This window comes from Flavobacterium geliluteum (genome assembly GCF_017948595.1).
GTDB classification, from domain to species: Bacteria; Bacteroidota; Bacteroidia; order Flavobacteriales; family Flavobacteriaceae; genus Flavobacterium; species Flavobacterium flavipigmentatum.
On sequence record NZ_JAGFBV010000012.1, the window covers coordinates 57672 to 115342 of the forward strand.

General features: G+C 34.8%; 56 protein-coding genes (1 of these 56 only partly in view). 28 read left to right on the forward strand and 28 right to left on the reverse strand.

All coding sequences use genetic code 11. The features are described from left to right. Window positions 1-516 carry the final stretch of a methylmalonyl Co-A mutase-associated GTPase MeaB gene (gene meaB, locus J3495_RS09110; RefSeq protein WP_394369566.1) on the forward strand. The gene continues 600 nt to the left of window position 1, outside the view, so only the last 516 of its 1116 coding nucleotides appear in the window; the start codon falls outside the window, past its left edge; its stop codon occupies window positions 514-516. Between the two features lie 63 nt (window positions 517-579). Here the strand turns inward: meaB and J3495_RS09115 are convergent, their stop codons facing one another. The 3 genes from J3495_RS09115 to J3495_RS09125 all read right to left on the reverse strand — a co-directional run bounded on the left by J3495_RS09115 (window position 580) and on the right by J3495_RS09125 (window position 4191). Further along, a complete protein-coding gene (locus tag J3495_RS09115; protein ID WP_236025426.1) occupies window positions 580-2166 on the reverse strand; it encodes an LTA synthase family protein in 1587 nt (528 codons plus the stop codon). Window positions 2167-2549: 383 nt separating this feature from the next. Further along, window positions 2550-2777, reverse strand: a complete 228-nt coding sequence (locus J3495_RS09120; protein ID WP_210666242.1) for a hypothetical protein — start codon at window positions 2775-2777, stop codon at window positions 2550-2552. A gap of 28 nt (window positions 2778-2805) precedes the next feature. Beyond that, complete coding sequence (locus J3495_RS09125; RefSeq protein ID WP_210666243.1) at window positions 2806-4191, reverse strand: MATE family efflux transporter; 1386 nt, start codon at window positions 4189-4191, stop codon at window positions 2806-2808. A 191-nt stretch (window positions 4192-4382) separates the two neighbouring features. Between J3495_RS09125 and J3495_RS09130 the strand changes: the two genes are divergently transcribed. Further along, a complete protein-coding gene (locus J3495_RS09130) occupies window positions 4383-4898 on the forward strand; it encodes a hypothetical protein (RefSeq protein ID WP_210666244.1) in 516 nt (171 codons plus the stop codon). Window positions 4899-5003: 105 nt separating this feature from the next. Here the strand turns inward: J3495_RS09130 and J3495_RS09135 are convergent, their stop codons facing one another. The 3 genes from J3495_RS09135 to J3495_RS09145 all read right to left on the reverse strand — a co-directional run bounded on the left by J3495_RS09135 (window position 5004) and on the right by J3495_RS09145 (window position 9406). Next, window positions 5004-6785, reverse strand: coding sequence for a cytochrome-c peroxidase (locus J3495_RS09135; RefSeq protein WP_210666245.1), 1782 nt, complete (start codon window positions 6783-6785; stop codon window positions 5004-5006). 95 nt (window positions 6786-6880) lie between these two features. Next, entirely contained in the window at window positions 6881-8332 is a 1452-nt protein-coding gene (locus J3495_RS09140; protein ID WP_210666246.1) for a PhoX family protein, read from the reverse strand. A 192-nt stretch (window positions 8333-8524) separates the two neighbouring features. Continuing rightward, entirely contained in the window at window positions 8525-9406 is an 882-nt protein-coding gene (locus tag J3495_RS09145; RefSeq protein WP_210666247.1) for a PPK2 family polyphosphate kinase, read from the reverse strand. Window positions 9407-9638: 232 nt separating this feature from the next. Between J3495_RS09145 and J3495_RS09150 the strand changes: the two genes are divergently transcribed. The 8 genes from J3495_RS09150 (at window position 9639) to J3495_RS09185 (ending at window position 17093) form a co-directional block, all read left to right on the forward strand. Further along, complete coding sequence (locus J3495_RS09150) at window positions 9639-10142, forward strand: hypothetical protein (RefSeq protein ID WP_210666248.1); 504 nt, start codon at window positions 9639-9641, stop codon at window positions 10140-10142. A gap of 10 nt (window positions 10143-10152) precedes the next feature. Continuing rightward, window positions 10153-10989 (forward strand): DUF6929 family protein, encoded by an 837-nt coding sequence (locus tag J3495_RS09155; RefSeq protein WP_210666249.1) that lies wholly within the window; start codon window positions 10153-10155, stop codon window positions 10987-10989. A 447-nt stretch (window positions 10990-11436) separates the two neighbouring features. Then, complete coding sequence (locus J3495_RS09160) at window positions 11437-11937, forward strand: RNA polymerase sigma factor (RefSeq protein ID WP_210666250.1); 501 nt, start codon at window positions 11437-11439, stop codon at window positions 11935-11937. A gap of 2 nt (window positions 11938-11939) precedes the next feature. After that, window positions 11940-12881, forward strand: coding sequence for a hypothetical protein (locus J3495_RS09165; RefSeq protein ID WP_210666251.1), 942 nt, complete (start codon window positions 11940-11942; stop codon window positions 12879-12881). Between the two features lie 36 nt (window positions 12882-12917). Further along, entirely contained in the window at window positions 12918-15053 is a 2136-nt protein-coding gene (locus J3495_RS09170; protein ID WP_210666252.1) for a vWA domain-containing protein, read from the forward strand. A gap of 62 nt (window positions 15054-15115) precedes the next feature. Then, a complete protein-coding gene (locus tag J3495_RS09175) occupies window positions 15116-15703 on the forward strand; it encodes an LURP-one-related/scramblase family protein (protein ID WP_210666253.1) in 588 nt (195 codons plus the stop codon). A gap of 111 nt (window positions 15704-15814) precedes the next feature. Continuing rightward, complete coding sequence (locus J3495_RS09180) at window positions 15815-16531, forward strand: 3-ketoacyl-ACP reductase (RefSeq protein WP_210666254.1); 717 nt, start codon at window positions 15815-15817, stop codon at window positions 16529-16531. Window positions 16532-16583: 52 nt separating this feature from the next. Continuing rightward, window positions 16584-17093 (forward strand): hypothetical protein, encoded by a 510-nt coding sequence (locus tag J3495_RS09185; protein WP_210666255.1) that lies wholly within the window; start codon window positions 16584-16586, stop codon window positions 17091-17093. Window positions 17094-17139: 46 nt separating this feature from the next. On the opposite strand, the gene mtaB is transcribed toward J3495_RS09185, so the two are convergent. Next, complete coding sequence (mtaB, locus tag J3495_RS09190; RefSeq protein WP_210666256.1) at window positions 17140-18474, reverse strand: tRNA (N(6)-L-threonylcarbamoyladenosine(37)-C(2))-methylthiotransferase MtaB; 1335 nt, start codon at window positions 18472-18474, stop codon at window positions 17140-17142. Window positions 18475-19004: 530 nt separating this feature from the next. Here mtaB and J3495_RS09195 point away from each other — a divergent pair. Next, window positions 19005-19523 (forward strand): hypothetical protein, encoded by a 519-nt coding sequence (locus J3495_RS09195; protein WP_210666257.1) that lies wholly within the window; start codon window positions 19005-19007, stop codon window positions 19521-19523. 166 nt (window positions 19524-19689) lie between these two features. Here J3495_RS09195 and J3495_RS09200 read toward each other — a convergent pair whose 3' ends face one another. From J3495_RS09200 to hisS, 11 genes are all read right to left on the reverse strand, one after another. After that, complete coding sequence (locus tag J3495_RS09200; protein WP_210666258.1) at window positions 19690-20220, reverse strand: GNAT family N-acetyltransferase; 531 nt, start codon at window positions 20218-20220, stop codon at window positions 19690-19692. Between the two features lie 10 nt (window positions 20221-20230). Then, window positions 20231-21034 (reverse strand): Cof-type HAD-IIB family hydrolase, encoded by an 804-nt coding sequence (locus J3495_RS09205; protein ID WP_210666259.1) that lies wholly within the window; start codon window positions 21032-21034, stop codon window positions 20231-20233. Between the two features lie 56 nt (window positions 21035-21090). Further along, window positions 21091-21309, reverse strand: a complete 219-nt coding sequence (locus J3495_RS09210; RefSeq protein ID WP_210666260.1) for a putative signal transducing protein — start codon at window positions 21307-21309, stop codon at window positions 21091-21093. A 25-nt stretch (window positions 21310-21334) separates the two neighbouring features. Continuing rightward, window positions 21335-22123, reverse strand: coding sequence for an alpha/beta hydrolase (locus J3495_RS09215; protein WP_236025427.1), 789 nt, complete (start codon window positions 22121-22123; stop codon window positions 21335-21337). A gap of 51 nt (window positions 22124-22174) precedes the next feature. Beyond that, window positions 22175-22834, reverse strand: a complete 660-nt coding sequence (locus tag J3495_RS09220; protein ID WP_210666262.1) for a DEAD/DEAH box helicase — start codon at window positions 22832-22834, stop codon at window positions 22175-22177. 141 nt (window positions 22835-22975) lie between these two features. Beyond that, a complete protein-coding gene (locus tag J3495_RS09225) occupies window positions 22976-24139 on the reverse strand; it encodes a sigma-54-dependent transcriptional regulator (RefSeq protein ID WP_210666263.1) in 1164 nt (387 codons plus the stop codon). Window positions 24140-24239: 100 nt separating this feature from the next. Next, a complete protein-coding gene (locus J3495_RS09230; RefSeq protein WP_210666264.1) occupies window positions 24240-25553 on the reverse strand; it encodes an ABC transporter permease in 1314 nt (437 codons plus the stop codon). Window positions 25554-25631: 78 nt separating this feature from the next. After that, window positions 25632-26561 (reverse strand): ABC transporter ATP-binding protein, encoded by a 930-nt coding sequence (locus J3495_RS09235; protein WP_210666265.1) that lies wholly within the window; start codon window positions 26559-26561, stop codon window positions 25632-25634. A gap of 161 nt (window positions 26562-26722) precedes the next feature. Continuing rightward, window positions 26723-27829 (reverse strand): molecular chaperone DnaJ, encoded by a 1107-nt coding sequence (dnaJ, locus tag J3495_RS09240; RefSeq protein WP_210666266.1) that lies wholly within the window; start codon window positions 27827-27829, stop codon window positions 26723-26725. A 91-nt stretch (window positions 27830-27920) separates the two neighbouring features. After that, window positions 27921-28499, reverse strand: coding sequence for a nucleotide exchange factor GrpE (locus tag J3495_RS09245; RefSeq protein WP_210666267.1), 579 nt, complete (start codon window positions 28497-28499; stop codon window positions 27921-27923). Between the two features lie 287 nt (window positions 28500-28786). Then, the gene (hisS, locus tag J3495_RS09250) at window positions 28787-30160 is read right to left on the reverse strand and encodes a histidine--tRNA ligase (RefSeq protein ID WP_210666268.1); all 1374 of its coding nucleotides are present in this window, start codon (window positions 30158-30160) and stop codon (window positions 28787-28789) included. Window positions 30161-30372: 212 nt separating this feature from the next. On the opposite strand from hisS, the gene J3495_RS09255 reads away from it, so the two are divergent. Beyond that, window positions 30373-31617: an ABC transporter permease gene (locus tag J3495_RS09255; protein WP_210666269.1), complete on the forward strand. Its 1245-nt coding sequence runs from the start codon at window positions 30373-30375 to the stop codon at window positions 31615-31617. 147 nt (window positions 31618-31764) lie between these two features. On the opposite strand, the gene prmC is transcribed toward J3495_RS09255, so the two are convergent. Both prmC and J3495_RS09265 read right to left on the reverse strand, forming a co-directional pair. Then, on the reverse strand, window positions 31765-32631 hold the full coding sequence (gene prmC / locus J3495_RS09260; protein ID WP_210666270.1) for a peptide chain release factor N(5)-glutamine methyltransferase: 867 nt from the start codon (window positions 32629-32631) through the stop codon (window positions 31765-31767). Between the two features lie 85 nt (window positions 32632-32716). Beyond that, window positions 32717-33202: a GNAT family N-acetyltransferase gene (locus J3495_RS09265; protein WP_210666271.1), complete on the reverse strand. Its 486-nt coding sequence runs from the start codon at window positions 33200-33202 to the stop codon at window positions 32717-32719. A 96-nt stretch (window positions 33203-33298) separates the two neighbouring features. On the opposite strand from J3495_RS09265, the gene ribD reads away from it, so the two are divergent. The 3 genes from ribD to J3495_RS09280 are packed head-to-tail and all read left to right on the forward strand — an operon-like array spanning window position 33299 to window position 35587. Further along, window positions 33299-34348: a bifunctional diaminohydroxyphosphoribosylaminopyrimidine deaminase/5-amino-6-(5-phosphoribosylamino)uracil reductase RibD gene (gene ribD / locus J3495_RS09270; protein WP_210666272.1), complete on the forward strand. Its 1050-nt coding sequence runs from the start codon at window positions 33299-33301 to the stop codon at window positions 34346-34348. Further along, complete coding sequence (locus J3495_RS09275) at window positions 34341-34943, forward strand: HAD family hydrolase (RefSeq protein WP_210666273.1); 603 nt, start codon at window positions 34341-34343, stop codon at window positions 34941-34943. Before ribD ends, J3495_RS09275 begins: the two co-directional genes overlap by 8 nt. 11 nt (window positions 34944-34954) lie before the next feature. Beyond that, window positions 34955-35587: an IMPACT family protein gene (locus J3495_RS09280; protein WP_210666274.1), complete on the forward strand. Its 633-nt coding sequence runs from the start codon at window positions 34955-34957 to the stop codon at window positions 35585-35587. Between the two features lie 31 nt (window positions 35588-35618). On the opposite strand, the gene J3495_RS09285 is transcribed toward J3495_RS09280, so the two are convergent. After that, window positions 35619-36023, reverse strand: coding sequence for an acyl-CoA thioesterase (locus J3495_RS09285; RefSeq protein WP_210666275.1), 405 nt, complete (start codon window positions 36021-36023; stop codon window positions 35619-35621). Between the two features lie 186 nt (window positions 36024-36209). Here J3495_RS09285 and dnaA point away from each other — a divergent pair, with 186 nt between their 5' ends. The 10 genes from dnaA to scpA all read left to right on the forward strand — a co-directional run bounded on the left by dnaA (window position 36210) and on the right by scpA (window position 46478). Next, entirely contained in the window at window positions 36210-37637 is a 1428-nt protein-coding gene (gene dnaA, locus J3495_RS09290; RefSeq protein WP_210666276.1) for a chromosomal replication initiator protein DnaA, read from the forward strand. A gap of 9 nt (window positions 37638-37646) precedes the next feature. Next, complete coding sequence (locus J3495_RS09295) at window positions 37647-38114, forward strand: low molecular weight protein-tyrosine-phosphatase (protein WP_210666277.1); 468 nt, start codon at window positions 37647-37649, stop codon at window positions 38112-38114. 84 nt (window positions 38115-38198) lie between these two features. Beyond that, a complete protein-coding gene (locus J3495_RS09300) occupies window positions 38199-38912 on the forward strand; it encodes an SAM-dependent methyltransferase (RefSeq protein ID WP_210666278.1) in 714 nt (237 codons plus the stop codon). 22 nt (window positions 38913-38934) lie between these two features. Continuing rightward, window positions 38935-39342 carry an energy transducer TonB gene (locus J3495_RS09305; protein WP_210666279.1) on the forward strand — a complete coding sequence of 136 codons (408 nt, stop codon included), beginning with the start codon at window positions 38935-38937 and terminating at the stop codon, window positions 39340-39342. A gap of 46 nt (window positions 39343-39388) precedes the next feature. Then, window positions 39389-40516 (forward strand): methionine aminotransferase, encoded by a 1128-nt coding sequence (locus J3495_RS09310; RefSeq protein WP_210666280.1) that lies wholly within the window; start codon window positions 39389-39391, stop codon window positions 40514-40516. Window positions 40517-40589: 73 nt separating this feature from the next. Then, entirely contained in the window at window positions 40590-41471 is an 882-nt protein-coding gene (locus J3495_RS09315; protein ID WP_210666281.1) for an SDR family oxidoreductase, read from the forward strand. A 308-nt stretch (window positions 41472-41779) separates the two neighbouring features. After that, window positions 41780-42388, forward strand: a complete 609-nt coding sequence (gene udk, locus J3495_RS09320; protein ID WP_210666282.1) for a uridine kinase — start codon at window positions 41780-41782, stop codon at window positions 42386-42388. Window positions 42389-42601: 213 nt separating this feature from the next. Further along, entirely contained in the window at window positions 42602-42928 is a 327-nt protein-coding gene (locus J3495_RS09325; RefSeq protein ID WP_210666283.1) for an FtsB family cell division protein, read from the forward strand. A gap of 17 nt (window positions 42929-42945) precedes the next feature. Beyond that, a complete protein-coding gene (locus J3495_RS09330; RefSeq protein WP_210666284.1) occupies window positions 42946-44310 on the forward strand; it encodes a methylmalonyl-CoA mutase subunit beta in 1365 nt (454 codons plus the stop codon). A gap of 32 nt (window positions 44311-44342) precedes the next feature. After that, window positions 44343-46478 carry a methylmalonyl-CoA mutase gene (gene scpA, locus J3495_RS09335; RefSeq protein WP_210666285.1) on the forward strand — a complete coding sequence of 712 codons (2136 nt, stop codon included), beginning with the start codon at window positions 44343-44345 and terminating at the stop codon, window positions 46476-46478. Between the two features lie 61 nt (window positions 46479-46539). On the opposite strand, the gene J3495_RS09340 is transcribed toward scpA, so the two are convergent. From J3495_RS09340 to dapF, 5 genes are all read right to left on the reverse strand, one after another. Next, window positions 46540-47178 carry a peptidoglycan-binding protein LysM gene (locus tag J3495_RS09340; RefSeq protein WP_210666286.1) on the reverse strand — a complete coding sequence of 213 codons (639 nt, stop codon included), beginning with the start codon at window positions 47176-47178 and terminating at the stop codon, window positions 46540-46542. 97 nt (window positions 47179-47275) lie between these two features. Then, window positions 47276-48187, reverse strand: coding sequence for a DUF2279 domain-containing protein (locus tag J3495_RS09345; protein WP_210666287.1), 912 nt, complete (start codon window positions 48185-48187; stop codon window positions 47276-47278). Window positions 48188-48189: 2 nt separating this feature from the next. Then, window positions 48190-49230, reverse strand: a complete 1041-nt coding sequence (mltG, locus tag J3495_RS09350; RefSeq protein WP_210666288.1) for an endolytic transglycosylase MltG — start codon at window positions 49228-49230, stop codon at window positions 48190-48192. Between the two features lie 10 nt (window positions 49231-49240). Then, the gene (locus J3495_RS09355) at window positions 49241-49774 is read right to left on the reverse strand and encodes a GNAT family N-acetyltransferase (RefSeq protein ID WP_210666289.1); all 534 of its coding nucleotides are present in this window, start codon (window positions 49772-49774) and stop codon (window positions 49241-49243) included. A 55-nt stretch (window positions 49775-49829) separates the two neighbouring features. Beyond that, window positions 49830-50612, reverse strand: a complete 783-nt coding sequence (dapF, locus tag J3495_RS09360) for a diaminopimelate epimerase (RefSeq protein WP_210666290.1) — start codon at window positions 50610-50612, stop codon at window positions 49830-49832. A 141-nt stretch (window positions 50613-50753) separates the two neighbouring features. Here dapF and J3495_RS09365 point away from each other — a divergent pair, with 141 nt between their 5' ends. Further along, window positions 50754-52151, forward strand: a complete 1398-nt coding sequence (locus J3495_RS09365; RefSeq protein ID WP_210666291.1) for a trypsin-like peptidase domain-containing protein — start codon at window positions 50754-50756, stop codon at window positions 52149-52151. Window positions 52152-52343: 192 nt separating this feature from the next. Continuing rightward, entirely contained in the window at window positions 52344-53792 is a 1449-nt protein-coding gene (locus J3495_RS09370) for a glyceraldehyde-3-phosphate dehydrogenase (RefSeq protein ID WP_210666292.1), read from the forward strand. A 73-nt stretch (window positions 53793-53865) separates the two neighbouring features. Here J3495_RS09370 and J3495_RS09375 read toward each other — a convergent pair whose 3' ends face one another. Then, the gene (locus J3495_RS09375; protein ID WP_210666293.1) at window positions 53866-54324 is read right to left on the reverse strand and encodes an Lrp/AsnC family transcriptional regulator; all 459 of its coding nucleotides are present in this window, start codon (window positions 54322-54324) and stop codon (window positions 53866-53868) included. A gap of 189 nt (window positions 54325-54513) precedes the next feature. Here J3495_RS09375 and ald point away from each other — a divergent pair, with 189 nt between their 5' ends. Beyond that, window positions 54514-55632 (forward strand): alanine dehydrogenase, encoded by a 1119-nt coding sequence (gene ald, locus J3495_RS09380; protein ID WP_210666294.1) that lies wholly within the window; start codon window positions 54514-54516, stop codon window positions 55630-55632. Between the two features lie 131 nt (window positions 55633-55763). Here ald and pafA read toward each other — a convergent pair whose 3' ends face one another. Beyond that, window positions 55764-57380: an alkaline phosphatase PafA gene (pafA, locus tag J3495_RS09385; protein WP_210666295.1), complete on the reverse strand. Its 1617-nt coding sequence runs from the start codon at window positions 57378-57380 to the stop codon at window positions 55764-55766. Window positions 57381-57671: the final 291 nt, after the last annotated feature.

The following is a 57671-nucleotide window of genomic DNA, read 5'->3' on the forward strand; positions in this document are numbered from 1 at the left end:
GAAACTACTGTTCACAGTATGGTCGATTTTTTTCTATTGTTGAAAATTTCTGGCGCAGGCGACGAATTACAGGGCATTAAACGTGGCATTATGGAGATGGCAGACGCCATTGTAATCAACAAAGCCGATGGTGACAATGTAAAAAAAGCGAATTTGGCAAAAGTAGAATTTAATAGAGCTTTGCATTTATTTCCGATAAAAAAATCAGCATGGCAGCCAAAAGTAACCACTTGCAGCGCCGTTACCAAAGACGGAATTCCAGAAGTTTGGAATACTATTTCGAGTTATTTTGAACAAACAAAAGAAAGTGGTTATTTCTTTGAGAACCGCAAAGATCAGAATCATTTTTGGATGATGGAAACGATCAACGAGCAATTAAAATCTAAATTTTATAGTCAGCCCAACATACTTTCAGAATTAGAAAAAAACAAAAAAGCAGTGCAAAACGATGAAATTTCACCTTTTGCAGCTGCTCAAAATTTATTGGAATTGTATTTTAAGCAAGATTATAAGTGACAAAGGTTCAAAGAAATAGAGGGAAAAAACTTTGTTGCTTTGAACCTTTGCGATATTAAAAACCTACTTTTTTCTCAACTTATACTTATTCTCCTTGTATAAATTCCCAGCCGTAATCACATGTGCCAAAGCATCTTTTGCCAGCTCTTCGTTTAATTTTACTGGAATCAAAGTTGTATCGTTTTTGATTTCAAACTGCAATGGTTTTAGATTAGGTTGCATGATTACAACCTGATTTTCAACTCTAAAAGCATTGATATCATTAAACTGCATGATCGATCTTCCCTGTGTTTTAGAATCTAATTTATTTAAATTTCTGCCTACCATTGGTGTTTCAAAAGGAATACCTAAATAACTTAACAAAGTGGGCGGAATATCTATCTGACTCGCCAATTTGCTGTAAGTTGTACCTTTTGGAACATTAGGGCCAATTATAAAAGCCGGAATATGAAACTTATTTATTGGAACTAAATTTTTTCCGTATGTTCTGGTATTATGATCTGCGATTACGATAAAAATAGTGTTCTTAAAATAGACCTCTTTTTTAGCCATTTCGAAGAATTTTCCAATAGAAAAATCAGCGTATTTCATCGCATTATTTACCGTTGCCGCTTTTTTATCAAATGGTGTGATTCTTCCTGCCGGATATTCAAAAGGCTCATGATTAGAAGTTGAAAACATCAAAGAAAAGAAAGGTTTATTCCCTTTTGCTTTGAAATAATCATTTGCTTTTGTTACTAAATCTTCATCAGAATAGCCCCAAGTTCCTTTAAAAGCATATTTTTTTCCATCAGATTCAAAATCTTCTTGGTCAATTATATTTTCAAAACCATTCCCGTTAAAGAAAGAGGCCATATTATCAAAGTTAGCCATTCCGCCATAAATAAAACTAGTATCATAGCCTTTTTGTTTTAGAGCTTCCGCTAAAGTAAAAAAGCCTTGTTGTGAATTTCCTAATTTTACCACACTCTCTGATGGAGATGGCAAAAATCCTGTCACGACTGCTTCGATTCCTCTCACGCTTCGGGTACCGGTGCAATACAAATTGGTAAACAATAAGCCTTCTTTAGATAATTTATCAAATTCGGGGGTCAAGGGCTTGCCTCCTAAAATACCAATATACTCTGCGCCCAAACTTTCCTGCAAAAAAATTACCAAATTATACGGTTTTTTCAGAATAGAATCCGGTTGCTGTACATGAAGAAACGGAATAGTTGCATCTGTAAAATCATTGGGGCCGGCAATCATATATTTTTTCACACGCGCTATGGCCTCAGCTTCATCCATTTTTCCGTACATTTTGGTGTTTCCTTCATTTTTTATTGAGTAAGCCGCAAAAGCAACCGTATAAAAAGAGTTTAAACCTAATGTATTGGTGAGCTGATCTGTAGAAAACACAGCATTACTTGCATTTATTGGTCGTTTTGAAGTAAGACTAGAACGTGCTCCAAAAAACAATAAAAAAGCAACTAATGGAAAAATCATTAACTTGAATTTGTATTCAGTAGCCGAAGTGTAAAAGAATTTCTTTCCTTTTTTGAAAGCAAAATACAAGAGAACTCCCAAAATTAAAAACGTCACAATTATAGAGGTCAGGTAACTTTTCAAAAGCATTCCGATTACTTCTTTTGGATAAATTAAATAATCCAAAAATATTTTATTGGGACGTGTGTCATATTGTTTGACAAAATCGGGTGATGCGAGTTCAACGAACAAAATCAGAAACAAAAATAAAAAACTATAAATCACCAAAAAATTATTGGTAAACCTCATCCATTTATTAGGTAAAAAAGTAATTAAAACCGCTGGTAGAAATGATAAGTAACAAAGTAAAATCAAATCCATTCGGAGACCGATCGGAAAAATATACCAAAAATGAGGCGTTTCTACTACCCTATCTTTAAAAATAAAAAAAAGAAACAGGCGACTTAAAGTTGTAATTAGCAAACCGATTGCTATGAAATTAAAAATGGGTTTTAAAAAACTTATTTTTTTCATTAAAATGATTTAATTGTGAGTAATTTTTAATTTGATTACTCTTCGTAACGTTTAATTTCTCTATCGTAAAACTCATTCGCTTTTACGATCAAACCTTCCATTTCTGCATTCAGCTCCGCCTCATCAAGATCTTCGGCTTCTTCCATAAATTCGACTTCATCGTCTTTTAGATTAATTACAAACCTAGGATAATCAAGGTGAATGATGAAAATATCATCTGGAAAATCAGTATTATCTCCGAGTAAAAATTTAGGTAATTCCATTTTTATTTATTTATTTTTTGCTTCAAATTTAAGTATTTGAAACTGAATTAGTGATTAATTTTTTGGTTAAGTAATGAAAGCGAATATACAAAAACAGGGCAGCTGAAGTAAGACCTGCTAAAAGACCAATCCATACTCCTTCTGCTTTCCAGGGAGTGTATTCTGCAAGATAATAGGAGATAGGAAAACCAATTACCCAATATGCTACAAAGGTAATGTACATGGGGATTTTCACATCCTGCAATCCGCGTAAAGCACCTAAAACGACTACTTGTATCCCATCAGAAATTTGAAAAACAGCTGCAATCAAAAGCAATTTTGATGCGATAGCGATTACTTCTGTATTGTCTGAAAGCTGAAACGTATTTTCCATATTCAGAAAAAGATACGGCAAAACGGTATGAAAAGCAATAAACAAAATGGCAAAGATTACTTCTATAAAAATAGCCAGTAAAAAGATAGAACGCGCCACCACAACCAGTGTTTTATAATCCATAAGACCTCTTTGATTGCTCACACGAATCATCGAAACAACGCTCAACCCCATAGCAACCATAAAAGTCATCGAGGACACGCTTAGCGCAATTTGGTTGGCGGCCTGACTCGTTTTACCAATGTTTCCGCAAAGCCAAATTGAGGCTGTAAAAAGCACGACTTCAAAAAGCATTTGCATGGCAGAAGGCAAGCCCAGATTTACTATTTTTTTTATGGCTTCTTTTTTGATTTCTTCAAAACTAAAACCTTCAAAATATTTTTTTAATTGTTCTCTGCGCGACAAAATAATGTGCATAAAAAGCACCATCATAATTCTCGAAATTACCGTTCCCAGTGCAGCACCCACAATGCCCATCTTAGGAAAAATCCAAACACCGTAAATCAGCATATAATTAATAAAAACATGAATAATATTGGCCATGATAATCGCATACATCGAATACTTTGTCATCGAGAGTCCGTCTGCAAATTGTTTGTAACCCTGATACATAATAAGAGGCACGAGTGAAAAAGCAACCCAGGCCAAATAAGGTTTTGCCAGAACAATGACATCTGCGGGTTGATGCAGCAGTTCCATCAACGGCATGGCCAAAACGATCAATCCGAAAAGCATAACTCCTAAAATAGTACACAAAAATAATCCGTGGTGAAAGGCAGAACGTATTTTAGATTCGTTTTTCTCAGCATCTGCTTCGGCTACAATGGGTGTAATTGCCGTAGAAAATCCGATCCCTAAAGACAAGGCGACGAAAATCATACTATTTCCCAGCGAAACAGCCGCTAGTTCGGTACTTCCCAACTTTCCTACCATTACATTATCTACAATCCCTATTAAGGTATGTCCAACCATTCCGAGAATTATAGGATATGCCAATCTTAAATTATAACCAAACTCCTTTGTATACTGAGCTAAATTCACTTTTATCTACTTTTTTTGTCGGCAAAGATACTTAGAAGGTTTTAATTCTTTTAAATTATTCAAATTATAAGCAAATATTAAGAAGAGTAGCATGCGAGCCACTATTATATAACAATTTCAGAAAATTGTATAACAAACTCCAAATGCCTTGGGAGTACTTTTACACTATAATATTTAAAAATTACACGCACATGAAAAAATTAAAAAACATTAGAATTTTATTCTTCGCCGCTTTTACATTAGGATTTATAACTATAGCTTCTGCCCAGGACACTGGAGAATCTGTTAACTACGATCAGAAATTTAAATTAGGATTTGGATTAAATGGAGGATTACCAACCGATAACGCCTACGATTGGGCATTGGGTGGTGATGTGAGATTGCAATACGATTTGACTAAAAGAGCTTCTGTAACCTTAACAACTGGTTTTACCAATTTGTTTATGGGAGACAATGTAGCTGATTTAGGTTTTATTCCGGCGAAAGCAGGTTTCAAAGCTTTTGTATGGGAAGATCAATTTTATGTTTTAGGAGAAGTTGGAGCTGGTTTTGCAGTTACTAACGGATACAACGACACGACCTTTTTATGGGCGCCAGGTATTGGGTATGCTAACAAACATTTTGACATCAGTCTTAGATACGAAGATTATCACAAATTTGAAACAAATCAGGTAGCATTGCGTCTGGCGTATGGTTTTGAATTATAAAATATAGGTTATTTTATTGGTTTTTGGTTTTTGGTAAAAACCCGGCAGTTCTGGAATCTGCCGGGTTTTTTTATATTCAAAAAAAATTGAAGCTAAACACTATTTCTATTTTTTACTTTGTAAATATCTGTTATCCGTCAAAGTTTTCATGAAGGCAATCAATTGCATTTTTTCTTTATCTGATAAGTTTAATTTTTCCTCCGGTAATGTTTGATTCTCCAATTCCAATCCTAAACCTAATCCTCCTCCCTCATTATAAAAATCGATCACTTCTTCTAAGGTTTTATAAACTCCATTGTGCATATAAGGAGCCGTAAGCACACTGTTTCTGATGGTGGGCGTCTTAAAAGAATACTTATGAATAGCCGCTTGGGTAACAACAAATTTGCCTAAATCGCCGTCGAGTTTTTTATTTTTATCAGGAACTCCTAAAACCTCACTCTCCGATCTGTCAAAATTGGGTGGAACAGTTCCGTTGGTAAGCGGAATAAAATGGCAAGTCGCACATTTGGCTTTACCTGCAAACAAATTGAATCCTGCTTTTTCATCTTCGGTAAATGAAATTTTATTTTGCATATAATCATCAAATTTAGAATCATAATCGCTTAACGAACGAATATAAGAAGCCAAAGCATTTTTTATCGCAAATGCATTGATATCCCCTTTTGGAAATGCTTTTTTGAACTGCTCGACATACTCTTTATTTTTTTGAAGGGCCAAAGCCGATTTTTCTAGAGATCCATGCATCTCGTTTTCGTTACTGATCACCGCGATTGCCTGATCTTCGAGATAACTTACCCGAGAATCTGCAAAAAACACACGCTGAAAGGCAATATTTGAAAGTGTAGGCGTATTGCGCTGAATCATCGATTTTCCGTCTAATGCTACCGCCCTTTCTAAGCCATCAGTAAACGCTTTATTGGCATGATGGCAAGAAGCACACGAACGTGTATTGTTACCTGATAAAATGGGGTCATTGAATAACTTTTTGCCCAAAGCAATTTTCTCTGGTGTGGTTTTATAATCCGGAAAGCCAGAAAATGCTTCCGGATCAAAAGCATCCTGATCAAATAAAGTCTGTGCCGTCACTTTTAAGCCTCTCTGCTCTTTCATCAGCGGAATTCCCAATTCAGATTGTGTTTTATAAAGACCTTTACTCAAAGGATTTAAAATTTCTTTGATAAAATACGCGCGATCAAAAGCATTAAAATTAATATTTACTTTTAAATATTTTTTGCCTTTTTGGAAGATTTGAAGCACTTGTTTTGCATTCGAAACCGAATTATTTTCCAGATAAACACGGTAATATTTTTCGATAGTTTCTAAAGAAACCTGTGCTTCCGGAATTGAATTCAGCACAACTGGCGAATCGAAGCCCGTGATTCCGAGTGTTAGGATGCGGTATACCTCCAATCGCATGGCATCAAAAACATGCGCATCTGTCAATTCATTAGAATTAGAAACTTTCTCAAGCCGAATTAAGTTAGCCGATAAAACGCCCAATTCCTGAAGCAGTTCTTTTTTTGTATTCTTATTATATTTTGGAAAAACCAATTCCTCAATAACCTGAAAACCTTCCGGCGGAACCGTCACTTTATCATTTTCCTCAAATTCGCTTATTGCGGGTCCGTTGATCGATTTTGAAACTGCGGGCGAGTAATATTCGCTAATCATTTCGACCTTTTTATAGCTTTGATGCGCCTCTAAAAACTGTCGCTGAATCTGTGCTTCCGAAGAATCAGATTGAACAGAATATTTCAGTTTGGCCACTTTTTCGATCAATAAAGTAATATCGTCTTTAAACACTTCATTTATTTCCTGATGCTTGCTTTTTTTCTCACACGCCACTAATGCCAGCAAAAAGAACAAACCGTATATTTTTTTCATGATTTAATATAATTATAAAGAGGAATATTTATAAAAACAGAAACCACTACTTCAAATTAAAGTAGTGGATGACCGTTTTGTATTCACTTAAAAATTTATCTTGCCAAACCTTTAATAACTACAATTTGACTTGCTTGTTGCTCATTAGGTCTGTTGGTACCTCCATCTGCTTTCTTATATTTTTCGCCAGTCCAAGTATGAGGCTGTACGCTCAACATAAAAGTATCCTCGATACCTACTTGTTCGGACACATCGATTAAAGCACCGTATTCCCAATCTCCAAAACTTGAGATTCCGCCTACGTTATATTTCGCTGCATCAGTTGCTGTACGACGGTGGTCTAATTCTACTACCACTTTTAGCGTTTTTGTAGCAATGTTGTATTGATAAATATAAGCATCGTGTGTTTCGTCTCCGTAACCATTGGCATCTTCCTGAACGTAAACATAATTTTTAGTTACACAAATATTATCCGGATTCTGAAATTTACCTGCAATTCCGCTACGGTTATCTCCGTCAAGAACAACTTCAAGAGTTCCTTTTAATGGGTCGGCGGCATCAAGATTTAATCTGTACACTCTTCCGTATTTAGTTCTGGAACCGTCAGCATTAGTGCCTGTAGTATTTTGTCCCGTTACATTAAAGTACAATTCGCGATCTGCTGTATTACCGCCTTTACGGTAATCCAAATCTTCCACTCTACCAAATTTAATGGCTTTTAACGTATTTACCGATGCATTAATCTGAGCACCTGTAAGTGTAGTATGATTGTCAATTTTTACAAAAGAAACAGGATATGTTTTACTCACTTCCATGTCTTTTTCTCTTTGGTTGTCGTCGTTTCTTTTTAGCATGTACAAAGAACCATTTGTCAAATCACCAACAGTATTCGATACATACATAAAAACCTGACCTCCGTAAGTTCCGGAGTCATCATCTCCAATTACCACTACCGTTTTACCTTTATAAGCAGAAGAGCGCAATGGCAAAGCATTTTCGGCACTTAAGCGACCAAATCCAGCCAATTCTTTAGATACAGACGCAGAACCAACGCTTCCGTAAGGATCCAAAGCATGAGTACGAGATTCTTCTCCAGACTCTCCAGATGTTAAATAAACAGGACCAAAACCATGTTCTGCTGGTGTAGCCATTGTAGCTCCACACAATCTCCAGGTTCCTCCATTAGAATTTAATAAATATTCTCCTTTGGTTGGTTTAAAAGTTTTGTCTAAAGTAATTCTCGAAACAGCAAAATTGTCTTCGTTGTTTACTAAAAACGTAAAAGTGCCATCTGTGTTTCTAAGTAAACCAGAACCATCAGCAGAACCACCAAAAACAAAATTAGGGCTGTCCGGAAAAACATCATCAGAGCTAAAAAGTGAATAAATTTTCAAGCTTTCAAAACCTGCCTGTGCTTTCAATAAACTTGGCGTTACAGATTGATCTTTTAATACAACAGCAGTTGTTTCTGTTTCGTCTTTAGAGTCGTTATTACATGATGTCAATAACGCACCGATCATAACTAGAGGTAAAATAATTCGTTTCATTGAGCTAAAAATTGGTTTTTATTTTTTTACAAAGTAAATCCCTACTCTTTAACTTAAAATGATTTCGATATTAATAAAAAAACAAAAATACTGTCTGAAAATCGCTGTAGGATTAAAAATATTAATATTAAATTAACACTAAAATACACTCATAAAACTTTCGTAACATTCAACAAAAAAACGAACATTATCTTAAGACTCTTTCTTTAGCTGCTCTTTATAATCCTCAAAATTCGCCTTTATTTTATCATCTAGTTCAGGTTCTTTAATATCAGTATATTTTTGCATTTCTTCCCAAATAATTTTGGCAACAATATAACGAGACATTTCTTTATCATCTGCAGGAATAATGTACCAGGGCGCATGTTCTGTCGATGTTTTATTGATCGCCTCTTCGTAATATTGCTGATATTCGTCCCAATGTCCACGTTCTTTAAGATCACCCGGCGAAAACTTCCAGTTGTGTTTTCCTTCTTCCAAACGGCGTAATAAACGTTGGCGCTGTTCCTCTTTACTCAAATGCATATAAAATTTCATCACAATTGTGCCGTTGGCTGCAATATGCTTTTCAAAATTATTAATTTGCTCGATTCTCTTTTCCCAAAACGCTGGCGTAATATCTTCAACCGAATTAATCTCCGGTAAATTTTCATTCAAAACATATTCCGGATGCACGCGTGTGACCAAAACATTCTCATAATGTGTACGATTAAAAATGGCAAACTTCCCTTTTTCTGGCAAAGCAATATAATGGCGCCACAAATAATCATGCTCCAATTCGTTAGAATTTGGCGTTTTAAAACTATGCACCACAACCCCACGCGGATTAAATTCTTTAAAAACCTCCCGAATCAGGCTGTCTTTCCCCGAAGTGTCCATTCCTTGCAGACAAATCAAAACACTGTATTTATTGTGTGCATACATCACATCCTGAAAATCGCTCAATTTTGCCTGCACTTTATCCAGTTTTTCTTCCTTTTCCTCATCATCTGCTTTCACTTTTAACAAAGTTGGAATCTTGGCTAATCTTATTTTTTGTACTACCTTAAAATCATTCGGGTCTATAGATTTCATATTTTGCTGTTTTTATACTAGTAAATATACTATTTTTACGAAGCATATTCCTGCTATTCATTGCAATACTTTTTCGATCAATTGTTTTTTCTAAGCCATAACAAGAGCTTCCGCTGGTCGCTTTGTTCTGTCAAGAAAAAATACAATTGCTTCTCCAAGTATTTTCATTGCTATCAGGGCTAGGCATTGGTTTTCAAAAGAACATTTATAGTATCTCATAGTTCAAGTTATAATGAAAAAAATATTAGTGATAATTTTTATTTTATTTTTAAATCAAACATTTTGTCAAAATGTAAATGAAGATTCTGAACAGAAAATTCAACATAAAATTTACAGTAAATGCTTTGAGAGCCTAAAACCAATTCCAGAAATAGAAAATCATATACCTTTAAAAATTATATCTTTTTGTAGTTTATCAGAATGTGTTATGGGTTTTGAATATGCAAAAGATGAAAAAACTATTTTGGAGGCAATTTCAAAAAGAGCTATTGAAATTTGTGTTATTCTTTATGATGAAGGTACCCCTATTTATCTGACTAGCGGAATGGATAGTTCATATGATGCAGATGAGAAAAACCAAAATTTAACTGATGACAATCATTTAGTATACATTAGTGTTGCGGAGTGTCTCTCTTCTAAATCATTAGAAAAAATCAAGGACATTGTCAATGAACAGACAAAAAAATTAATCAATAAAAACCAAACAAAAACATATCTGTTAAAAGAGGAATTCTAAAACAAAATTCATGGAAAAATTCACATTAGAAATAGTATTTCAAATCATCGGAATTGGTTCTGCATCAGGATTATTTTTCAACAACGATGCTCTTTACATTATTGGTGACAATAGTGGTTTTTTATACGAGTACAATATGCAAAATCAGCAATTAAACCAACATCCTTTAATTGATAATCCTACGGCAAATATTCCAAAAAACATAAAACCTGATTTTGAATCCCTCACACATCACAACGATACTTTGTATGTTTTTGGTTCTGGCTCGACTGAAAACCGCAACAAAATGATCGAATTTGATCTCAAGTCAAAAACTGTTTTACAAAAGAATAATTTGGTCGATTTATATGGTTTGATGCAAAGTTTTGGCGAAATAAAACCCGAAGATTTCAATCTCGAAGGCGCTATTTTTGATGGAGAAAATTGGTATTTATTCAATCGTGGCAACGGGCTTTCGAACAAAAACACCATTTTTACCATTCATGCCAAAAAACTGGACCAAGAATTTGCCTTGGTAGCGACCAATTATAAACTTCCCAAAATAAAAGGCATTCGCTCCAGTTTTACAGACGCCATTTTGGTCGAAGACAAAATTTATTTCCTCTCTACTACCGAAGATACCGTTTCTACGTATGATGATGGCGAAATATTAGGGAGTTTCATCGGGCGCATCGACCTTAAAACCATGAAAATAGATTTTACACAAAAGATCACCTCAACCAATAAATTTGAGGGTCTGACTTTCTACAAAAAATCAAATGATAAAATTGAGTTTTTACTTTGCGAAGATAATGATACAGAACTTTTGGAAACTAAAATTTTCAAGTTGAGTTTACCGGTTAAGTAATACGAGCATTAATCAAAAAAAACTTTCATTACTAATAATTTTACTCTTTTAACTGGCAATTATTTAGTATATGATTTTAAAGCAGAAAACGAATCTATCAGGAAAATAGAAAAGTGGTATCAAACTACAGAAAAAAAAATTAAGCACATTTTAAATCATTGCGAGGAAAGAAGCACCACACTAAAAAAAGCAAATGTGTTATACTGAATGAGATTGCTTCGTTCCTCGCAATGACACAAACAAAAAGCAAATCTTCTATACTGGATGACATTACTTTGTTCCTCGCACATGTGCAACAAAACCTTTGCAACTTAGATTCTTTGTAACTGTGAACGAATATTTTTAAAAAAAAATCAAATTCGTCCCAACCTTTTTTACTTTTTAACCCTCTATAGTATAAAGACCATCATTGTGATAAACGAAACGCTACTTTCTAACTGCAAAAAAATGAACCGAGATGCTCAGCGTCAGGTTTATGAGCACATGGCTCCCAAATTGTATCGCCTTTGTAAACGATACCTCAAGAAAGAAGAGGAAATAGAGGAAGCCTTAGCAGATGCTTTCTATACTATTTTTACCAAAATAGAACAGTTGAAGGAAACACTGGCTTTTGAGGCTTGGGCGCGAAAAATAACTATAAATCACTGTTTGGCAACGATAAAGAAAAATACAAATTTTAATATGTATCTGGATGATGTAAAAATGCTTTCGCAACCTTTTACAGATGAAATTAACACTTTAGAAGAAGAAGATTTACTCAATTTACTCAACCATATTCCGGAAGGCTGTAAAACAGTTTTTAACCTTTTTGTCGTAGAAGGTTACGGACACAAAGAAATAGCCAGCATGCTGAACATTTCTGAAGGTACTTCAAAATCACAGTTGAATGCTGCGAAAACGAAACTAAAGGAATTAGTCAATAAATTGTATTACCAAAAAGCAAAATAGTCATGGACAATCAAGATAAATTATTCGATAAATTTAAAGAGGCTTCCCACAATGCCGAATTGAAAGACTTTTCGTCAATGGAAAAGGTTTGGTCTCGTGTGGAAGAAAAACTCGACAAAAAAGAGGACAAAAAAACCATTTCTCTATGGAAAAAAATTGCCGTTGCCGCTTCACTTTTATTAGTGATTTCGTTAGGAAGTCAGTTCTTAAAATCAGACCAAAAAATCGATATTCAAAGCCCTGAAGTAGTGATCGGTAATAAATCAAAGGATGAAATTTCAAAACAGAATTTGGAGCAACCTGTTATAGAGCAAGACAAAACGATTGTTTCATCTTCGTCTTCTAATATGATTCCTAAAGCAGAGGCGTCTCAAATTTTAGACAAACAAATCAATCAAGAACCAGTAGCCATAGCGGATGTTAGTCATAATGAAGGATTCGCTCTTCCTGTAGCAGAAGAAGCTGTAGCGTATGAAAACAAAGCTAACAACGAAAGTATTCAAAAAGAAGAAAAAGCTAGTGCATCTCAATATCTTCAAGCAGAAAAAAAAGCATCTTTTGAGAGCGAAACAAGTAAAAAACAAGTTCCGATGGCCAGAAAAAGTGCGCCGCTTGTGGTTCTCAACGGAAATGCAATGTCACATAGCGATGATGCCAAAAAAGATAAAATGATGCAAGAAGAATTACCCAATTTAAGTCCTGCAAATGTAGAATCGCTCGTGATATTAGACGAACCGCTTTATATTATTGACGGTATTTATTACTCAGAAAATGATTTATTTGGCAATAATCCAACAAGTCCTTACGCTCCTTTAGACAAGCAGGAAATAAAGACTATTACAATCCTGCAAGACCTTGAAGCGACCTCTAAATATGGCGACAAAGGAAAAAAGGGAGTAGTTATAATCACTACAAAAAACGGAAAACCAGCTTTAAAAAAATAGCTAAATCCTAAACACTAATTTTAAAAAATTACTATCATGAAAAACGTAAAACTTATTTCATTAGCCCTTTCTATGCTCGTATGTTTCGTAACGATGGCGCAAGAAAAAACCATTACAGGAACGGTTTCTGATAATGCTGGTCCTATTCCCGGCGCGACTATCGGTGTGCAAAAAACAAAAAAAACAGCGACAACAAATTACGAAGGAAAGTACACTATTACCGCTCAAAAAGGAGATGTTTTGGTCTTTAGCTACATCGGATTAAAATCGCAAACACGAATCGTTGGAGACAAAAACATCATCGATATAAAACTCGAAGAAGACCAACAAACACTAAACGAAGTTGTCGTTGTGGGCTATGGAACTTCACGCTCTAAAAAGAAAATGACAACCGCCCACTCTACGCAAATGATTCAGGGAAGAACTATGGGGCTTCAAGTTTCGCATAACTATGATAAGGCAATGGCGAGTCCGAGTATTGCTATTCGAAAAGAAGAATCAATTGCGGCTAAAAACGAACCTTTGTACATCATTGACGGTGTCCCTGCAAAAGCAAACCAAATTGCCAAAATAAATCCGAATGATATTCAGGATATAAAAGTTTTGAAAGACGACAATGCCACCAATCTTTATGGCCGCAAAGGAAAAAATGGCGTTATTGTTTTGGCAACTAAAAATGAGCTGTATAAAAATCTTTCAGAGAAAGAACTTGATGCCAAATTGACACATTTAACTACTACTCAGCCTGTAGAACCCAATCAGGAAGATTATGATACTTTTATTGAAAATGCCTTTGAGAGCCCAAAAACAGCGCCACTTTCTACTTTCTCTATTGATGTTGATAATGCTTCCTATACCAATATAAGACGTTTTATTAACAACGGTCAGGCAGTTCCTAAAGATGCGGTGCGTGTCGAGGAAATGGTCAATTTCTTTAAATACAATTATCCGCAACCAAAAGATGCTCATCCGTTTTCTATCAATACAGAATTGAGCGATTCGCCGTGGAATTCTAAAAATCAAATTTTAAAAATTGGTTTGCAGGGAAAAAATATTCCTACCGATGATTTACCTGCTTCGAACTTAGTTTTCCTAATAGATGTGTCTGGTTCGATGAGCGAAATGAACAAATTACCACTATTGAAACAATCTATGAAAATATTGGTAAACGAATTGCGTAAAAAAGACAAAGTTGCCATTGTAGTCTATGCAGGAGCGGCTGGAATGGTTTTGCCTCCTACCTCTGGAGATGAGAAAAAAACTATAATTGATGCCTTAGAAAATTTAAATGCCGGAGGAAGTACTGCGGGTGGTGCGGGAATTAATTTGGCGTATAAAATTGCAGCAGAAAATTTTATTAAAGACGGAAATAACAGAGTCATTCTAGCAACTGATGGCGATTTTAATGTGGGCGATTCCTCGAATACAGACATGGAAAAACTGATAGAAGAAAAAAGAAAATCAGGCGTTTTCCTAACCTGTTTGGGATACGGAATGGGGAATTACAAAGACAGCAAAATGGAAACCTTAGCCGATAAAGGGAATGGAAATTATGCTTATATCGATAACATTCAGGAAGCCAACCGTTTTTTAGGAAAAGAATTCAAAGGTTCGATGTTTGCGATTGCAAAAGATGTAAAAATCCAGATCGAATTCAATCCAAAACAAGTTCAGGCCTATCGTTTAATTGGTTATGAAAATCGAAAATTACGTCCCGAAGATTTTAAAAACGACGCCATTGATGCGGGCGAATTAGGAAGCAACCACACCGTGACGGCTTTGTACGAAATTATTCCAACGGGAATTAACAGCAATTATGTGACCAACCAGCCGGACAATTTAAAATACACGCAAGTACAAGCCAATCCGAATAATTATACAAATGAATTGGCAACTGTAAAATTCAGATATAAAAAACCTGACGGAGATAAAAGTATCGAAATGGTACAAATAATAGAAAATAAAGCTGTGCTTTTGCAAAATGCGTCTGATGATTTAAAATTTAGTAGTGCTGTGGCTTGGTTTGGATTAAAATTGAGAGATTCAAAATTAATTACGAACAAATCTTCCGAAGATATCATCAAATTGGCAAAACAAGGATTGTCTAACGATTCTGAAGGATACAAAGCAGAATTTATTCGTCTAGTTGAAGCAACAAAAGAAGCGTATTAAGCAATATTTATTTACATTTGAGGTTTTTCACTCATACATTTTAATTTTAAAAATAAACCTTAATGCACCCAATTCTAAATCAAAATTTATTTCTTGTAAAAGAACACATCGGTATGTTTAAAGCGGCCAACAACTATGATATTTATAGCCCTGAAAGCAACGAAATTATAATGAAGTGCCGAGAAAACAATCTTGGAATTTTTACTAAAGTTTTACGTTTTACAGATTATAAAAGAATGACTCCTTTTAACATCGAAATTACAACAGCTTCAGGCGAAAAACTGATTTCGGTAAAACGTGGTGTTGCTTTTTTTCGCTCAACAGTTGAAGTTTTTGATGAGAAAGATAGATTGCTTGGTACATTCAAGCAAAAATTCTTTTCATTTGGCGGAAAATTCGAAATTTTAGATAAAAATGATCGACCTGTTTGTACGCTTCAAGGAAAATGGACAGGTTGGGATTTTAAATTTACACACGAAAATAAGGAACTGGCGCAGGTAAATAAAAAATGGGCAGGAATGGGAAGAGAGTTTTTTACAAGTGCTGATAATTATGTACTTCAAATTGAAGAAACTGTCGCTGCAGACTCTCCGCTGAGACAATTAATATTGGCTGCAGTAATGTGTATCGACATGGTTTTAAAAGAATAAAAAGCTGTTAAAGTTACATTAAGAAACATAGAAAAGCATCATTTTCGGAACCAAAAATAGTATTTTTGTGTAAAGAAAATGATGCTTTTTGCATTTTGAAAAATATAAATCATGACAGACTTAAAAAATAAAAATGCCCTAATCACAGGAGCTGGAAAAGGAATCGGAAAAGCAATTGCTCTGGCTTTGGCCAAAGAAGGTGTAAACGTAATTCTACTTGCCAGAACTCAAGCCGATGTTGACCAACTGGCTATTGAAACAACTGCTTTAGGTGTAAAATCGTTGGCGCTTTCTGCGGATGTGTCGGATATGAAAGCAGTAAACGAAGCAGTAGAAAAAGCCTTATCAGAATTTAAAACTATTGATATCCTAATCAACAATGCAGGAATTGGTTCTTTTGGAAAATTTTTAGAATTGGAACCAAATACTTGGGAGAGAATCATTCAGGTGAATCTTATGGGGACTTATTATGTCACTCGCGCTGTTATTCCTAATATGATAGCAAGACAAACTGGCGATATTATTAATATTTCATCAACGGCCGGACTCAATGGAAATGCATTAACAAGTGCTTACAGTGCCTCAAAATTTGCTGTTATGGGACTCACAGATTCTTTAATGCAAGAAATGAGAAAACACAATATTCGTGTAACAGCATTGGCTCCAAGCACCGTTGCAACTGATTTGGCAATCGATTTGAAATTAACTGATGGAAATCCAGAAAAAGTAATGCAATCGGAAGATGTGGCCGAATTAATTATCGCGCAACTGAAACTAAACCGAAGAGTTTTTATAAAAAATAGCAGTATTTGGTCGACCAATCCTTAATAAAAACGCTACTTATAAAAAATACGACAGATTAAAAAATTTAAAAAACATCATGGAACAATATTTAAGACAATTAATCTCAATCGGATTTACAGATAAGAAAGAAATTTTTACCGGATTTTTAATTGATTATTCCGATGACTGGATTTTACTAAAAAACAATCCCGTTGATTTTATAATTGATGGTTTTGTAATTTTGAGAAACAAAAATATTGACGTAATCGAAAGAGATGAAGATCTCGCTTTTACTGAAAAAATAATTCGGATGAAAGGTTTGAAAACAAATGCCGAAGACATCATCCCGATCAAAGATTTAGCTTCTATTGTACATTTTATTTCCACTAAATATGGTATTTTTCAAATTGCAAAAAAATCTGCAAAATCTGCTTATCTCGGAAAATTAATTGAATTAAATAACGAAGAACTCACAATTGATTTCTTAGACACCCGAGGTCAGTTTGGAGGTGAATTGAATTTTAATCCCGAAAAAATAAGAGTCATTGAGTTTGATACAGACTATATTAATTCTTTAAAATTGGTAGTTTCAGAAAACGAGAACTAAAATGTAGATTACATCAAAAAGCCCTTAAAAAAGGGCTTTTTGATTTTTATGCTTCTATGAGTTTAGCAGTAAATGCTACACGAACGCTTCCGTCTTCATCAATTTTCGTTAAATTAACAGGTTGCAATTGGTTGACCAATTCAGGATTCCAAGGTGCTTTTACTTTGACGTAATTCTCGGTAAAACCGTGAATATATCCTTCTTTATTTTCACTTTCAAACAAAACCGTTCTGTTAGTCCCTAACTGACTTTCGTAAAAAGCACGACGCTTTTTTACAGACAGACCGCGCAACATTTTGCTGCGTTTTGCTCTTACATTGGCAGGAACAATACCTGTCATAGCAGCAGCTTCGGTATTGTCTCTTTCAGAATAGGTAAAAACATGCAGATAAGAAATATCCATTTCATTTAAAAAATGATATGTTTCTAAAAAATGCTCGTCGGTTTCGCCAGGAAATCCAACAATAACATCAACACCAATACAGGCATGTGACATTACTTCACGAATTTTATTTACACGTTCTGTATATATTTCACGCAAGTACCTGCGCTTCATTAATTTTAAAATATCGTTGCTTCCAGATTGCAACGGAATATGAAAATGAGGTACAAAAGTGCGGCTTTTAGATACAAACTCGATTGTTTCATTTTTTAATAAATTGGGCTCTATGGAAGAAATACGCAAGCGCTCAATTCCCTCGACTTTATCCAAAGCTTGTACTAAGTCTAGAAAAGTATGCTCGTGCTTTTTATTTCCGAATTCTCCTTTTCCATAATCTCCAATATTTACACCAGTAAGCACAATTTCTTTGATTCCCTGCTGTGAAATTTCAGACGCATTCTGTAATACATTTTCGAGTGCGTCACTTCTGGAAATTCCTCTCGCAAGCGGAATTGTGCAATACGTACATTTGTAGTCGCAACCGTCCTGTACTTTCAAAAAAGCTCTTGTGCGGTCTCCGATAGAATAGCTTCCTACGTAAAAATCGGCTTCGGCTATTTCGCATGAGTGTACTTCACCCATGTCGTTTTTGCTCAAATCGTTGATATAATCGGTAATTTTAAATTTTTCTGTAGCTCCAAGAACCAAATCAACGCCATCCACAGCCGCCAATTCTTCCGGTTTTAATTGCGCGTAACAGCCAACAGCAGCAACAAAGGCTTTGTTATTAAGCTTCATTGCTTTTTTTACAACTTGCTTAAACTGTTTATCGGCATTTTCTGTGACTGAACAGGTGTTGATGACATAAATATCGGCAACTTCTTCAAAATCAACACGATCAAAACCTTCTTTATCAAAGTTTCTTGCAATGGTTGAAGTTTCTGAGAAATTCAATTTACAGCCAAGTGTGTAGAAGGCAACTTTTTTTCTGTTTTCCATAATATGTCTTAAATTAATGAAATCGTTGTCAAAAAATTTAAGACTGCAAATTTACAAACAATATTCTTTATAATAAAATCAATAATTCACTAAAAAACAAGACATTACCTTATTACATCTTTAAACACCTTCAAACAGAGCACAGCAAAAGTTTGAAAAAAATGAATTTTAATCAAACAATGATCTATTATTTCTGCTAAAAAAGAAGAAAAAAAGGAATAAAAAAACAATAAAAATCGCTAAAAATTACAAATTTATAAAATATTGAAAATTAGGACGATAGCTAATTTTGAGAAAAATCATCAAAATAATTGAAAATTTCTTGCAAACTTCTTTGTTGGCGCAGATTTTAGCATTAAATTCACACTTCCAAAACAAAAATTTACAAATCGATAAATTTGTTTTTGTACAGAAAGGTTAAAATAGGTTTTATTGAAAAATTAAAAACAGCTTTTTTTCTTTTTGTGAATGAATAAAATGGGTAAGCCGAAAACCATATATAGAGTAGGCAAATTTAAAATTTTTACTTTATGAAAGCATTTTTCCCCACGATCTGCTTAATTCTTTTGACCATTTTTACTTCAGAAGCACAAATCGCTGCTCCTCCAACAAATGAATTCCCGTCTATAAGCACGCTTACAAGCTGGGCAAGTTTTAACAATCAGACACAATTTGATATTGCAGTACGTTCAGTTGGATTTAAATTTGAAGTAAAAGAAGCGGGAGAAGAGTCTACAGCTTACACTTACATTAGAAAAGTTACTGTAAATCAAGTAAACTATACCGACAGAATCGTGTATAGAATTACGAGTAACAACTCTGCAAGTATCATTTCATTGGTTACTGCATCTACAGATTTAGTAACTTTATACACGCCTCAATTGGCAACTTTTAAAAGTAATAAATGCAAAACAGAAATGTCTAAAGACAAAAACACTACTTGTACCTGTTACGAAAGTGCCAATTTTGCGATCGACATTTGTGACGAACGAGTAAAATTGACAATGGGGGACGGAAATAAATATTTTGTTTCTGTTGCAAAACAATAATAATTCAAAATTATCTTTATAAGAAGCGCTCAAGTCTGCGAGCAGTGCATCCCATATCTTTACATAACCAATGCCGTCAACAATTAATTTTTATTAAATTTATTAAGGCAAATTAAAAAGTCTGTAAAGATTTGGGATACTTTCTTATTAAGGTCAAAAAACTGAACTACATCAGATTCGGATTTTGCAATTCGTACCAAACTTCCTCTTCCTCTTCGTATGCAAAAGAATTTACGTACTGAAGTCCTATTTTTTCTAAGATCTTTCTTGAATTTTCATTTCCCTCATCTGCATAAGCATAAATGGCATCTGCTTTTATGTGATTAAAAGCATAATCAACAAAGGCTTTTCCGGCTTCGGTAGCATATCCTTTTCCCCAATATTTTTCTATAAAACGATATCCAATTTCATAAAAATTTTTGTGATTATTGATCTCGTTAGTGATGAATTTTATTCCAGACCAGCCTATAAATTCTCCTGTTTCTTTTAAAGTAACAGCCCACCTTCCTGTACCAAAATCTTGATATTGCTGTTGAATATCTTGTATTTGAGCCAGGCTTTCAGTTTTAGTTTTTACGGGTTTATTTCCGAGAAAAACATGAACATTAGGGTTCGAATCCAATTCGAACATACCCTCTACATCTGAAAGCAATAATTCTCTCAAAAGCAAACGTTCTGTTTCTATCGGATCTTTCATTAAAAATGGTTTAATTTAAAATATAGCGTTGTACAACTTCTGCAACACCATCATCATTATTTGATGCAACGATTGCATTGGCTCTATCGCGTAACTCTGGTGTCACATTATCTACCCAAACTCCCAAACCGGCGTATTCGATCATTGTCAAATCATTTCCTGCATTTCCTACCGCTATGATTTCACTTTTCAAAATATTCAATTTTTCTGCCAAAAGCTTCAAACTTGCCGCTTTATCAATTCCGTTTTGAGCTGCCTCCAAGAAAAAAGGTTTCGACATTGCCACACTCAAATGAGGCATTGCCAGTTTTAAATCCTTTTCTACTTGTTTCAGATAATCCGGCTCTGCCAATAAAATACATTTTACAGCTGGTTTATAAACTGCATCCTTAAAATTGGCTACCTTAACATGAGGCAATTTTGTAATTTCTTTTTCAATTTCGATAAATTCCGAGTCAGTTTCGCTTATAATAGCACCATCAAGATAGGTGATAATATGCGTTTTCATTTTAATGCTATAATCATACAACTCGAAAATCTGCTCCTGCGTTAATGTTTGCTCAAACAGAACAACATCGTCTTTTGCACTGCTGATTATGGCTCCGTTAAACGAAATAATATAAGAATCGTTAAGGTGTAATTCTAATTCTTTTGCATACGCAGTCATCGCAGATGTAGGCCGACCCGAAGCCAAAACCACATAAACACCTTTGGCCTGCGCTTCAAGAAGCATTTTTTTATTAAGATCCGAAATCTTATGATCGTCTGTCAACAAGGTGTCATCCATGTCGAGCACTAGCATTTTATATTGCATGTTTATACGTTTTTAATCGAAGGGTTTAGAATTTACCAGAGATTTAAAATAAAATCTTAAATACTCATTCGAAAATCTTCTATAACTGGATTAGCTTTTGCAAACTCAGTTTCCTGAATAAATACCTCAACTGCCAAGTCCAGACCTCCGTAACCGCCCAATCTCGCCGACTGAATATTATCTTTTTTTAAAGTTTCTACACCTGCAGCTTCTAGCTTTTCAAGCAAAGCATTTGCTAAAATCTCACTTCCTGAATACACCTTCATTAATCCCATAATATGTTGTTATTTTTATTTTTTTTTATTTTAACACTATCTGTAATTGTTTTAAAAAACCTTCATTTTCATTCATGCCCACATGCCCCTGACCTTCCAAACAATAAAAATGATCAGTAGGTTTTAATAGTTTACTTAATCTAATTGAATTTTCAATCGGAATTAATAGATCTTCCGAACCATGAAAAATATAAATTGGTGCTTTTATTTTTGGCAAAAAATCATGTGTTTCAAAGCTAAATTTCTTCAGAAAATCAGGAAAAAATCTCACCTTTGTACTCGACAATTCTCTAAAACTATAATACGGTGCCTGAAGAATTAAGGCTTTTGGCTTATTTTCGGCGGCCAAAATTGTCGCCAATCCAGAGCCAATCGAGTAACCCGTAATAATGATTGTATTCTCAGAATACCTCAAACATAAATTTTTATAAACAATCGAAATATCCTTATTAAGTTGCTCTTCATCTTCAATTTCGCCTTCGCTTTTTCCAAAACTTCTGTAATCCAGAATAAAAATATCATATCCTAAATCGGTATATCTTTTAGAGATACTGCCCCAGGTTTCCAGTGTTCCTGAATTACCGTGCAGATAAAAAATCAATCCTTTAGTGTTGCTTGCCTTAAACAATAAACCGTTCAATTTTACACCATCAAAAGAACGAATCGTCAGTTCTTCAAATTTGCTTTGGTACTCAAATTGATAATCCTCAGCTAATTTTGCACTTTGAAACACCATTCCAACTTGATTGAAATAGACATAAAAAACGGTTGCCAAATAGAGAAAAGCGAAAAAAGCAGCAAGTACAATTGTCAAAAATTTAAATGTCTTTAACAGCTCCATCACAAATATTTATTTCAATTTTTATTACTCCTCAATCAAACCTTCTTCTTCGTCAAGTTCTTCTTCACCTTCTTCATCCATATCAAAAAAATATGGCTCCAACAACATTTTCTCGGCCAAAATCTCGATACGTTCTGTCAGTTTTTCAGCAAAAATAATACGCTGTGTTTTGGTGATACTGTTCGAAATACGCATAATTTTAGTTTCGTGGCGCAGTTTCAAAATTGGGTCTGCATCGTCTAAAATCAGCATTTTTAAGCGATTCACATTGTATCCGGCGGTGGTAAACATATCGCCAAGTTTGTTTGGAGTTCCGATTAAAACATCCACTCCTGTAGAAATATAGTTTTTATCGTAATCCATATCTCCTTTGTCATGCACTCCATAGACCTCGAGATTATTATGTTTTCCGTATTTTTCAAAAAGTTCTTCCATCTCCAAAACTTTCGTTTTGTCCTCGACAATAATTAAAGCACGTGGTGATTCTTCTGTCTGACCCGCCAATTGCTGAATCACATTTAACACTATCGTTGTCGATTTTCCACTTCCTTTAGGAGAAATAATCATACAGTCGGCACCACTTTTTATGGTCGAAAAAGTCTCTTTTTGCAGAATATTAGGCTCTGTAAGACCGTTCTCGATTAAAGCGTCTTGTAACTTCTCGTTTATTTTTTTTAGTTTCATCTTTTTAATGCTTTAAGCTTTAAGCGATATGCTCTAGGCAAAAATTATTTTACTTAATTGCTTTAGACGCCAAGCAATGCGCCATAGGCAAAATTTATTATTTTGTAGCTTAAAGCATATCGCCTAAAGCCTAAATACTTTTTATTTGCTTGCAAACATTTTTACATCGGTTTCAGAAATCTCGGTTCCTCCCAAAATAATCAGTCTTTCGACCACATTACGAAGTTCACGGATATTTCCTGTCCAATCATATTCTTGCAATAATTTTATGGCTTGCGCCGAAAATATTTTGACAGCATTACCTTGTTCCGAAGCAATTTTCTCTGTAAAATGCGCGATCAGAGCCGGAATATCGTCACGTCTTTCATTCAAAGGTGGCACCTTGATCAAAATCACGGCCAGACGATGGTATAAATCTTCGCGAAAACGACCTTCTGCAATTTCAGTTTTCAGGTCTTTATTGGTTGCTGCCACGACACGCACATCTACTTTTATATCTTTCTCAGCTCCCACTCTTGTAATCATGCTTTCCTGCAAAGCACGTAAAACTTTGGCTTGCGCCGAAAGACTCATATCACCAATTTCATCTAAGAAAATAGTTCCTTTATCAGCCGCTTCAAACTTTCCTGCACGATCTTTTACAGCCGATGTAAAAGCGCCTTTTACATGACCAAACAATTCGCTTTCGATCAATTCGCTGGGGATAGCGGCACAATTCACTTCGATTAAAGGAAAATTTGCACGCTCGCTTTTTTCATGTAATTGATGTGCAACTAGTTCTTTTCCGGTTCCGTTTGGTCCTGTGATCAAAACTCGGGCTTCGGTTTGAGCCACTTTATCGATCATCAATTTGATATGACTAATGGCTTCGCTTTCGCCCACCATTTCGTAGTTTTTACTGACTTTTTTCTTTAAGATTTTATTCTCAACTACCAATTGCTTTTTATCCAAAGCATTTCGAACAGTATTCAATAAACGGTTTAAATCTGGCGGTTTAGAGATGTAATCAAAAGCTCCCAAGCGCATCGTATGAATGGCGGTTTCCATATCACCGTGTCCGGAAATCATCACCATCGGAATCTCTGGTTTTATCTTTTTTACTTCTTCTAAAACCTCTACACCATCTAATTTTGGCATTTTGATATCGCACAAAACCAAGTCGTAATCGTTGTTTTTTATTTTTTCAAGACCAACAGCACCATCTTCTGCTTCTTCAACCTGATAAGAATCATTCTCTTCTGATAAAATTTTTACCAAAACTCGTCTGATCGCTGCTTCGTCTTCTATAATTAGTATTTTACTCATTTTTTTTGAGGTGCTAAGATTCTAAGATACTAAGGTTCTAAGTGAAAAACTAAAAAAAACTTAGCCTCTCAGGATCTTAGAATCTTAGCATCTTTAATAGTTAATATTTAAGCCATTTATACAATTCTTTCCAAGTTGGTTTTTTGCCATACATTAAAATACCTACGCGGTAAATTTTTGCGGCAAACCACACGACAAAGAAAAAAGTAGCAAACAATAATGATACCGAAATCGCAATTTGCCACCACGGAACGCCAAACGGAAGTCTCATAAGCATTACGATAGGTGAAGTTAGCGGAATCATCGAAAATACTATCGCAATAGTACCGTGAGGGTCATTCACAACAGTAAAAAAACCAATATAAACACTCAATACCAACGGCATAATGATTGGTAAAAGAAATTGCTGCGAGTCGGTTTGATTGTCTACGGCAGCACCAATAGCCGCATAAAACGAACTGTATAAAAAGTAGCCACCGATAAAATAAACCACAAAACCAAATAAAATACTGGCAATGGGTAAATTCCACGCTTCGCTAATGTACATTTGCGCCGTTCCTGAAAATTCTCGTTGGGCTACATGCATCATTTCTGGCGAAATTCTGCTTGTAGGACCAATATCAACTCCAAAAAACATCGAAGCTGCCAACATCAAACTTAGACCAATAATAGCCCAAATTGTAAATTGCAAAAGGCCAGCCAGCGAAGTTCCGACGATTTTACCAATCATCAGCTGAAAAGGTTTTACCGACGAAATAATAATCTCGATAATCCTGTTGGTTTTTTCTTCGATCACACTTCTCATGACCATATTTCCATAAATGATAATAAACATCATGATAAGATAACCAAATGCGCCACCAATGGCAATCTTGATTTCGTTAAGCCCTTTCAGGCTTTCTTCTCCCGATGATTTTGCCAAATGCATATTGACAGTTGCTTTTGCTTTTTGAATAGCAATCGTATCTAATTGTGCTTTTTCAAAATTGAGTTTCGTGATTTTTGAAGCAATCAAACCCTGCGTTTTTTTGATAAAAGAAATACTTGGGCTGTTATTAGAGATAAACTCTACTTTGGTTTCCAGTTCTTTTAAGGTTGTTTTTGGAATAAGGATTAAACCTTCAAAATTCTCTTTTGCAATACTGTCTTTCAATGATTCCGAATCAATTTCAGAAAGATTAAGATAATGGTATTCTGAGTCTTTTTTGTTTTGTTTTAAAAAGCTATCCGCAAATAAACCCGTTTCATCATGAATCGCAATTCGTTTGGTCTCGGGCTTCATTGAACTCAAATAAGCAATAAATCCGGCAATGGCGACAAACAATAACGGACTCAGAAAAGTCATGACAACAAAAGATTTGTTGCGCACTTTGGCAACAAATTCTCTTTTTATAATTAATGAAATGATGCTCATTTTAATATTTTAGATTTTAAATTGTTGATTTTAGATTTAAGATTCTAGATTTTCACTCTAAAATTTAAAACCTGAACTTTAAACTTTATTATCCGTTACTGTTTGAATAAAAATATCGTTTACACTTGGTATTTTTTCTACAAAATGCGTTACTTGTCCGCGTTGCGTAAGGATATGCAACAATTCGTTCGGAGCAGAATTCCCTATCTGAATATCCAGTTTCAGATCATCATTTAATGATTTAAAACTCGCTGGCGAAACCGTAAATTTTTGAGTTATATCATACATTAAACCTTCGACATTATCCGTTAAAATACCCACTTCAAAACTATTGGTTTTAAACTGTCGTTTAACATCGCTCAGTTTTCCTTCAATTAATTTATTCGATTTATGAATTAAAGCAATATGATCACAAAGTTCCTCTACACTTTCCATTCGGTGTGTCGAAAAGATAATGGTTGCGCCTTGCTCCTTCAATGCCAGAATTTCATCTTTTATAATATTGGCATTGACAGGATCGAATCCTGAGAAAGGCTCGTCAAAAATTAGTAATTTAGGTTTATGTAACACACAAACCACAAACTGAATTTTTTGTGCCATTCCTTTAGAAAGCTCCTGAATTTTTTTGTTCCACCAACCTTGAATTCCAAGACGATCAAACCAATATTCTAATTGGAGCTTGGCCTCGGCCTTAGAAAGTCCTTTCATTTGTGCCAAATACAAACATTGCTCGCCTACTTTCATCGAAGTGTACAAACCTCGCTCCTCAGGAAGATAACCAATGGTCTGCACATGTTTTGGTTGCAATTTTTCTCCATCTAAAATTACTTCACCGCTATCGGGCAATGTAATTTGATTGATGATTCGTATTAAGGAAGTTTTTCCAGCTCCATTTGGACCTAAAAGGCCATAAATACTGCCTTTTGGTACATTTAATGAAACTTCATTAAGCGCTACATAATCACCGTATTGTTTTACGACTTTATGTACTTCGAGTAAGTTGCTCATGCTATTTTTAGGGTTTTCTACTTCAGTTTGACCATTATGGTCAACAGCCTGTAAAAGTAAATAATTAGAAGCAAATCTTGGTACAATTACGCAAAAAACCCATTCTAAATTTACATTAGAATGGGTTTTATCATTATTTAATATTTTTTTTAAAGTTCAGTTTATGAAAACATATCTTTTACTTTCTCAAAAAATGATTTTTCTGATTTTTCCGGACTCGGAATAAAATGTTCGTCGTTTAAAGCATTTTCAAAAAACTGCTTCTGCTCTTTATTCAACGTTTTAGGTGTCCATACGTTTACGTGAACCAATAAATCACCGCTTCCGTAACCGTTTATACTTGGAATCCCTTTTCCTTTTAATCTCAGAATTTTACCCGATTGAATTCCTTCTTCCAGTTTAATACGAACTTTACCGTTAATGGCTTCAATATCTTTAGAAACTCCTAAAACCGCTTCCGGGAAACTGATATACAAGTCAAAATGTATATTTTCGCCTTCACGTTTCAAGAATTCATGCTCCAATTCTTCAATCGCTACGATCAGATCTCCGGGAACACTGTTTCCTGGCGCATCATTTCCTTTATTTGAAACTTTCAATTGCATTCCGTCAACAACACCCGCAGGAATTTTTATAGAAACTGTTTCGTCTTCCAGAATCATTCCTTGTGCATCTGCCTCAGAAGGTCTTTTATCCAAAATCTGTCCAGAACCACCACAAGTCGGGCAAGTTGATGCAGATTGCATTCTTCCTAAAATGGTATTAGTTACACGCATTACCTGCCCTTGACCGTTACAAGTCGAACATGTTTTGTACGTAACTCCTTTGGCCTGAACTTTACGCTTTACCTTTACTTTTTTCTCAACACCATTGGCGATTTCTTCCAGAGTCAATTTTACTTTTATACGAAGATTGCTTCCTTTGGCACGACGTGGGCCTCCGCCACCGCCAAAACCGCCAAATCCTCCACCAAAAATATCACCAAACTGGCTAAAAATATCATCCATATTCATGCTGCCGTGGCCACCACCAAAACCTCCGGAACCATCAAATGCCTGATGACCGTACTGATCGTATTTTGCTTTTTTGTTAGGATCGCTTAAAACTTCATAGGCTTCTGCCGCTAGTTTAAAGTTTTCTTCTGCCTCTTTGTCGCCTGGATTTTTATCTGGGTGATACTTTAGCGCACTTTTTCTGTACGCTTTTTTAATTTCGGCAGCATCAGCATTTTTTGAAATGCCTAGTATTTCGTAAAAATCTTTTTTCATAATAAGGTTAAATTGCTTCGCCAGTTCGCTAGCGCTCGTGTCCAAATCTTAAATTCCAAACAAAGACAATTGTAATTTTGGTTTGTATTTTTTAGTTTCCGATTACTACTTTAGGAAAACGAATAATTTTATCTCCTAATTTGTATCCTTTTTCTATAACATCAACAATTTTGCCCTTTAATTTATCAGACGGAGCCGGAATTTGAGTAATCGCTTCAGCAAAATCAGCATTAAAAGCATCACCAGCTCTTACTTCAACTTGCTCTAAACCTTTAGATACCAAAGTGCTTTTTAATTTTTCGTGAATAAGTTCTACTCCTTTAAGTAAAACTTCGTCATCAGATTTGTTGATTTCTACAATAGCTCTGTCAAAATCATCCAACACAGGAAGCATCGCTAACAAAACCTCTTGATTGGCTGTTTTAAACAAATCGATACGCTCTTTTGAAGTTCTTTTTTTGTAATTTTCAAATTCGGCAAATAATCTCAAGAATTTATCTTTTTCTTTAGCTAAGTCTTGAGCCAATTGCTCTTCAACACTTAATTCTTCAACAATTAATTGCTCACCGTTGGCATTAGTCTCTAACGTTACATCATCTAATTCCTGATCGAATTCTGTATTTTCCGTAGTCATATTACTTGTATTTTTAAAAATATTCTTAAACTTCATTTTTATTCTTTCTTTTGGATTGCAAAAGTTCTGCCAAATCTATTAAAATGTCAAATTGTCACTTCCTTAAAATTTTATTCTTTCAAAAAAATAAAAAGACATCCACAACTTTAGTATAATTTTAAGACTATTACGTTTTAGTTTATAGTAAATTTGATACACAAATTAATTATCAAAATTAAATTTAAGGGTTAGCCTCGGCTTCGTAAATAATTATTAATTCAAGTTTACCTTATATTAAAAAAAGCTTCGCCGTCAGACGAAGCTTTTTTTTGCTTTAATTTTTTCTATGCCAAAAGTGCTTTTTTCAATCCTTCAAAATCCAAAGCAACCTGTTCGCCTGTCACTAAATTTTTAAGTGAATAAGTTTGAGCTTCGATTTCCTGATCGCCGGCAATAACGGCAAACGGAATCAAGCGCTTATCGGCATACTGAAACTGTTTACCCACTTTTACATTGTCAGGGTACAACTCTACTTTTATATTTTCCTTTCGTAATTTCTGAATCGCTTGTGAGGCATACAAAGCTTCTGCATCACCATAATTGATAAACAGTGCTTTTGATGTTGCCGAAACCGTTTCAGGAAAAAGACCTAACTCTTCCAGCACTAGATAAATTCGGTCTAATCCAAACGAAATTCCGACACCACTCATGTTTTTCAAACCAAAAATACCTGTTAAATCATCGTATCTTCCGCCACCACCGATGGATCCCATAGCAACTGTTTTTGGTGCAGCCACTTCAAAAATAGCTCCCGTATAATAATTCAAACCACGAGCCAGAGTCACATCAAGATCCAAAGTAGCTGTTGACAAACCTAAAGTCGCTACATGATCACAAATAAATTTCAGTTCTTCAACGCCTTTCATACCTTCCTCAGATGAAGATAATAAATTAGAAAGCTGACTAATTTTATCTGCAAAAGTGCCAGTAAAGCTAAAAAGAGGCTGTACTTTTACCAACGCTTCTTCAGAAATACCTTTTTCGATCATTTCTTTTTTTACGCCGTCTTCGCCAATTTTATCGAGCTTATCCAAAGCCACCGTAAAGTCAATCAATTTATCCGAAGCGCCAATTACTTCTGCAATTCCTGATAATATTTTTCTATTATTAATTTTAATTGTCACACCTTCTAAGCCCAAAGCAGTAAAAACGGTATCATATAATTGAACCAATTCTACTTCCTGCCATAACGATTTTGAACCCACCACATCGGCATCACATTGGAAAAACTCTCTAAAACGACCTTTTTGTGGGCGATCTGCTCTCCAGACAGGCTGAATTTGGTATCTTTTAAAAGGAAATTCAATTTCATTTTGGTGCTGCACCACGTATCTCGCAAACGGAACGGTTAAGTCGTAACGAAGTGCTTTTTCTGAAATTTTTGGAGTTAATTGTTTTGAAGTAACAGTCGACATTTCATCACCTGAAATTTTGTCCAGAAAATCACCCGAATTCAAAATTTTAAAAATCAAACGATCGCCTTCTTCTCCATATTTCCCCATCAAAGTTTCAGAATTTTCAAACGAAGGGGTTTCTATTGGCTGAAAACCAAATTTCTCAAAATTGCTTTTTATGGTTTGAATAATATATTGACGTTTTGACACCTCTGCAGGCGAAAAATCCCTTGTTCCTTTTGGTATGCTTGGTTTTGAAGCCATCTTGATTTAATATTTTAGATTGTTGATTTTAGATTTCAGATTTCTTTTCATTGAAATCCAAAATCTAAAATTCAGTATAGATTATTGGACTATTTAGAATATTCGCTTTTCTTAATTCTAAATCGACTGCAAATATCTTATTTTTTAAAATAAATAATGCCAGTTCGAAAACAAACTTGTAACAAAAACCGTATTTTCGTGACAAATTGGTCATGATGCTAAAATTATTTAAAGAAAATATCCGGATTGCTTTTGGTTCTATCAAAACACAATTGCTGCGCACCATATTAACCGTGTTGATTATCGCCATCGGAATTACCGCTTTGGTCGGAATTTTAACCGTGGTAACAGCTCTCGAAAATACTATTTCGACCAATTTTGCTTCGATGGGTGCCAATACTTTCAATATTGCACAATACGAAAACACCGTTAGAAACCGTGGTGGTAATGAGCGAGAAGTCATCAATCCTATCATTTCTTATCCTGAAGCTGTTGCTTTCAAAAACAAATACAAATATCCTTTTACCGAAACTTCTCTTTCGTTTACAGCGACTTCTGTTGCAGAAGTAAAGTTTTCAGACCAAAAGACAGATCCGGAAATTACGGTTTTGGGAGTCGACGAACATTTTGTTGTCAATTCTGGTTTAGAAACCAGTTTGGGCCGTTCCTTCAATCAATTTGATGTAGACAACAATACCTATTCTTGCGTAGTGGGTTCTGATTTTGAGAAAGGATTGCTAAAAGATGTCAACCCGATTGATAAAATAATTTCGATTCGAGGTGCTCGTTTTAAAGTAATTGGGGTTTTAAAAGAAAAAGGTTCCACATTCGGAAACAGTCAGGATTTACGTGTTTTGATTCCGATTCAGGTGGCCCGTTCCTTATTTACCGCCCCGAATATCAATTACACAGTGAGTGTAATGGTTTCTAAAAAAGAACTTCTAGACCAGGCAATTGACAACGCTACAAGTACCATGCGGAGAGTTCGTAAATTAAGTCCTGTACGTGACAATAATTTTGGTGTTATCCGAAGCGACGATTTGATCAATCGCATCCTGAGCATTACTCAATATTTAGGCTGGGCTTCCTGGATTATCAGTATCATTACCATTCTTGGGTCATCGATTGCTTTGATGAATATTATGATTGTTTCGGTTACCGAGCGTACACGCGAAATTGGCGTTCGTAAAGCTTTGGGGGCCAAAAAAGTAACGATTGCAGTTCAATTTTTTATCGAAACGTTATTAATCGGTCAAATTGGTGGATTAGTTGGCATTTTCTTAGGAATTCTTTTGGGTTATGCTATTGCCACTGCCATGAGTTTTGCTTTTGTAGTGCCGTGGACCGCTATTTTTGCTGCCTTTGCGACCAGTTTTCTTGTAGCGCTGTTTTCGGGATTGTATCCTGCCATAAAAGCTTCAAAACTGGATCCTATCGAGGCTTTGCGTTATGAGTAAAATTAGAAGCAGCACTCTACTTTTCAGTACAACACTCGTCCCGCTATACGTTTCAATCTTTTATGCCGAACACCGGCACAAAAGGATTTTCACTCCTATCGGGGCTAGCTTAGAAATTTTATCTTCAAAAGAACGTTAAAAACGTATTCAAGAAGTTTTAGAAACGTTGCAAAAAATCATTCTGTCATTCCCGTAAATATCTTTTTTCAATTCGATATTTTTAAAATTCATTTCTTCAAGCAATGCTTTCATGTCTTCTCCTAAATACTGATTGATTTCAAAAAACAATTGTCCGTTTTCCGTCAGGTTTTTTTGTGCTATTTCGGCTATTTTTCTATAAAAAATCAAAGCATCAGTATCTTCTACAAAAAGTGCGAGATGCGGCTCGTAATTCAGAACATTATTTTTAATTTCTTTCTTTTCTAAATTTCGAACATAAGGCGGATTAGAAACAATAATATCAAAATCATTTTTCAGATCATCAATTTCTAAAATACTTTGATGTATAAAAGTCACATCTACCTTATTGTTTTCAGAATTTTTTTTGGCTGTTTTCAAGGCTTCTTTAGAAACATCCAAAGCAAAAACCCTTGCATTTGGAATATTTTTTGCCAATGAAATTGCGATACAACCGCTTCCTGTGCCAATATCCAGAATTTTTAATTTCTTAAATTTTTGAGCTTTCAGATTTTCGTTAATAATCCATTCGACCAATTCTTCAGTCTCGGGACGCGGAATCAGTACATCTTCATTCACCTCAAAATCAAGACCATAAAAATTTGTTTTGCCCATTAAATACTGAATCGGAACTTCCTTTTTTAATTCTGCCAAAAGCGAGTTCCATACCCAAATCTCCGATTCGCTAAAAATCAATTCATGATTCAAAGCCACATCAATTTGTCTTAAATTGTGCTTTTCCTCCAAAATCAAATAAAAAAAACTCTCTGCCTCATACGCATCGTAAAGAGGAGATAGTTCTTGAATAAATTGCGTTCGGTATTGTTTAATTTTCATCACTATCAATTTGAATATTGTGTATAGGCAAAGGCAAAAGCTATACCGAATAAGTATTCAATAAATAAATTTGTTACATGCTGGCTTATAAATCTTTCAGCATCCAAACAGGGCAAGAACTGTGGCCAGTGCATCCCATTGGGCCATCCAGATACTCAAAACCTGATTTTTTATATAATTTTTGAGCTGCATGCATAAACGGCATCGTCTCGATATAGCATTTTTCAAAACCAAAAATTCGAGCTTGATTCAAACATTGCTCCATCATTTTACTTCCAATCCCGAGCCCACGGGTTTGAGGCAAAAAATACATCTTTTGCAGTTCGCAAATTTTGGGATCACCATTTTCCAGAGGAGCAATTCCAGCGCAACCCACAATTTGGCCTTCATTTTCTACTACATAATAAACCGATTGCGGCTTATTGTATTCTTCAAACATCAAATCCAGATACGGGTCTTCATACGCAGTTCCCACTTTCGGGATCTCCATTTCGTCAAAAACAGAGCGTATTAATTTTGCAACAGACTGATTGTCTTCTTTTTTTATTGTTCTGATAACCCAGCTTTCCATATACCTCAATTACAATTTTATAAATACAAAAGTAAAATAAGTTTTTCGATAGTTGGCAAACGAAATCATAAACTCAAAAATAACTACTTTTGTATTGTGAATATACATGAAAAATATATCAGACGATGCATAACACTTGCCAAAAATGGCTTGGGAACTACCTATCCCAACCCGATGGTAGGCAGCGTTATTGTTTATAATAACGAAATTATTGGCGAAGGTTGGCATAAAAAAGCCGGAGAACCTCACGCCGAAGTAAATGCGGTTGCTTCTGTAAAAGACAAATCTCTTTTGAGAAAGGCTACTATATATGTCAGCTTAGAACCTTGCAGTCATTTTGGAAAAACGCCACCGTGTTGCGATTTAATCATTGCCAATCAAATTCCGAATGTGGTTGTTGGGACAGTTGATCCTAATGAAAAGGTAGCAGGAAATGGAATCAAAAAATTAATTGCAGCTGGGGCAAATGTTGTAGTTGGAGTTTTAGAAAACGAATGCAACGAACTCAATAAACGCTTTTTTACATTTCATCAAAAAAAGAGACCTTATATTATATTAAAATGGGCCGAAAGTCAGGATGGTTTTTTAGCACCCGAAAAAAAGCATCATCAGGAGAGAAAACCCATTTGGATAACCAATCAATATTCGAGACAATTGGTACACAAATGGCGCAGTGAAGAACAGGCTATTTTGGCAGGAACGCAAACAGTTATTGATGATAACCCAAAATTAAATGTTCGCGATTGGTCTGGAAACAGTCCAGTGAGAGTGATTTTGGATCAAAATAACCGAATACCAAAGGATAGTTATCTTTTGGATGACACCATAAAAACGATCGTATTTACTGGAACTGAAAGTTTGACCACAAAAAAACAAACTAGCTTTGAAGTCCTTGATTTTAATCAAAATATAATTCCACAGATACTTTCTGTTTTACATCAACATCAGATTCAATCTATAATTATTGAAGGTGGAGCCAAAACAATACAATCTTTTATTGATTTGAATATTTGGGATGAAGCACGAATTTTTGTGGGTAATACTATTTTGGAAAAAGGAACAAAAGCTCCTGATTTTATCCGAAAGGAAACCACAAAAACGCACCTCGGAAAAGACGAATTATTATACATTAGAAATCATGATTGATACTATCATTTTTGACTTTGGAGATATTTTTATCAATTTGGATAAAAAAGCTACCATTTCGGGCTTGCAAAAATTAGGCATGACAGAGTGGAGCGCATCATTGGATCGTTTGAATCTTTTGTTTGAAACAGGCGATATTTCTCGTGAAGACTTTTTAGGCGGTTTTAAAGAAGAACTTCCAAACGCTTCTACAGAAGAAATTTTAGAGGCGTGGAATGCTATTTTGGCAGATTTTCCTTTGTACCGATTAGAGTTTTTGCAAATGCTTTCGCAAAAATACCGCCTCTTTTTATTGAGTAATACCGATGCTATTCATATCGAAACTTTCGAAAACAAAAGCGGCATCTCGTTTTACAGCGCTTTTTATCAATGTTTTGAAAAAGTATATTTCTCTTTTGAAATCGGAATGCGCAAACCCAATGCAGCAGTTTTTCAGTATTTAATTAACAAACATGAGCTTTCGCCCAAGAAAACTTTATTTGTAGACGACAAAAAAGAAAACACGGATGCGGCAGCAGCATTAGGCTTGCATGTTTGGAATTTACAAGTGGGTCAGGAAGATGTCGTGGATTTATTTGACAAACAAATACTTTAGAAACACAACTTTTGGAATATACCGATACGTATCAAACAATAGCAACCGAGTCAGAAGAAGTGCTATTTAAAGAAAAAGGAAGCAAATTCTTTGGCTATGCTTTCCCGATAGAAAGCGAAGACGAAGTAAAACCCATCATCGAAAACTTAAAAAAGCTGCATCCACATGCGGTACATTTTTGTTATGCGTATCAATTAGGTGTTACGCCAAAAATTTCCTACCGTGCCAACGATGATGGTGAACCAAGCAATACAGCAGGCGCACCAATTTATGGACAGATACAATCTTTTGGACTAACCAACGTTATAGTAGTGGTCGTTAGAATTTTTGGAGGAACAAAATTAGGAGTTGGCGGGTTAATTTCGGCTTATAAAACTTCGGCACAAATGACGCTGGAAAATTGCGAAATAGTTGAAAAAACAATCGATGTGGCCTTTTTAATTTCTTTTGATTATAAAAACATGAATAAAGTCATGCGCGTTATCAAGGAAAAAAAGCTGGATATTATATCGCAAGAAATGGAGATGGATCAAGATTCTGAATTACCAATTGGTAAAATCAGTATCAAAACGCGAAAAAAAAATGCCGAAATGGTCTTCGACATTTTTAGTTTAATGTTCGAAATTAACATTAAATATTTGTAATTCGGTAGAAATTAACCGTTCATTTTGACAATTACTCAAGGGTTTTAAATAATTCTAAAATATAGTTTGGAGGTGCTGTTGGACGACCCGTTTTTAACGAAATAAATACTAAAATAAATGATGCAGTTGTTAATAACTCTTCTGCTTCGTTGTAGATTGCGCAGTCAAATTCTATCTTAACAGAAGACTGACTTTTAAATGTAGTATGAATCGTAAGTAACTCATCATAGCGAGCTGATTTCTTGTAATTTATTTGCATCGAAACAATAGGGAGCCCGATACCGCTTTCTTCCATGCTTTTATAAGAAATCCCTTTGTTTCTGAGCCATTCAACGCGTCCTATTTCAAAATAAGGAACATAATTTCCGTGATATACAACCCCCATTTGATCTGTTTCGGAGTAACGAACCCGCACTTGCGTTTGATGATTTTTCATTATTTATTGGATTAAAAAAATTAACGTATTAAAGTTCGCTTACAACATTTTTTTATAAAATAAGACAGCAAAATATTTTTTTTTACAGAAATTTGTTCACATATTTGTTATCCCGAAATTCGGAACAAAATTCCTCCATTTTATTAGGAGAATCTATATCAATAATTAGAAAATTTATTTGAATCTATGACTAAAACTGCTCAATCGGTATGGGAAAACTGTTTGTCCTTTATAAAAGACAATATTCAAGATCAAGCCTACAAAACTTGGTTTGAGCCAATCAAATCAGTTGAGCTAACCGACAACGCGTTATACATTCAAGTTCCAAGTAAATTTTTCTACGAATGGCTGGAAGAACATTACGTTAAATTATTGAAAGTTGCACTTACCAAAGAACTGGGAAAAAACGCAAAGTTACTCTATAAAATTAAAATGGAAAACACTTATGGCAACAAACAACCGTTTACCGAACAGTTGCCAAGCGCCAACAGAGTGCCAATGAAACCTCAAGAGGTTGATGCTCCGTTTAAAAACTTAAATCCAGAACTTAAAAATCCTTTTGTAATTCCTGGGATAAGAAATTTAAAAATTGAGTCGCAATTAAACGCCAACTACAGTTTTGATAATTTTCTTGAAGGAGATTCTAATCGTTTGGCTCGTTCTGCGGGTATGGCTGTTGCGAACAAACCAGGAGGAACTTCTTTCAATCCTTTATTGATTTTTGGAGGAGTTGGACTAGGAAAAACACACTTGGCGCATGCGATAGGCGTTGAAGTAAAAGACAAATATCCTGAAAAAACGGTTTTGTATATTTCTGCCGAAATTTTTACACAACAATATATAGACTCGGTAAAAAAGAATAATCGTAACGATTTTATTCATTTTTATCAGTTAATTGATGTTTTGATTATTGATGATGTTCAGTTTCTTTCTGGAAAATCAGGAACACAGGACGTTTTCTTTCATATTTTTAATTATTTACATCAAAACGGGAAACAGGTTATTTTAACCTCTGACAAAGCTCCTGTTGACATGCAGGATATCGAGCAACGCTTATTGTCACGTTTCAAATGGGGATTATCTGCTGAGTTGCATCAGCCGGATTACGAAACCAGAATTTCAATCTTAAAAAATATATTATATCGTGATGGTGTAGAAATGCCGGATGATATTATTGAATATGTGGCCCGCAACATCAAGACTAACGTTAGAGAATTAGAAGGCGCTATTATTTCGTTGATCGCGCAATCTTCTTTCAATAAAAAAGAAGTTACGATAGAATTGGCGAAAAGTGTTGTAGAGAAATTTGTAAAAAACGTAAAGAGAGAAATATCGATCGATTACATACAAAAAATTGTTTCTGACTATTTTCAGTTGGATATTGAAACCCTACAATCTAAAACCCGAAAAAGACACGTGGTTCAAGCCAGACAATTGGCCATGTTTTTTGCAAAGAAATTTACCAAAGCCTCTTTAGCAAATATAGGTTCTCAAATTGGGGATCGCGATCACGCAACCGTATTACATGCTTGTAAAACAGTCGATAATCTAGTTTCTACAGACAAACAATTTAAGAAATTTGTCGATGATATCAACAAAAAACTAACGCTATAAACGCGCATCATGCCTGTAAAAATTTTAATGGTTTGCTTGGGAAACATTTGTAGATCGCCTTTAGCAGAAGGAATTTTAGCATCCAAATTACCACAAAATAAATTCATTGTTGACTCAGCAGGCACAGGGTCATGGCATGTGGGTCATGCTCCTGACAAACGATCTATTGCTGTTGCCAAAAAAAACGGATTATGTATCGATGATCAAAAAGGGCGACAATTTCAAATTACTGATTTTGAAGAATTTGACTATATTTATGTTATGGACAATTCTAACTACCGCGATATAATTGAGCTTGCAAAAACATCCGAACATAAAAGTAAAGTTCGTCTTATTCTAAACGAATTATTTCCTGATGAAAATGTAGATGTTCCCGATCCTTACTTTGGTTCTGCCAATGGTTTTGATAATGTCTACAAAATGTTAGATGAAGTTGCAACTATTATCGCCGAAAAACTCATCAAGGCACATCCTTAATTTTTATTTTATTTTTTAGAAATAAAACAAAAAAGACTTGCCTATCCTCATTAAAATCAGCTTTTTTTAACTAAAAAAACACACATGAAACTTCTAGGAAAACTATATTTAATTCCAACTACAATGGGCGAAAGTGATCCTATGGATGTTTTGCCTCAAACAGTAAAAAGAAGTATCGATTTTATAGATCATTATATCGTTGAGAACGAAAAAACAGCCAGAAAATCAATAAAAGCAGTTTCTCCGGACAAAAAGCAATCAGAACTTATTCTTTTTACACTGAATAAACGTACCGAAGCGAGTGAACATTTAGATTTTATGAAACCACTATTAGAAGGAAAAAATGTGGGTTTAATGAGCGAAGCAGGTTGTCCAGGCGTTGCAGATCCTGGAGCAGTAATTGTAAAATTGGCACACGAAAAAGGCATTCAGGTAGTACCCTTAGTCGGTCCATCCTCTATCCTTCTGGCGATGATGGCTTCCGGAATGAACGGTCAGAGTTTTACTTTCAACGGCTATTTACCCATTGATAAAGACGAAAAAAAATCGGCTTTAAAACATCTTGAAAAATTATCTCAGGATAAAAATCAATCTCAAATATTTATTGAAACACCTTACAGAAACAATAAATTGGTCGAAGATATTTTGCAAATTATAAATCCTTCAACCCATCTTTGTGTTGCGACGGATATTACATTACCAACAGAATTCATCAAAACAATGCGAGTTGCTGATTGGAAAAAACTAAAAGTCGATTTACATAACCGACCAACGATTTTTATTATTCATAAAATGTAATTTCAATTTTAAAAAACATAAAATGAAAAAATTTTTAGTATTGATTTTAATTTGTTTTGCATCAAATGTATTTTCTCAATCTAAAGATGATGAAACTATTATTTCTGATGATGAAAATAAAGTTTACAACACAGCAGGAATAGATATTGTACCTGAATTTCCTGGAGGAATTAATGAGTTTTATAAATTTATTGGTAAAAATTATATTGTTCCAAAAGAAAAACCTGTATTTGTAAAAGGAAAAGTTTATATTGCTTTTATTATTGAAAAAGATGGATCTCTTAATGATATAAAACTTCTAAAAGACGTCGGTTTTGGAACAGGAAATGAAGCTATTCGAGTTTTAAAGCTATGTCCAAAATGGACTCCGGGAAAATTAAAAGGCAAAGAAGTGAGAGTACTTTATTCTCTTCCTTTAGTTATAGATTAATATTGTCTGTTTTCTCATAAAAGTCCTTCCCTAATCAAACTTTACCATGAGTAAACTTCCGCACATAACTACTAGTATTTTTACGGTAATGTCTAAAATGGCGGCCGAATACAATGCGATAAATCTTTCGCAGGGATTTCCAAATTTTCCTGTTGATGAAAGATTGAGCGATATTCTGGCTAGATTAGCAAAAGAAAATGTACATCAATATACACCAATGGCTGGGTATCCGCCATTGATGAACAAAATTGCAAACTTAGTTCAGAGTTCTTACAACAGAATCATAAATCCTGATCTAGAACTTTTGGTAACTGCTGGCGCAACACAAGGAATTTTTACTTCGATTTTGGCTTTAGTAAAAACTGGTGACGAAGTTGTTATTCTGGATCCGAGTTACGATTCTTACGAATCTCCTGTACTGCTTTGTAATGCAAAACCAGTTCGCGTAACTTTAAATGATGATTACACGCCAAATTGGGAAAGTATAGAAAAAGCATGTTCCTCAAAAACAAAGATGATCATCATCAACAACCCGCATAATCCTACGGGGAAAATTTTGACAGAAAATGATTTTTTAGCATTAGAAAAATTACTTTCAAAATACCCTGAAATAATTGTTTTATCTGATGAAGTGTATGAATACATTACTTTTGAAGAGAGACATATTTCGGCGCATACCAAAGATTTTCTTCGCAACCGTTGTATTATGATTTCGTCATTCGGAAAATCGTTTCATATTACAGGTTGGAAAATTGGCTATGTGGTTGCTCCCGAATATTTGATGAAAGAAATAAAAAAAGTACATCAATTTTTAGTTTTCAGCGTCAACAGCATTTCTCAGGCCGCCATAAGCGAATATCTAGATGTTGTTGATGTAAATTTGTTAGGCAAATTCTATCAGGAAAAACGGGACTATTTTCAGAAATTGCTTCAAAACAGCCGATTTGACCTAAAACCTTGCGAAGGAACCTATTTTCAGGTGGCTTCATACGCCACTATTTCAGATGAAGATGATATTGCATTTTGCAAAAAATTAATTATCGATCATGGTGTTGCTGCGATTCCAATTTCTACTTTTTATTCCGATAATAAAGACCAACGCTTAATTCGTTTTTGTTTTGCCAAAGATGATTTTACCTTAGAATCTGCTGCCAAAAAAATATGTAATATTTAAAGTTTATTAAAATTTTATAACATTATTATGCGTGCATCCTATTATTTTAATTAATATTGTAAAAAAGAAAAGTATGAGCTATACAGACAAAATGTTACGTGACGACGCTTTAAAAGGAAAAGTTATTGTGGTTACAGGTGGCGGAAGCGGCTTAGGCAAAGCAATGACTAAATATTTCTTAGAATTAGGAGCGCAAGTTGCCATCACTTCTAGAGATCTTGAAAAACTAAAAGCAACGGCTACAGAACTTGAAACCGAAACTGGTGGAAAATGTTTACCTCTTCAGTGTGACGTGCGTCATTACGAGGAAGTAGAAAACATGCTTCAGGAAGTTTTAAAATCTTTTGGCAAAGTAGATGTCCTTCTTAATAATGCTGCAGGAAATTTTATTTCTCCAACAGAACGTTTATCTGCCAACGCATTTGATACCGTTATCGATATTGTACTTAAAGGTTCTAAAAACTGTACACTCGCTTTTGGAAAACATTGGATCGATACCAAACAAACATCGGCTACCATCTTAAATATTGTGACTACGTATGCCTGGACAGGTTCTGCCTATGTTGTACCAAGCGCTACTGCAAAAGCAGGTGTACTAGCAATGACGAGAAGTTTGGCGGTAGAATGGGCAAAATACGGAATTCGTTCGAACGCAATTGCTCCGGGACCATTTCCTACCAAAGGAGCATGGGACAGATTATTGCCGGGAGATCTTGCCGAAAAATTTGATATGGCAAAAAAAGTGCCTTTGAAACGCGTTGGAGATCACCAGGAATTAGCCAATTTAGCGGCCTATTTGGTGTCTGATTTTTCAGCATACATCAACGGAGACGTTATCACTATTGACGGCGGCGAATGGCTAAAAGGCGCAGGACAATTCAATTTACTGGAAGCAATTCCGGAAGAATTATGGGATCAGCTAGAAATGATGATAAAAGCAAAAAAGAACAAATAAAGTGCTTACTAAGGTCAGAATATTTTAAACGAAATACTGATTGCACCAAAATCCCGCTGGCTTTGCTGGTGGGATTTTTTTATCCCTTTTTAAACCTATAAGTGATACAAGTTTTTTTTAAGTTTTTTTATCTCAATAGCTTTTTTGACTTATATTCAATTAAAATACTTGTAGTGAAAATCAAAACACTTTAATTTACCAATAACTGATTAATCCCTCTAAAACTTATATCGTTTAAATACATAATTTGCCTGTACAGTTCAGTTAAATTATTATTTTTGCCAAACAAATATCTAACATCAAATTTTATGCTCATTATTGGACTTGCAGGAGGAACAGGAAGTGGAAAAACAACGGTAGTACACCAAATCATGAACGAATTGCCGGACACAGAAGTCGGCGTAATTTCTCAAGATTCCTATTACAAACAAAACCACGGTTTGTCATTTGACGAAAGAGCATTAATTAATTTTGATCATCCACGCGCTATTGATTTTGATTTATTAGTAACGCATTTAAAAGCATTAAAAGCCGGTGAAACCATCGACCAGCCCGTATATTCGTTTGTACAACACAACAGAACAGACGATACCGTCTCTACACACCCGAGAAAAGTAATGATTGTTGAAGGGATTTTGATCCTCACAAATCCGGAACTTCGCGAACTTTGTGACATCAAAATCTTTGTCCACGCAGACTCAGACGAAAGATTAATTCGCCGTCTAAAACGTGATATTTCAGAGCGTGGTCGTGATATAGACGAAGTAATAACACGCTACCAAAACACCTTAAAACCTATGCATGAGCAATTTATCGAACCCACAAAAGCTTATGCAGACATTATTATTCCAAACGACAAATACAATACTGTAGCCATAGACGTAGTTCGGGCCGTAATAAATCAGCGAATTTCATAATTTTATTGTAAATTTATTTCCAGAATAGTCAGGAGCTATTTCCCGCTATCTGTTACAAATGAAGTTCACTGAAACTTGGATTAAAATAAAATTAAGTGATCCTTTCTACCGGTCCCTATAGTTATCAGGAATCACAAAAAGATTTTTACAGTTATCGGGGCTAAGATATCTATGGAAATTAAAAGAGACAAAATAGGTTAAAATAAAAATAAAATGAAAAACCCTTATAAAGGCAAATCCTGGTTCAAATTTTTAGGCAATAAATATGTCTGGGTTTTGCTTTTTTTTGTAGTCTGGATGTTGTTTTTAGACAACTACTCCTATTTTGACCATAGGTTTTTAGACAATCAAATCAACGAATTAGAAGACAATAAAACCTATTATCAGGAAGAAATCAAAAAAGATCAGGAACAAATAAAACAATTAAAAAATCCTGAACAAATAGAAAAATACGCTCGCGAAAAGTATTTTATGAAAAAAGACAGTGAAGATATTTACATCATCCAATTTGAAGGAGACACCATTCAAAGCAAAGAATAACTCAGAAAAAAAAGCAGATGGCTACTAACCTATTCGAAAATTTTATTCCGATTTCATCCAAACAATGGAGACAAAAAATTCAGTTTGAGTTGGATGGAGCCGACTACAACCAAACTGTAATCTGGAATTCGCCCGAAGACATTCAGGTAAAACCTTTTTATCATAAAGACGAATTTACCAAAGCAGCTCCTGTAAAAACAGAGGCAACAAATTTTACAATTTGCCAAAATATATTTGTTTTTGATGTAGATAAATCGATAAAAAGAGCATTAGAAACCATTAATCGTGGTGCCGAAAGTTTGCGTTTCACTATCCAAAACGAGCAGATCGACATTCAGAAATTACTTGAAAACCTTCCTTTAGAAAACAAATCTGTTTACTTTAATTTGAATTTTATTTCAATCGATTTCGTAAAATCATTAGATCGCATTTCAATTCAAAAAAAGGCAACATTTTATTGCAACTTAGACCCAATTGGTCATTTTGCGAGAGAAGGAAATTGGCTTCCAACCTCGGACAAAAATAATTTCGAAACAATCGATAAAATTTCAAAAACAACCGAAAATCTTTCATTGTTAAGTATTGATTTAGGTTTGTATCAAAATGCAGGAGCCACTATTACACAGCAAATTGCTTACAGTTTGGCACATGCCAACGAATACTTCAACCGTATTGCGGATATTCCTCAACAAATTGTTTTTCAAATTTCGGTAGGAACCAATTATTTCTTCGAAATTGCAAAACTTCGAGCGCTGCGAATGCTTTTTAATGTAATTGTCGCTGAATACAATACAAATCTAGAATGTCATTTTTTGGTGACACCTACCAAACGTAACAAAACAATTTACGATTACAATGTCAATATGCTCCGCACCACAACCGAATGTATGTCGGCAATTTTAGGCGGTGCAGACGCAATTGCTAATTTGCCTTATGATGCTTTATACCACAAAGACAACGAATTTGGGGATAGAATTGCGAGAAATCAATTGCTGATTTTAAAGCATGAAAGCTATTTTGACAAAGTCAATAATCCGGCAGATGGAAGTTATTATATAGAAAGTTTGACCATGCAATTGGCGGAAAAAAGCTTGGCTTTATTTAAAAACATAGAAGCTGAAGGAGGATTTTTGAAACTATTAAACGATGGAACTATTAAAAAGAAAATCCAGGAAAGCGCTTCCAAAGAGCAAGAATTGTTTGATGCTAAAAAAGAAGTTTTATTAGGAACCAATAAATATCCAAACAAAGATGATAAAATGAAACATGACTTAGAATTGTTTCCCTTTGTAAAAATAAAACCCCGAAAAACATTAATTACACCGATAATAGAAAAAAGATTAGCCGAAAAACTCGAACAAGAACGTTTAGAACTAGAATAATCTACGTGTAATTAATAAAAATAAAAGAACAAATGGTACGAAAGAACCTTAAACATATTACCCTCGAAAGTCAAAAGTTAGCTGTTTCGAATCAAAATTCAGAACTCGAAACTCAAAACTTCTTAACCGCTGAGGGCATCGAGCTAAAGCCTACTTATTCTGAAAAAGATATTGAAGATTTAGAATATCTGGATTTCGGAGCAGGTTTTGCTCCTAATTTAAGGGGGCCATACGCAACTATGTATGTGAGGAGACCCTGGACAATTCGTCAGTATGCCGGATTTTCTACTGCCGAAGAAAGTAATGCTTTTTATAGAAGAAATTTGGCCGCTGGTCAAAAAGGACTTTCAATTGCTTTTGATCTACCAACACATCGCGGTTATGATTCTGATCACGAACGTGTGGTTGGAGATGTAGGAAAAGCAGGTGTTGCCATAGATTCTGTAGAGGATATGAAAGTCTTATTTGACCAAATTCCTTTGGATGAGATGTCGGTTTCGATGACCATGAATGGAGCGGTTCTACCTATCATGGCGTTTTATATTGTAGCTGCAGAAGAACAAGGTGTTGCGATCGAAAAACTTTCCGGTACAATCCAGAATGATATTTTAAAGGAATTTATGGTTCGTAATACCTATATCTATCCGCCAGCTCCTTCTATGAAAATCATTGCTGATATTTTTGAGTTTACAAGCAAAAAAATGCCCAAATTCAATTCGATTTCTATTTCTGGTTACCACATGCAGGAAGCTGGAGCTACCGCAGATATTGAATTGGCGTACACGCTGGCCGATGGTTTAGAATATATTAGAACGGGACTTTCGACTGGTATGACCATTGATGAATTTGCGCCAAGGTTGTCTTTTTTCTGGGCCATTGGTATGAATCATTTTATGGAAATCGCTAAAATGCGGGCCGGAAGAATGATTTGGGCTAAATTGGTACAACAATTTAATCCAAAAAATGATAAATCACTAGTTTTGAGAACTCATTGCCAAACTAGTGGCTGGAGTTTAACAGAGCAAGATCCTTTTAATAATGTGGCCAGAACTTGTATCGAAGCTACAGCAGCCGCTTTTGGCGGTACACAATCTTTGCACACCAATGCTCTTGATGAAGCAATAGCGTTACCCACTGATTTCTCAGCAAGAATTGCGCGTAACACACAGATATTTTTGCAGGAAGAAACCAAAATAACCAAAACAGTAGATCCTTGGGGAGGCAGTTATTATGTAGAAAGTTTGACCAATGAAATAGTCGAAAGTACGTGGAAACTTATTGAAGAGGTAGAAGAATTGGGCGGAATGACAAAAGCTATAGAAGCTGGAATTCCTAAACTTCGTATCGAAGAAGCGGCTGCCAGAAAGCAGGCGCGAATTGATAGTGGACAAGATATTATTGTGGGGGTCAATCAATTTCGACTAGAGAAAGAAGATCCGTTACATATTCTGGATGTCGACAATCAAATGGTTCGGAAGCAACAACTCGAATTACTTTCGACCATAAAAGCCAAAAGAGATCGTAAAAAAGTAGAACAATCAATCGAGAAATTAATTCATTGTGCCAAAACAGGACAGGGAAACTTACTAGAAATTGCGATCGAAGCTGCCCGAAACAGAGCAACTTTAGGAGAGATAAGCGATGCGCTAGAAAGTATTTTTGGTCGATACAAAGCACAAATTAAATCCTTTAGCGGTGTGTATAGTGCAGCAATAAAAAATGATGAGAATTTTGAAAGAGCCAAACAATTAGCAGATGCTTTTGCCAAACAAGAAGGCCGTAGACCAAGAATCATGATCGCCAAAATGGGACAAGATGGCCATGATAGAGGCGCAAAAGTCGTAGCAACTGGTTACGCAGACGTAGGTTTTGATGTAGACATTGGTCCATTATTTCAAACTCCGGCCGAAGCGGCCAAACAAGCTGTAGAAAATGACGTACATATTCTTGGCGTATCATCATTAGCCGCAGGACATAAAACATTAGTCCCACAAGTTATTGAGGAACTAAAAAAACATGGTCGCGAAGATATTATGGTTATAGTGGGAGGTGTAATTCCTGCGCAAGATTATCAATTTTTATTTGATGCCGGTACGGTAGCTATTTTTGGACCAGGAACAAAAATTAGCGAAGCAGCTATCAAAATATTAGAGATTTTAATTAATTAAATTTTACTCCATAAAAAAATCCCGAAAAATTCGGGATTTTTTATTCTCATTCAGTTGATTATTAATCATGTATTGTCGCATTACTATCAGCTTCAATATAAGACAAATCATAACCGCCAAAAGCTTTTAAATAACTTATCAGCGAAGTTCCATAAGCGTCTCTAAAACGTCTATTTCCTCTGTTTTTAAAGAAATTCTTAACCGATCCTGCACCTCCTAAGTGTGCGGCAGCTAAAATTCCGGATTCTGTAATTTTGACACCATTAATGATTTTTCCATCATACTTTTCAATTTCATTACGTAAAATCCATTTATTTTTAGACAATAACGCAACAAAAGCTTTTTCTTGTAAAGCAGGATCTTTTAGAAAATCTTTGCTGTCATGTACACCAATGGCTCTTAAAGTTTTAGAACCAAACTGGTATTTCCCCATATAACCTAAAGTATTTACTTTTCGGTATTTCCCTTGAGATTCCTTAAAAGCTACTGCTTCTTTAAAACCTATAAAATGATTTCCGGTGTAAGGGATGTTAAGATTAGGATAATCCTCCTTTTCCTGAGATGGTAAAATATATTCTGAACCATCTGTTTTTTCTGTTAAAAACCAAGGTTTGGCTTCTAAATTAAAGGGTTTGAAACCCAAGCTTAAAAATGTAATAATAACGATCAAACTCGCGTAAAAATACCATTTCTTTATCATAAATTATTTTTCTTCAAACACTGTCACCATTTGAAATTTCTACGGTGCAAAGATAATAAATAAAAAATAATGCTGAAAATCAAGTAGTTAATGTTTTCTAAAAATAAAACACATGCGCTTTAATCCCTTTATTGGCGGAGTATTCGAGAGTTGGAGCTGGAATTTTTATCGTGTTAAAAACTGAAAAAATAGTTTTCAAAAAATGCGATTTTGTATCAATTTTTGTCAAATTTACATCAAAACTAAGATAAAACTGACGAAATTGTTTGCTGTTTTGAATAAAAAAAGGATTCTCATCTTGATTATTGCCCGACAACATCCCATCGGCTCCATACCCAAAAGCCAGATTTAGCCACTTTGGAATTTTAGTGTCTTTGGCAAAGGAATGCAAATTGACTGACAACCAATACGTTTGTCCGTTGTAGTCTTTTAAAATTTGCTCATTAATTGAACTTCCTAACAAATCAGGCCTTTGACCAGCGTATTGAGTAGTGTGAAAAGAAAATTTCGGGGTAATTCTTTGCTCTTTCCAAAGTAATTCCTGCGAGACATATAAAGCTGTGCCTGTTGCATTTGCTATTAAATCTCCCGAAGAAGCTCCCCATTCTGATGAAAAACCATCAAAAACTTCTACAGCAGTTAGAAATACAAATCCTATTCCTGCACCATAAATAAGTTGTTTTTTACGATCAGCTCCACTCCAATTTAGAGCTTCGGCACCAAATCTTCCCAGATGATAAGCCGAATAAAAATGCCCAACTTTATCCATTTGAAGCCAATCAGCGTTATCATTTATAAAATGAAACTTTGATTGGGGATAATCTGCGTACCAAAGCTGATTTAGACCTACTAAAGCAACTGAAGCTAAAGCTCCTTCAGTAATCAAAACTGCATTTTTCCTTTTTTCATTTAAGGAATCTGAAGGTTTAAAGAAACTCTCAAATTTATTTTGAGCCTGAATAGACTGAAAAAATAAAAAGGATAAAAGAATATGAATTATTAATTTCAAAATTATCTGGTTACGCCCTGGCTGGCAATCCAGTCAGAATATTTTTTTGCATTGATATTATGCTCCGGCAGAGTGGCAGCAAATTCATGATAGCCAAAACGTTCAACACTGGCACAAAAATAAATATAATCGTTTTTTTCGGGATTCAAAACTGCCTCAAGTGCCGTAATATCTGGCATTGCAATTGGTCCTGGAGGAAGTCCGACATTCACGTAAGTATTATAAGGAGATTTCATAATCAAATCATTATAAAAGACTCTCTTAATCACCTGATCAAAATCATTTGCTCTTAATTTTAACGCATAAATTACGGTTGGATCAGCTTGTAAAGGCATTTCTAACCGTAGACGATTTAGATAGACACCGGCAATACGGGGTCTTTCGTCTTTTTGAACCGATTCTTTATGCACTATTGAGGCTAAAATAGTAGCTTCTACAGGTGTTAATCCTTGTTTTTTTGCTTTTTCAATTCTCTCTTCTGTCCAGAAATTATGATATTCTTTGATCATTTTGTCACGAAACTTTTCTGCAGACGTATTCCAATACACTTCATAAGTATTGGGAATAAACATGGCAAAAACATTTTCTTCATTAAAACCATTTTCCTTCAAAAAAACAGGATCCTTTATCGCTTTAATTAAGGACAAACTATCTGCTTCGATTTCTGAGCCCACTCTTCCCGCAAAATTCTCTAGACGCTCTTGATTGTTAAAAGCCAGTTTTACAGGGACATTAGAGCGCATTGCTCGCACCAAATCCATATTATTCATATCTTTTTTAAGCAAGAATCGACCTGATTTTACGTTTTCAGGATAGTCTCTTTTGCTGGCTACCAACTCAAAATTTTCAAAATTTTTGATATAAGGCTCCAATATTTTCTTTACATCTGTATAATTGGCATCAGTTGGCACATATACATACACCTCTTTTTCTTCAAATTTAGTATTGGAGCTAAAGATTTTACTAATTAACACAAATCCGTAAATGATTAGTAACGAAATTACAGCTACAGCAGTCAGCGAAATGATTTTTTTTATGTTCAAAGCTTAAATTTTAAATTTGTTTGTTAATTAATTGAAAAATTGCCTCATCTTGGTACTGGCCATTTAGCAAAATCCAATCTTTTTTAATTCCAATTTTCTCAAAACCAAATTTAGTAAAAAGAGCTATACTTGCTGCATTTTCTACACTAATATTTGCGTACAATTGATGTAAATTTAAATTATAGAAAGCATATTTAATTAAAAGCTCTAAAGCCTCAGAACCAATGTTTTGCTTTTTATACTCGTCTTTCTGAATAACAATTCCAACTCCTGCCCGATTATTCTTCGGGTCAAATTCGAATAAATCAATCAATCCGATCGCCGGAAAATCGTCGTCCTGACAAATCGCGAGTCGCAATTGTTTGGCTTCATAAATATCCTGCTGCGCATTTTCGAGATATTGACGCACCAAAAAACGGCTATAAGGCGTATAGGTGTTGCTTATTTCCCAAATACTTTGATCATTTTCCATGGCATAGACAAACTCTAAGTCATTTGGTTCTAATGCCCGCAAATAAATATTTTTGCCTTTTAGTGTAATCATGCTGTTTTAGAATTCAGATTTTAGATTTTCTGAGTGAAATAGCTAAATATTTAATTTAAACTTCAATTGTACCTTTAAAAACAAATTTTGCAGGACCCGTCAGGAACACATTCGTAAAATGATCACCTTCTTTATCAAAAGAAACCACTAATTTTCCGCCTTCAACATTAAGATTTATTTTGTTTTTATCCGTCTGACCTGTTGCATTCATAGCAATGGCAACGGCTGTGGCACCAGTTCCGCACGCCAAAGTTTCATCTTCAACACCCCTTTCGTAAGTACGGAGAGAAAATTCAGAATCGTTTACTTTTTTTACAAAATTGATGTTACTTCCTTTCTCACCATACAATTCGCCGTAACGAATGGCCGCTCCATTTTGTTTTACATCATAATTTTCTAAATCTTCTACAATTTGTACATGATGTGGTGAACCGGTATTTAGAAAACTGTAATCCGTATTTTTTTGCACCTGATCAACATTGATCATTTGCAACGAAATAATAGCATCCTCTCCTACCGTTGCATGATGCAAACCATCAATGGCCATAAAAGTTGTTTTAGTATTGATCACACCCAGTTGATTGGCAAAAGCGACTAGACATCGACCGCCGTTTCCGCACATCGAACTCTGGTTTCCATCTGAGTTATAATACACCATTCTAAAGTCGGTTTCAGAGTCATTTTCTAATAAAATAAGTCCATCAGCACCAATACCGAAACGTCTGTCGCACAAGCGTTCAATGAGTTTAATGTCTTCTTTTGGAAAAAAATTAGAACGATTGTCAATCATGACAAAATCATTACCTGTTCCTTGATATTTATAAAATTCTATTTGCATTTTTATTTGATTATAAAGTACAAAAGTACAAACTATTAATTAATGAAATGTTAATCAATGTTAAAGAGCGTTAAACCCTTTTTCTGAATAATTTTTTCAATTAATTTTACGTTACATAACTTAAAAAAATAAATAATAATCATGAAAAGATTTTCAACCTTATTTTTAGTGTCCTTATTAAGTGGCGCTACTACACTTGGGGCTTACAAATTATTGTTTGACAGTAATGGCTCTGTATTTGGAAAAGGAAATTCTGTTGTAACTCTTGCCCCCGAATCGTATACTAAAAATATCGCGTATGCAGGCGAAGCAGTAGATTTTACAGAGGCTGCAGACAAAACGGTTCATTCTGTTGTACACGTAAAAAATGTTTCCAGACGTACCGTTACCAATCCAATGCTTGAATTTTTCTATGGTTACGGGGGAGCTCAGCAGCAAGAACAAGTAGGTACGGGTTCTGGTGTTATTATTTCTGAAGATGGTTATATTGTCACAAATAATCACGTGATCAAAGATGCTTCTGAAATAGAAATTACGTTAAATAATAAAAAAACATACACTGCAAAATTGATAGGCACCGATTCTAAAATGGATATCGCATTGCTTAAAATTAATGCAGAAGAAAAATTACCTTATACGGCTTTTGCTAATTCAGACAACGTAAAAGTGGGCGAATGGGTTTTGGCAGTTGGTAATCCTTACAATTTAAATTCTACAGTAACAGCGGGAATCGTTTCGGCGAAAGCCAGAGATTTGGGCAATGGTATACAATCTTTTATTCAGACAGATGCTGCAGTCAATCCGGGAAATAGTGGTGGTGCATTGGTAAATACACGTGGAGAATTAATTGGAATCAATACTATGATTTCGTCACAAACGGGCTCTTACGTAGGATATTCATTTGCTGTACCGTCTAATAATGCCCGAAAAATCATTGAAGACATTATGGAATTTGGAAATGTACAACGAGGCATTTTAGGAGTTGAAGGTCGCGAATTGAATGGCAATGCTTCAAAAGAACTTAAAATTTCAGAAACAGAAGGATTTTACATCAATAAAGTTTCAAAAAATTCCGGAGCAGAAAAAGCTGGGTTAAAGCAAGGTGACGTAATTGTAAAGTTGGATAGTCAGAGAATTGCTTCTTATGCCGATCTATCAGGTTATATCAATACAAAAAGACCAAATGATGTTGTAAATGTGACGATTATAAGAGATGCAAATACAAAAGTTGTTCCTGTAACTTTGAGTAAAAATGAATTTTTTAGTGCTGAGTTTAAAGGAATAGAATTAGAAAATATCGATGCATCGGATAAAAAGAAATTTCGTATTGACTACGGAGTTAAGATTAAAAATATCACCAATGAAAATTTGATGCAATATCAGAACGAACTCCTTGGCAATATCATTTTGAGTATTGATAATGTAAAAGCGACTAATGTTGAGAGTGTCTCCAAACTTTTGAAACAAAAAGATGAAGGACAAAGTGTACGCATTGAAATGATTAATAGAAACGGTGAAATTTTCAGAATCATCATTTAATAAACAAATAATTTCAAATTTAGAAAGGTCATCTTATTCAGTTAGGATGACTTTTTTTATTTCGATAAAAGAAAAAAAAAATTTAAGTAGGTATAAAATAAATGCTAAAATAGTTTACGAAATCGATTGAAATGGGTACTTTTGCGCAAAATTATAAAATAGTATTCTATTTATTTTTCGAAATTTTCAATTATGAGCAAAAAATCTTTGTACCAAAAAGAAGTATCAATTCAAGTCGACCGAAGGAGAGCTGGCGTCGAATTAATCAAAGTCATAAGCGATTTATGGTATGACAAATCCATCGAAATGGTTTTATTCAAAAATCAATTGTTGGATAAAAATGTCAGCGACATTATCAATTTGCATCAGTATGCGGGAGAATTTGTTGGCAAGCCTATTACTGTTTTTGATTCTGTTGAAATTGCAAAAGTTATTTTATCAATAGATTTTCCACCTGCGAAATTAGATATTGGAAAACTAGCGTACGAATATCGTTTGGAAGAAGACAAATACCCAGATGCACGATATTTTGTTATCGAAAAATTAAAAGGAGCTAAATCATCTGAAGAAATTCAGCCAAAAGATGTTGTTTTGTACGGATTTGGAAGAATTGGTCGTTTACTAGCCCGAGAATTAATGTCGAAAACTGGAAAAGGAAACCAATTGCGCCTGAGAGCCATTGTAACTCGTGACAAAAATGATGCTACAAGCCTCGAAAAAAGAGCCTCGTTGTTACGATACGACTCAATTCATGGTGATTTTCAAGGATCAGTAACAGCGGATCCAAAAAATAATGCTTTGATTATTAACGGAACAACCGTTCATATTATTACGGCAAATTCGCCCGAAGAAATAGATTATACCCAATACGGAATCAATGATGCGTTGGTCATTGACAATACAGGAGCTTTTACGACAGAGGAAGCCCTAAAAAGACATTTATCTTCACAAGGCGCCAGCAAAGTGTTACTTACGGCGCCTGGAAAAGGAGTTCCGAACATTGTGCACGGTGTAAATCATACCGACTACAATCCCGACGAAATAGCCATTTTCTCTGCGGCTTCCTGCACTACAAATGCTATAACGCCGATTTTAAAAGTTATCGAAGATACATTAGGAGTGGTCAAAGGTCATCTGGAAACCATTCACGCCTATACCAACGACCAAAATTTGGTTGACAATATGCACAGAAAATACCGCCGAGGCAGAGCAGCAGCCTTAAATATGGTCATCACCGAAACCGGTGCAGGTACCGCAGTCGCTAAAGCATTACCTTCATTGGAAGGAAAATTAACTTCAAACGCTATTAGAGTTCCAGTTCCAAATGGCTCGTTGGTAGTTTTAAGTTTAGAAGTTAAAAAAGCAACTTCAATAGCAGCGATTAACAAAATCATGAAAAAATATGCTCTCGAAGGTGAACTGGTAGAGCAGATAAAATATTCATTAAACAACGAACTGGTTTCATCTGACATTGTGGGTACTTCGGCACCTTCAATATATGACAGTAATGCTACCATCGTTTCTAAAGATGGCAAAAACATCGTACTTTATATTTGGTACGATAACGAATATGGCTATAGCCACCAAGTGATTCGTTTGGCAAAATATATTGCAAAAGTAAGACGTTTTACTTATTATTAATTTACAACCAAAACCAAAATGCTTAAAACCACCAAAATAATTTGGTGGTTTTTTGTTTCTTCTAATTCCAAAATTAAATAGGCAAAACAGTAGTACTTTTTACCTCAGAGATAACAAAAACAGTATTTATCAAGGAAACTTCAGGTAAAACAGATAATTTTTTTTGATGAAAATGATGATAGCTTTCCATGTCTGGAATTATAATCTTCAACATATAATCAAAGTTACCTGAAACATAATTACACTCGACCACTTCAGGCATATTCAAAATAGATTGATTAAAACCTTCAGAGGTGTCATAAGTTTGCTTGGTTAGCGTCACCTGACAATAAACTGTTAGATTATTACCCAGTTTTTTCTTATTCAAAATAGAAACATATTTTTCTATAACACCTTCTTTTTCAAGACGTTTCACCCTGTCATGAACAGGAGTAAGAGACAAATTTATTTTGTTAGCAATGTCTTTTAGGGTGTAATGCGCATCTTCTTGTAAAAGACGTAAGATTTTTTTGTCAGTTTCATCTAAAGCCATAACGAAAACGATTTAAATTATCATTAGAAATCAGTCAATTTTTCTTTTTCAAGTACTATTTAATTCTAAAAACAGAATATTTTTCTGTAAAAGTAAGTAATAAAATAATATTTTCTTATTTATCAGCCAAATATCAATAATATATTCTCTATCATTAGATTTGTAATACAAATAAAAAAACTTAACAAAATGATAATAGGAGTTCCAAAAGAAATTAAGAATAATGAAAACCGTGTGGCCTTAACCCCAGCTGGTGTTTCTGAGATGAAAAAAAACGGGCATACTGTTTATGTTCAGGCAACTGCAGGATTAGGAAGTGGTTTTAGTGATGAAGAATATGCAACTGCTGGAGCTGTAGTTTTAGCAACTATTGAAGAAGTATACGCTATTGCTGAAATGATCATTAAAGTAAAAGAGCCAATTGCTTCTGAGTATGATTTAATCAAAAAAGACCAATTACTTTTCACGTACTTCCACTTTGCTTCATCAGAGCCGTTAACTCATGCTATGATCGAAAAAGGTGCAGTATGTTTGGCTTACGAAACTGTTGAAAAAACAGATCGTAGTTTACCATTATTAGTTCCTATGTCAGAAGTTGCCGGTCGTATGGCTATTCAACAAGGAGCAAAATATTTAGAAAAACCATTAAAAGGAAGAGGAATACTTTTAGGAGGAGTTCCAGGTGTGCCTCCTGCAAAAGTTTTAATTCTAGGTGGTGGAATCGTAGGAACTCAAGCTGCTAAAATGGCTGCCGGATTAGGTGCACAAGTAACTATAATGGATCTAAGTTTGCCTCGTTTACGTTATTTAGATGATATCATGCCTGCCAACGTATCTACTCAAATGTCTAACCATTACAATATTATAAAAGCCATTACAGATGCAGATTTGATCGTTGGAGCTGTTTTAATACCGGGAGCAAAAGCACCACACTTAATTACTCGTGATATGCTAAAATTGATGCGTCCGGGAACTGTAGTTGTTGACGTTGCTGTTGATCAAGGTGGTTGTATAGAAACTTGTACTCCAACAACACACGAAAACCCAACTTTTATTATTGATGACATTGTACACTATTGTGTGGCTAACATGCCAGGAGCTGTTCCTTACACTTCTACTTTAGCATTAACAAACGCTACTTTACCTTATGCTATGCAGTTGGCAAACAAAGGATGGGAAAAAGCTTGCGCTGAAAACGAAGAACTGAAAAAAGGATTGAACGTTGCAAACGGAAAAATTCTTTACAAAGGAGTTGCAGAAGCATGGAATCTTCCTTTTAACGAAGAAATAGTGTCGGCAAAAGCGTAACACTATAAAAATGAGTGCTTACTAATACTTATTTTTAAGAGGCTTTCGATTACGAAAGCCTTTTTTATTCCATAAAAAAAACCTGTCTTCATAATAAAGACAGGTTTTTAGTTTGTTTGTATTTACATTATTTATTTTTCGTCCAAAACCTCTTGCAATACTTCAGCATCAGTTCCGTTCGGGAGCGCAACTTTAATTTTTAGCGCTATAGTTGGTGCGATTTCAGTAATCACTTTTCTGTCATACGATTCTCCTTTTTTAATATGCCACCCGTAAAATATAGCCGGCACATGCGTATCATAGCTGTAAGGAGTTCCGTGCGATGTTCCTGTAGTCGAATATTCAATATCACCCGGTTTATCAATAATTACTAAATCACCATTTTGTGTAACATCATATCCATTTGCAGCAAAATTCAGATAAAAATCATTTCCGCCATTGGCTAAAATCTGTTCTTCGGTATACACTTTCTTAACTTGAGGCTGTGTAATTAGAAAATCTTTAAACGCTTGTTTTACCTTTAATAAATCTAATCCTTTGTCTTTAATAATTTGTTTATTAAGATAAACATTAAAGTTTGAATAATTTAAAATCAAATCTATACCAAAAGTTTTTGTAGAAAAATCCTGCATGCTCTTTTTAACCTCTTTTGAAGGATAATTATTCACATTATATTTACGATCTTTCAAATAAGCCACATTTTCGGCACCCGCATGATCAGCTGTTAAAAAAAGCAAGTAATTATCTTTACCCACCGTTTTATCCAAATAATTCAAAAAATCTGCAATAGTCTGATCAAGTCTCAGGTAAGTATCCTGAAGTTCCATTGATCGCGGCCCAAGCAAATGCCCCACATAATCAGTAGAAGAAAAACTTACCGCTAGAAAATCTGTAATATTATCTTTTCCTAATTCTTCTTTTTCAATGGCTTTCATTGCAAATTCAGCCAACAAATCATTCCCAAATGGAGTCGCTCTCAAAACACCTGCATCATTTTTATCATACATAGTTTTCAAATCATAAGGAAAAACCGGCGCAGCGCTTCCATACAACTTGCCTTCATAAGGATTATTATCCTCCAAACTTTCATTGTAAACTGAAGCAGGTTTAAACAAATTCCAACCTTTGTTTATATAAGGCATATAATGTTTTTCCTTATTAAACTCAGAAACCCACTCAGGCAATTTATCGCCATAAAAAGTACTCGAGATAAAAGATCCTGTTTTGCTATACCAAAAAGCCCAATTGGCAAAATGCCCCGCTGGTAAAATCGCACCACGGTCTTTTATACTAATACCAATTACCTTTCCGGCAAAATTGGTTGCCATTCTCACTTCATCAGTAATTGTAGTGCTTTGCAGGTTCTTAGGAGACATAGCACCTTCCTCTGGAGTACCATCTCCAACTGTTTTCACTCCAGCGTCATCTGTACAATATACATCTTTCCCTAAGGTTCTGCTAAACCACTCATTACCTACAATTCCGTGTGTAGCAGGTGTAGTACCAGTATAAATCGATGCATGACCTGGCGCAGTATAAGTAGGCATATAGTTATAATGCATATTCTGAAAAGTATACCCATTATTCAATAATCTTTTGAATCCGTTTGGAGAAAAATCATCAGAAAAGCGATATAAATATTCCATTTTCATCTGATCAACCACTATACCCACAACTAATTTTGGTCGTTGTTGAGCACTTAAATTTGAGATTACAAACAATGTCAACAGTACAATACTTTTTTTCATATTAAAATTATTATTTCATACAAAAATACAGATTCACTTTAAAATAGGCTAACTAAGCCCAATCTAAAACAAAAAATTCACTTTAATTTAACAAAACACTTGACTACAACGAGATTTAATTAATAACCAAAGACTTTTGCATTTACTATTTATGGCGTTTCCCTATGGGTCAGGCTGTCCGCTATATCTTTTGCTAGGGAAGTTTTGGTTATGATAGAGTATAAATCAACCGCAAAAGGATGCCGCTTCCATCCTTAACGCACTTTTAAATTACCAGACTTTGTCTTTCCA

Bases quoted from the DNA above. Each gene is read 5' to 3' on its own strand.
- dnaJ (WP_210666266.1), bottom strand. From the start codon at position 27,829: ATGAAAAAAGATTTTTACGAAATACTAGGCATTTCAAAAAATGCTGAT.
- J3495_RS09145 (WP_210666247.1), bottom strand. From the start codon at position 9,406: ATGAAATCTATAGACCCGAATGATTTTAAGGTAGTACAAAAAATAAGA.
- J3495_RS09165 (WP_210666251.1), top strand. From the start codon at position 11,940: ATGGACAATCAAGATAAATTATTCGATAAATTTAAAGAGGCTTCCCAC.
- J3495_RS09285 (WP_210666275.1), bottom strand. From the start codon at position 36,023: ATGAAAAATCATCAAACGCAAGTGCGGGTTCGTTACTCCGAAACAGAT.
- udk (WP_210666282.1), top strand. From the start codon at position 41,780: ATGCTCATTATTGGACTTGCAGGAGGAACAGGAAGTGGAAAAACAACG.
- J3495_RS09340 (WP_210666286.1), bottom strand. From the start codon at position 47,178: ATGATAAAGAAATGGTATTTTTACGCGAGTTTGATCGTTATTATTACA.
- J3495_RS09255 (WP_210666269.1), top strand. From the start codon at position 30,373: ATGATGCTAAAATTATTTAAAGAAAATATCCGGATTGCTTTTGGTTCT.
- J3495_RS09225 (WP_210666263.1), bottom strand. From the start codon at position 24,139: ATGAGTAAAATACTAATTATAGAAGACGAAGCAGCGATCAGACGAGTT.
- prmC (WP_210666270.1), bottom strand. From the start codon at position 32,631: ATGAAAATTAAACAATACCGAACGCAATTTATTCAAGAACTATCTCCT.
- J3495_RS09200 (WP_210666258.1), bottom strand. From the start codon at position 20,220: ATGAAAGATCCGATAGAAACAGAACGTTTGCTTTTGAGAGAATTATTG.
- J3495_RS09275 (WP_210666273.1), top strand. From the start codon at position 34,341: ATGATTGATACTATCATTTTTGACTTTGGAGATATTTTTATCAATTTG.
- J3495_RS09120 (WP_210666242.1), bottom strand. From the start codon at position 2,777: ATGGAATTACCTAAATTTTTACTCGGAGATAATACTGATTTTCCAGAT.
- ald (WP_210666294.1), top strand. From the start codon at position 54,514: ATGATAATAGGAGTTCCAAAAGAAATTAAGAATAATGAAAACCGTGTG.
- J3495_RS09140 (WP_210666246.1), bottom strand. From the start codon at position 8,332: ATGAAACGAATTATTTTACCTCTAGTTATGATCGGTGCGTTATTGACA.
- J3495_RS09185 (WP_210666255.1), top strand. From the start codon at position 16,584: ATGGAACAATATTTAAGACAATTAATCTCAATCGGATTTACAGATAAG.
- J3495_RS09180 (WP_210666254.1), top strand. From the start codon at position 15,815: ATGACAGACTTAAAAAATAAAAATGCCCTAATCACAGGAGCTGGAAAA.
- J3495_RS09155 (WP_210666249.1), top strand. From the start codon at position 10,153: ATGGAAAAATTCACATTAGAAATAGTATTTCAAATCATCGGAATTGGT.
- mtaB (WP_210666256.1), bottom strand. From the start codon at position 18,474: ATGGAAAACAGAAAAAAAGTTGCCTTCTACACACTTGGCTGTAAATTG.
- J3495_RS09310 (WP_210666280.1), top strand. From the start codon at position 39,389: ATGAGTAAACTTCCGCACATAACTACTAGTATTTTTACGGTAATGTCT.
- J3495_RS09150 (WP_210666248.1), top strand. From the start codon at position 9,639: ATGAAAAAAATATTAGTGATAATTTTTATTTTATTTTTAAATCAAACA.
- J3495_RS09355 (WP_210666289.1), bottom strand. From the start codon at position 49,774: ATGATTACACTAAAAGGCAAAAATATTTATTTGCGGGCATTAGAACCA.
- J3495_RS09135 (WP_210666245.1), bottom strand. From the start codon at position 6,785: ATGAAAAAAATATACGGTTTGTTCTTTTTGCTGGCATTAGTGGCGTGT.
- dapF (WP_210666290.1), bottom strand. From the start codon at position 50,612: ATGCAAATAGAATTTTATAAATATCAAGGAACAGGTAATGATTTTGTC.
- J3495_RS09175 (WP_210666253.1), top strand. From the start codon at position 15,116: ATGCACCCAATTCTAAATCAAAATTTATTTCTTGTAAAAGAACACATC.
- J3495_RS09235 (WP_210666265.1), bottom strand. From the start codon at position 26,561: ATGAGCAACTTACTCGAAGTACATAAAGTCGTAAAACAATACGGTGAT.
- J3495_RS09325 (WP_210666283.1), top strand. From the start codon at position 42,602: ATGAAAAACCCTTATAAAGGCAAATCCTGGTTCAAATTTTTAGGCAAT.
- J3495_RS09220 (WP_210666262.1), bottom strand. From the start codon at position 22,834: ATGAAACTAAAAAAAATAAACGAGAAGTTACAAGACGCTTTAATCGAG.
- J3495_RS09315 (WP_210666281.1), top strand. From the start codon at position 40,590: ATGAGCTATACAGACAAAATGTTACGTGACGACGCTTTAAAAGGAAAA.
- J3495_RS09375 (WP_210666293.1), bottom strand. From the start codon at position 54,324: ATGGCTTTAGATGAAACTGACAAAAAAATCTTACGTCTTTTACAAGAA.
- J3495_RS09305 (WP_210666279.1), top strand. From the start codon at position 38,935: ATGAAAAAATTTTTAGTATTGATTTTAATTTGTTTTGCATCAAATGTA.
- J3495_RS09330 (WP_210666284.1), top strand. From the start codon at position 42,946: ATGGCTACTAACCTATTCGAAAATTTTATTCCGATTTCATCCAAACAA.
- hisS (WP_210666268.1), bottom strand. From the start codon at position 30,160: ATGGCTTCAAAACCAAGCATACCAAAAGGAACAAGGGATTTTTCGCCT.
- J3495_RS09370 (WP_210666292.1), top strand. From the start codon at position 52,344: ATGAGCAAAAAATCTTTGTACCAAAAAGAAGTATCAATTCAAGTCGAC.
- J3495_RS09365 (WP_210666291.1), top strand. From the start codon at position 50,754: ATGAAAAGATTTTCAACCTTATTTTTAGTGTCCTTATTAAGTGGCGCT.
- J3495_RS09195 (WP_210666257.1), top strand. From the start codon at position 19,005: ATGAAAGCATTTTTCCCCACGATCTGCTTAATTCTTTTGACCATTTTT.
- J3495_RS09300 (WP_210666278.1), top strand. From the start codon at position 38,199: ATGAAACTTCTAGGAAAACTATATTTAATTCCAACTACAATGGGCGAA.
- J3495_RS09230 (WP_210666264.1), bottom strand. From the start codon at position 25,553: ATGAGCATCATTTCATTAATTATAAAAAGAGAATTTGTTGCCAAAGTG.
- J3495_RS09130 (WP_210666244.1), top strand. From the start codon at position 4,383: ATGAAAAAATTAAAAAACATTAGAATTTTATTCTTCGCCGCTTTTACA.
- scpA (WP_210666285.1), top strand. From the start codon at position 44,343: ATGGTACGAAAGAACCTTAAACATATTACCCTCGAAAGTCAAAAGTTA.
- J3495_RS09205 (WP_210666259.1), bottom strand. From the start codon at position 21,034: ATGCAATATAAAATGCTAGTGCTCGACATGGATGACACCTTGTTGACA.
- J3495_RS09245 (WP_210666267.1), bottom strand. From the start codon at position 28,499: ATGAAGTTTAAGAATATTTTTAAAAATACAAGTAATATGACTACGGAA.
- J3495_RS09210 (WP_210666260.1), bottom strand. From the start codon at position 21,309: ATGGGATTAATGAAGGTGTATTCAGGAAGTGAGATTTTAGCAAATGCT.
- dnaA (WP_210666276.1), top strand. From the start codon at position 36,210: ATGACTAAAACTGCTCAATCGGTATGGGAAAACTGTTTGTCCTTTATA.
- J3495_RS09160 (WP_210666250.1), top strand. From the start codon at position 11,437: ATGAACCGAGATGCTCAGCGTCAGGTTTATGAGCACATGGCTCCCAAA.
- J3495_RS09170 (WP_210666252.1), top strand. From the start codon at position 12,918: ATGAAAAACGTAAAACTTATTTCATTAGCCCTTTCTATGCTCGTATGT.
- pafA (WP_210666295.1), bottom strand. From the start codon at position 57,380: ATGAAAAAAAGTATTGTACTGTTGACATTGTTTGTAATCTCAAATTTA.
- J3495_RS09265 (WP_210666271.1), bottom strand. From the start codon at position 33,202: ATGGAAAGCTGGGTTATCAGAACAATAAAAAAAGAAGACAATCAGTCT.
- J3495_RS09295 (WP_210666277.1), top strand. From the start codon at position 37,647: ATGCCTGTAAAAATTTTAATGGTTTGCTTGGGAAACATTTGTAGATCG.